Annotated in this window: 47 protein-coding genes (1 of these 47 running past the window's edge); 26 read left to right on the forward strand and 21 right to left on the reverse strand. The window is 71.5% G+C overall.

Annotated features, from left to right (window positions below):
* A partial coding sequence (locus tag BCF74_RS17315) for a hypothetical protein (protein ID WP_218279227.1) occupies positions 1-329 on the forward strand: 329 nt, incomplete at its 5' end.
* A 92-nt stretch (positions 330-421) separates the two neighbouring features.
* Here BCF74_RS17315 and BCF74_RS08015 read toward each other — a convergent pair.
* From BCF74_RS08015 to gyrB, 3 genes are all read right to left on the reverse strand, one after another.
* Entirely contained in the window at positions 422-946 is a 525-nt protein-coding gene (locus BCF74_RS08015; RefSeq protein WP_106297438.1) for a DUF3566 domain-containing protein, read from the reverse strand.
* Positions 943-3,729, reverse strand: a complete 2,787-nt coding sequence (gyrA, locus tag BCF74_RS08020) for a DNA gyrase subunit A (protein ID WP_177426643.1) — start codon at positions 3,727-3,729, stop codon at positions 943-945. Before gyrA ends, BCF74_RS08015 begins: the two co-directional genes overlap by 4 nt.
* A gap of 198 nt (positions 3,730-3,927) precedes the next feature.
* On the reverse strand, positions 3,928-6,075 hold the full coding sequence (gyrB, locus tag BCF74_RS08025) for a DNA topoisomerase (ATP-hydrolyzing) subunit B (protein ID WP_106297439.1): 2,148 nt from the start codon (positions 6,073-6,075) through the stop codon (positions 3,928-3,930).
* Between the two features lie 272 nt (positions 6,076-6,347).
* On the opposite strand from gyrB, the gene BCF74_RS08030 reads away from it, so the two are divergent.
* Entirely contained in the window at positions 6,348-7,016 is a 669-nt protein-coding gene (locus tag BCF74_RS08030) for a hypothetical protein (RefSeq protein WP_106297440.1), read from the forward strand.
* A 33-nt stretch (positions 7,017-7,049) separates the two neighbouring features.
* Here the strand turns inward: BCF74_RS08030 and BCF74_RS08035 are convergent, their stop codons facing one another.
* The 5 genes from BCF74_RS08035 to BCF74_RS08055 all read right to left on the reverse strand — a co-directional run bounded on the left by BCF74_RS08035 (position 7,050) and on the right by BCF74_RS08055 (position 12,451).
* Entirely contained in the window at positions 7,050-7,766 is a 717-nt protein-coding gene (locus BCF74_RS08035; protein ID WP_146132902.1) for a hypothetical protein, read from the reverse strand.
* Between the two features lie 41 nt (positions 7,767-7,807).
* Positions 7,808-8,290 (reverse strand): acyl-CoA thioesterase, encoded by a 483-nt coding sequence (locus tag BCF74_RS08040; protein ID WP_106297442.1) that lies wholly within the window; start codon positions 8,288-8,290, stop codon positions 7,808-7,810.
* A gap of 227 nt (positions 8,291-8,517) precedes the next feature.
* Positions 8,518-9,708, reverse strand: coding sequence for an ABC transporter ATP-binding protein (locus tag BCF74_RS08045; protein ID WP_106297443.1), 1,191 nt, complete (start codon positions 9,706-9,708; stop codon positions 8,518-8,520).
* A complete protein-coding gene (locus tag BCF74_RS08050; protein WP_146132903.1) occupies positions 9,705-11,417 on the reverse strand; it encodes an ABC transporter permease in 1,713 nt (570 codons plus the stop codon). Before BCF74_RS08050 ends, BCF74_RS08045 begins: the two co-directional genes overlap by 4 nt.
* Positions 11,414-12,451 (reverse strand): extracellular solute-binding protein, encoded by a 1,038-nt coding sequence (locus BCF74_RS08055; protein ID WP_245889268.1) that lies wholly within the window; start codon positions 12,449-12,451, stop codon positions 11,414-11,416. The genes BCF74_RS08050 and BCF74_RS08055 overlap by 4 nt, the downstream gene beginning before the upstream one ends.
* Before the next feature lie 88 nt (positions 12,452-12,539).
* Between BCF74_RS08055 and BCF74_RS08060 the strand changes: the two genes are divergently transcribed.
* On the forward strand, positions 12,540-15,353 hold the full coding sequence (locus BCF74_RS08060) for an AMP-binding protein (RefSeq protein WP_245889269.1): 2,814 nt from the start codon (positions 12,540-12,542) through the stop codon (positions 15,351-15,353).
* On the opposite strand, the gene BCF74_RS08065 is transcribed toward BCF74_RS08060, so the two are convergent.
* The 7 genes from BCF74_RS08065 to dnaA form a co-directional block, all read right to left on the reverse strand.
* Positions 15,251-16,849 carry a protealysin inhibitor emfourin gene (locus BCF74_RS08065; protein WP_106297446.1) on the reverse strand — a complete coding sequence of 533 codons (1,599 nt, stop codon included), beginning with the start codon at positions 16,847-16,849 and terminating at the stop codon, positions 15,251-15,253. The two genes, BCF74_RS08060 and BCF74_RS08065, sit on opposite strands and share 103 nt — an antisense overlap.
* A 99-nt stretch (positions 16,850-16,948) precedes the next feature.
* Positions 16,949-18,193, reverse strand: a complete 1,245-nt coding sequence (locus BCF74_RS08070) for a phosphodiester glycosidase family protein (RefSeq protein ID WP_106297447.1) — start codon at positions 18,191-18,193, stop codon at positions 16,949-16,951.
* A gap of 81 nt (positions 18,194-18,274) precedes the next feature.
* Positions 18,275-18,919, reverse strand: a complete 645-nt coding sequence (locus tag BCF74_RS08075; protein WP_106297448.1) for a DciA family protein — start codon at positions 18,917-18,919, stop codon at positions 18,275-18,277.
* Positions 18,912-20,108, reverse strand: a complete 1,197-nt coding sequence (gene recF / locus BCF74_RS08080) for a DNA replication/repair protein RecF (protein WP_106297449.1) — start codon at positions 20,106-20,108, stop codon at positions 18,912-18,914. Before recF ends, BCF74_RS08075 begins: the two co-directional genes overlap by 8 nt.
* 11 nt (positions 20,109-20,119) lie before the next feature.
* Positions 20,120-21,307, reverse strand: a complete 1,188-nt coding sequence (gene gnd, locus BCF74_RS08085) for a phosphogluconate dehydrogenase (NAD(+)-dependent, decarboxylating) (RefSeq protein WP_106297450.1) — start codon at positions 21,305-21,307, stop codon at positions 20,120-20,122.
* A gap of 145 nt (positions 21,308-21,452) precedes the next feature.
* Positions 21,453-22,586: a DNA polymerase III subunit beta gene (gene dnaN, locus BCF74_RS08090; RefSeq protein WP_106297451.1), complete on the reverse strand. Its 1,134-nt coding sequence runs from the start codon at positions 22,584-22,586 to the stop codon at positions 21,453-21,455.
* Positions 22,587-23,293: 707 nt separating this feature from the next.
* Entirely contained in the window at positions 23,294-24,886 is a 1,593-nt protein-coding gene (gene dnaA / locus BCF74_RS08095; RefSeq protein WP_106297452.1) for a chromosomal replication initiator protein DnaA, read from the reverse strand.
* Positions 24,887-25,325: 439 nt separating this feature from the next.
* Here dnaA and rpmH point away from each other — a divergent pair, with 439 nt between their 5' ends.
* The 8 genes from rpmH (at position 25,326) to BCF74_RS08135 (ending at position 31,441) form a co-directional block, all read left to right on the forward strand.
* Positions 25,326-25,463, forward strand: a complete 138-nt coding sequence (gene rpmH / locus BCF74_RS08100; RefSeq protein WP_106297453.1) for a 50S ribosomal protein L34 — start codon at positions 25,326-25,328, stop codon at positions 25,461-25,463.
* Between the two features lie 8 nt (positions 25,464-25,471).
* The gene (rnpA, locus tag BCF74_RS08105) at positions 25,472-25,837 is read left to right on the forward strand and encodes a ribonuclease P protein component (protein ID WP_106297454.1); all 366 of its coding nucleotides are present in this window, start codon (positions 25,472-25,474) and stop codon (positions 25,835-25,837) included.
* Positions 25,834-26,160 carry a membrane protein insertion efficiency factor YidD gene (yidD, locus tag BCF74_RS08110; protein ID WP_106297455.1) on the forward strand — a complete coding sequence of 109 codons (327 nt, stop codon included), beginning with the start codon at positions 25,834-25,836 and terminating at the stop codon, positions 26,158-26,160. The genes rnpA and yidD overlap by 4 nt, the downstream gene beginning before the upstream one ends.
* A gap of 70 nt (positions 26,161-26,230) precedes the next feature.
* The gene (gene yidC / locus BCF74_RS08115) at positions 26,231-27,193 is read left to right on the forward strand and encodes a membrane protein insertase YidC (RefSeq protein WP_106297456.1); all 963 of its coding nucleotides are present in this window, start codon (positions 26,231-26,233) and stop codon (positions 27,191-27,193) included.
* Between the two features lie 103 nt (positions 27,194-27,296).
* Positions 27,297-28,016 (forward strand): Jag family protein, encoded by a 720-nt coding sequence (locus BCF74_RS08120; protein ID WP_106297457.1) that lies wholly within the window; start codon positions 27,297-27,299, stop codon positions 28,014-28,016.
* A gap of 20 nt (positions 28,017-28,036) precedes the next feature.
* Positions 28,037-28,735 carry a 16S rRNA (guanine(527)-N(7))-methyltransferase RsmG gene (rsmG, locus tag BCF74_RS08125; RefSeq protein ID WP_342747559.1) on the forward strand — a complete coding sequence of 233 codons (699 nt, stop codon included), beginning with the start codon at positions 28,037-28,039 and terminating at the stop codon, positions 28,733-28,735.
* Between the two features lie 544 nt (positions 28,736-29,279).
* The gene (locus BCF74_RS08130; RefSeq protein ID WP_106297517.1) at positions 29,280-30,323 is read left to right on the forward strand and encodes a ParA family protein; all 1,044 of its coding nucleotides are present in this window, start codon (positions 29,280-29,282) and stop codon (positions 30,321-30,323) included.
* Positions 30,320-31,441 carry a ParB/RepB/Spo0J family partition protein gene (locus BCF74_RS08135; RefSeq protein WP_106297459.1) on the forward strand — a complete coding sequence of 374 codons (1,122 nt, stop codon included), beginning with the start codon at positions 30,320-30,322 and terminating at the stop codon, positions 31,439-31,441. Before BCF74_RS08130 ends, BCF74_RS08135 begins: the two co-directional genes overlap by 4 nt.
* 350 nt (positions 31,442-31,791) lie before the next feature.
* Here the strand turns inward: BCF74_RS08135 and trxA are convergent, their stop codons facing one another.
* From trxA to BCF74_RS08165, 6 genes are all read right to left on the reverse strand, one after another.
* Complete coding sequence (gene trxA / locus BCF74_RS08140) at positions 31,792-32,127, reverse strand: thioredoxin (RefSeq protein ID WP_106297460.1); 336 nt, start codon at positions 32,125-32,127, stop codon at positions 31,792-31,794.
* Between the two features lie 112 nt (positions 32,128-32,239).
* Entirely contained in the window at positions 32,240-33,238 is a 999-nt protein-coding gene (gene trxB / locus BCF74_RS08145; protein ID WP_425432811.1) for a thioredoxin-disulfide reductase, read from the reverse strand.
* A gap of 112 nt (positions 33,239-33,350) precedes the next feature.
* Positions 33,351-34,163, reverse strand: coding sequence for a hypothetical protein (locus BCF74_RS08150; RefSeq protein WP_146132904.1), 813 nt, complete (start codon positions 34,161-34,163; stop codon positions 33,351-33,353).
* A 100-nt stretch (positions 34,164-34,263) separates the two neighbouring features.
* Positions 34,264-34,851 carry an RNA polymerase sigma factor SigM gene (sigM, locus tag BCF74_RS08155; RefSeq protein WP_106297462.1) on the reverse strand — a complete coding sequence of 196 codons (588 nt, stop codon included), beginning with the start codon at positions 34,849-34,851 and terminating at the stop codon, positions 34,264-34,266.
* A gap of 29 nt (positions 34,852-34,880) precedes the next feature.
* A complete protein-coding gene (locus BCF74_RS08160) occupies positions 34,881-37,223 on the reverse strand; it encodes a protein kinase family protein (protein WP_106297463.1) in 2,343 nt (780 codons plus the stop codon).
* 64 nt (positions 37,224-37,287) lie between these two features.
* Positions 37,288-37,770 carry an NUDIX hydrolase gene (locus tag BCF74_RS08165; RefSeq protein ID WP_106297464.1) on the reverse strand — a complete coding sequence of 161 codons (483 nt, stop codon included), beginning with the start codon at positions 37,768-37,770 and terminating at the stop codon, positions 37,288-37,290.
* A 163-nt stretch (positions 37,771-37,933) separates the two neighbouring features.
* Here BCF74_RS08165 and BCF74_RS08170 point away from each other — a divergent pair, with 163 nt between their 5' ends.
* From BCF74_RS08170 to BCF74_RS08240, 15 genes are all read left to right on the forward strand, one after another.
* Positions 37,934-39,379 carry a CCA tRNA nucleotidyltransferase gene (locus tag BCF74_RS08170; protein ID WP_106297465.1) on the forward strand — a complete coding sequence of 482 codons (1,446 nt, stop codon included), beginning with the start codon at positions 37,934-37,936 and terminating at the stop codon, positions 39,377-39,379.
* A gap of 59 nt (positions 39,380-39,438) precedes the next feature.
* Positions 39,439-40,428: an ABC transporter substrate-binding protein gene (locus BCF74_RS08175; RefSeq protein WP_218279228.1), complete on the forward strand. Its 990-nt coding sequence runs from the start codon at positions 39,439-39,441 to the stop codon at positions 40,426-40,428.
* Between the two features lie 95 nt (positions 40,429-40,523).
* Entirely contained in the window at positions 40,524-41,498 is a 975-nt protein-coding gene (locus BCF74_RS08180; protein WP_106297466.1) for a FecCD family ABC transporter permease, read from the forward strand.
* Positions 41,495-42,571 (forward strand): FecCD family ABC transporter permease, encoded by a 1,077-nt coding sequence (locus tag BCF74_RS08185; RefSeq protein ID WP_245889270.1) that lies wholly within the window; start codon positions 41,495-41,497, stop codon positions 42,569-42,571. Before BCF74_RS08180 ends, BCF74_RS08185 begins: the two co-directional genes overlap by 4 nt.
* The gene (locus tag BCF74_RS08190; protein WP_106297468.1) at positions 42,568-43,389 is read left to right on the forward strand and encodes an ABC transporter ATP-binding protein; all 822 of its coding nucleotides are present in this window, start codon (positions 42,568-42,570) and stop codon (positions 43,387-43,389) included. Before BCF74_RS08185 ends, BCF74_RS08190 begins: the two co-directional genes overlap by 4 nt.
* 50 nt (positions 43,390-43,439) lie before the next feature.
* A complete protein-coding gene (locus BCF74_RS08195) occupies positions 43,440-44,069 on the forward strand; it encodes a hypothetical protein (RefSeq protein ID WP_106297469.1) in 630 nt (209 codons plus the stop codon).
* A gap of 173 nt (positions 44,070-44,242) precedes the next feature.
* Positions 44,243-44,734 carry a hypothetical protein gene (locus tag BCF74_RS08200; RefSeq protein ID WP_106297470.1) on the forward strand — a complete coding sequence of 164 codons (492 nt, stop codon included), beginning with the start codon at positions 44,243-44,245 and terminating at the stop codon, positions 44,732-44,734.
* A complete protein-coding gene (locus tag BCF74_RS08205) occupies positions 44,731-45,546 on the forward strand; it encodes a PP2C family protein-serine/threonine phosphatase (protein ID WP_106297471.1) in 816 nt (271 codons plus the stop codon). Before BCF74_RS08200 ends, BCF74_RS08205 begins: the two co-directional genes overlap by 4 nt.
* A 10-nt stretch (positions 45,547-45,556) precedes the next feature.
* Entirely contained in the window at positions 45,557-47,323 is a 1,767-nt protein-coding gene (locus tag BCF74_RS08210; protein ID WP_106297472.1) for an FHA domain-containing protein, read from the forward strand.
* Positions 47,320-48,804: a serine/threonine-protein kinase gene (locus BCF74_RS08215; RefSeq protein ID WP_106297473.1), complete on the forward strand. Its 1,485-nt coding sequence runs from the start codon at positions 47,320-47,322 to the stop codon at positions 48,802-48,804. Before BCF74_RS08210 ends, BCF74_RS08215 begins: the two co-directional genes overlap by 4 nt.
* A 75-nt stretch (positions 48,805-48,879) precedes the next feature.
* On the forward strand, positions 48,880-49,590 hold the full coding sequence (locus BCF74_RS08220; RefSeq protein ID WP_106297474.1) for an FHA domain-containing protein: 711 nt from the start codon (positions 48,880-48,882) through the stop codon (positions 49,588-49,590).
* A gap of 309 nt (positions 49,591-49,899) precedes the next feature.
* Positions 49,900-50,868 (forward strand): AAA family ATPase, encoded by a 969-nt coding sequence (locus BCF74_RS08225; protein ID WP_106297475.1) that lies wholly within the window; start codon positions 49,900-49,902, stop codon positions 50,866-50,868.
* Positions 50,869-50,878: 10 nt separating this feature from the next.
* Positions 50,879-52,639: a DUF58 domain-containing protein gene (locus BCF74_RS08230; RefSeq protein WP_106297476.1), complete on the forward strand. Its 1,761-nt coding sequence runs from the start codon at positions 50,879-50,881 to the stop codon at positions 52,637-52,639.
* Positions 52,636-55,044, forward strand: a complete 2,409-nt coding sequence (locus BCF74_RS08235) for a transglutaminase-like domain-containing protein (protein WP_106297477.1) — start codon at positions 52,636-52,638, stop codon at positions 55,042-55,044. The genes BCF74_RS08230 and BCF74_RS08235 overlap by 4 nt, the downstream gene beginning before the upstream one ends.
* Positions 55,041-57,671, forward strand: partial view of an Ig-like domain-containing protein gene (locus tag BCF74_RS08240; RefSeq protein WP_245889271.1) — the beginning only. 3,753 nt of this gene lie beyond the right edge of the window; only the first 2,631 of its 6,384 coding nucleotides appear in the window; the start codon lies at positions 55,041-55,043; its stop codon lies beyond the right edge, outside the window. Before BCF74_RS08235 ends, BCF74_RS08240 begins: the two co-directional genes overlap by 4 nt.

The following is a 57,671-nucleotide window of genomic DNA, read 5'->3' on the forward strand; positions in this document are numbered from 1 at the left end:
CCAAGACTCGCCACGGCGCCAAAGTCACCAAGACCTACGACACCGCCGCGACCCCGCTGACCCGCCTCCTACGCGACCACCCCAACCTGGTCGACCCCCACGACGAGCGCGCCCTACACGCCGCGCTGAGCACCGCCAACCCGGCCCAGCTCCGACGCGACATCGACCTCATCCAAGCCAACCTGCTCGAGCTCGCCAAACGCCGAGGCATCGTCGCGACCCGACGCAAAGCCAACGCCACCTACCTCAACAAGACCAAGGTCAAAAGCACCCGACACACGCGGGCATTCACCGATGAGTCAACGACTCACCCCTCGCGGGCATCTTGACGTGAGTCAACATGAACGGTATGCCGCCCGCTCTCGGCGAGCGGGCGGCATACGGGAGGTGCGTGGCCGGCATACCGGCGAAGCGGGTTCGGTCAGTCGTCGGTGAGGGTCAGCTGGAGGCCGCCGACGAGGCTGCTCGACACGTTGTAGAGGAACGCCGACAGGGTCGCGAGCGCCGTCATGAGGATGACGTCGATGACGCCGACGACGATCGCGAGCGAGACGACGCGACCGAAGCCGACGAAGTCCATGATGTCGAAGCTGTTCTCGCCGTCCTGGATGATCTGCCCGACGAGGCCGTTGACCTGCTCGAAGACACCCATGCCGGCGAGGATCATCCACAGCACGGCGACCATGACGACGCCGGCGATGCCGAGCGCCACGGACAGCAGGAACGACATCTTCATCGCCGACCACGGGTCGACCCGCGAGACGGTGAGCCGGACCCGACGGCCAGTGCCGCGCGGAGCAGCCGCGGCGGACCGGGGCGTCGTCGGCACCGAGTCGGCGCCGGTTGCGCCGTCGGAGGCGGACGCACGGGTCATCGAGCGGGTCGGCTCGGCGGAGCCGCTCGATGCACTGCGCATCGAGGTGCCTGCCTGGTCTGCCGTGCTCACTCGTCGCCTCCGTCACCGTCGGTGTCGTTGTTGTCAGTCGACGGTACGCCATCGGCCTGTTCCCCGGCAGACGCCGCACCGGTGGGTGCCGCACCGGCAGCCTCCTCGGCCGAGGCCTCGTCGACCGGGGCCGCGTCGCCTGCCTCCTCGACCGGGGCCTCGTCACCGGGGACCTCGTCGACCGGGGTGCCGTCCACGGGGGAGACACCCTCGGCGTCGGCCTCCGCGACCTCCTCCTCGACGACCTTCTCGGCGTTGCGGGCGACACCGACGATGGCGTCGTTGCGGCCGGGCTTGGCGAACCAGACGCCGGCCGTGTTGCGACCCGTGAGCCGGACCTCGTCGACGCGGGAGCGGACGATGTTGCCGCGCTCGAAGACGACCATGACCTCGTCGTCCTCGCTGACGGTGAGCGCGCCGACGAGGTCGCCGCCCTTCTCGGTCTGCTTGGCGACGGCGACACCGAGGATGCCGCGACCCTTGACGTTCCACTGCGACGCCTTGGACCGCTTCGCCAGGCCGGACTCGAAGACGACGAACACGTCCGGGTCCGACCCGACCTCGATGACCGACATCGACAGCAGCGAGTCGTCGCCGCGGAACTTCATGCCGGTGACACCGGACGTCGAGCGACCCATCGGCCGCAGCGTCGCGTCGTCGGCGTGGAAGCGGACCGACTGGCCCTTGCGCGAGACGAGCAGCAGGTCGTCCTCGGCGCTCGTCAGCCCGGCGCCCACGAGCTCGTCCTCGTCGCGCAGGTTGACGGCGATGAGGCCGCCGGTGCGGGGGGAGTCGTACTCGCCGAGACGGGTCTTCTTGACGAGGCCGCCCTTGGTGGCGAGCACGAGGTACGGCGACGACTCGTAGTCGCGCAGCGCGAGCACCTGGGCGATGTGCTCGTCCGGCTGGAACGCCATGATGTTCGCGACGTGCTGGCCCTTGGAGTCGCGGCCGGCGTCGGGCAGCTCGTAGGCCTTGGTGCGGTAGACCCGGCCGAGGTTGGTGAAGAACAGCAGCCAGTGGTGCGACGTCGTCGTGAAGAAGTGCGCCACGACGTCCTCGCCGCGCAGCTGGGCGCCCTTGACGCCCTTGCCGCCGCGCTTCTGCGAGCGGTAGGCGTCGACCTTGGTCCGCTTGGCGTAGCCGCCGCGCGTGATCGTGACGACGACGTCCTCCTCGGGGATGAGGTCCTCCATCGACATGTCACCGTCGAAGCCGTGGATCGTGGTGCGCCGGTCGTCGCCGTACTTCTCGACGATCGCGGCGAGCTCCTCGGACACGATGTCGCGCTGGCGGGCGGGCTTGTCGAGGATGTCCTTGTAGTCCTCGATGAGCGCCTGCAGCCGGTCGTGCTCCTCGATGATCTTTTGCCGCTCCAGGGCCGCGAGCCGGCGCAGCTGGAGGTTGAGGATCGCGCGCGCCTGGACCTCGTCGACGTCGAGGAGCTCGATGAGCCCGTCGCGCGCCTCCTCGACCGTGGGGCTGCGGCGGATGAGCGCGATGACCTCGTCGAGCATGTCGAGGGCCTTGAGGTAGCCGCGCAGGATGTGGATCTCTTCTTCGGCCTTCTTGAGCCGGTATGCCGTGCGCCGCTGGATGACGTCGATCTGGTGGTCGACCCAGTGCCGGATGAAGGCGTCGATCGGCAGCGTGCGCGGCACCCCGTCGACGAGGGCGAGCATGTTCGCGCCGAAGTTCGTCTGCAGCTGGGTGTGCTTGAAGAGGTTGTTGAGGACGACCTTCGCGACCGCGTCGCGCTTGAGCACGATGACGAGGCGCTGGCCCGTGCGCCCGGACGTCTCGTCGCGGATGTCGGCGATGCCCTGGAGGCGGCCCTCCTTGACGTGCTCGGCGATCTTCTGGGCGAGGCTGTCGGGGTTGACCTGGTAGGGCAGCTCGGAGACGACGAGGCACTGCCGGCCCTGGATCTCCTCGACCTCGACGACGGCGCGCATGATGATCGAGCCGCGGCCGGTGCGGTAGGCGTCCTCGATGCCGGAGCGGCCCATGATGAGCGCACCGGTCGGGAAGTCGGGCCCGGTGATCCGGGCCATGACGGCCTCGAGGGTCTCGTCCCGGCTGGCCTCGGGGTTGTCGAGGACCCACTGCGCGGCGTTCGCGACCTCGCCGAGGTTGTGCGGCGGGATCTGGGTGGCCATGCCGACGGCGATGCCAGCAGAGCCGTTGACGAGCAGGTTCGGGAAGCGCGCCGGGAGCACCGTCGGCTCCAGCGTCTTGCCGTCGTAGTTCGGCGCGAAGTCGACGGTCTCCTCGTCGATGTCCCGCACCATCTCCATCGACAGCGGCGCCATCCGGCACTCGGTGTACCGCGGGGCGGCGGCCGGGTCGTCGCCGGGGCTGCCGAAGTTGCCCTGCCCCTGCACGAGCGGGTAGCGCAGCGCCCAGTCCTGCACGAGCCGGACGAGGGCGTCATAGATCGCGCTGTCGCCGTGCGGGTGGTACTGGCCCATGACGTCGCCGACGACGCGGCTGCACTTGTTGAAGCCGCGGTCGGGCCGGTACCCGCCGTCGTACATCGCGTAGAGCACGCGCCGGTGCACCGGCTTGAGGCCGTCGCGCACATCCGGCAGCGCGCGCGACACGATCACCGACATCGCGTACTCGATGTAGCTCCGCTGCATCTCGGTGTTGAGGTCGATCGGCTCGATCCGGTCGCTTTCACCGGGCGACCGGTCGTGCATCACCGACCCCTGGTCACCGGTGTCCTCGGTGTCCACGTCGGTGTCCAGGTCGTTGTCCGTGCCGTCGATGTCGTCAGCCATCAGTTCCCTTGTCCTTCAGTCACATTCATGCGGCCGTATGCCGCGTCAGTAGCGTTCGTGGGTGCGCTCGCCGTCGGTGCCGCTCGTGTCCCGAACCCGTCCAATTGGTGAGTTTTTCCCGGGGCCGCTCGTGTCCCGAACCGTCCAATTGGGTGAGATCGGGACGCGAAGGTGAGCGGACGGCATACGCAACCGGCCTCAGATGTCCAGGAAGCGCACGTCGCGCGCGTTGCGCTGGATGAAGCCGCGGCGGGACTCGACGTCCTCACCCATGAGGATCGAGAAGATCTCGTCCGCGGCGGCCGCGTCATCGAGGGTGACCTGGAGCAGGATCCGGTTCTCCGGGTCCATCGTGGTCTCCCACAGCTCCTGGTAGTCCATCTCGCCGAGGCCCTTGTAGCGCTGGATGCCGTTCTCCTTGGGGAGGCGGCGACCCTTGCTCTGGCCCTCGGCGACGAGGGCGTCGCGCTCGCGGTCGGTGAACGCGAACTCGTGCGGGGCGTTGCTCCACTTGATCCGGTAGAGCGGCGGCTGCGCGAGGTAGACGTAGCCGGCCTCGATGAGCGGCTTCATGAACCGGAAGAGCAGCGTCAGCAGCAGGGTGCGGATGTGCATGCCGTCGACGTCGGCGTCGGCCATGAGCACGATCTTGTGGTAGCGGGCCTTCTCGATGTCGAAGTCCTCGCCGATGCCGGTGCCGAACGCCGAGATGAGCGCCTGGACCTCGTTGTTGGCGAGGGCCTTGTCGAGGCGGGCACGCTCGACGTTGAGGATCTTGCCGCGGATCGGGAGGATCGCCTGCGTGTAGGGGTTGCGGCCGCGCACGGCGGAGCCACCGGCGGAGTCGCCCTCGACGATGAACACCTCGGAGATCGCCGGGTCCTTGGCCTGGCAGTCGCGCAGCTTGCCGGGCAGGCCGCCGGACTCGAGGACGCGCTTGCGGGTCGCCTCCCGCGCCTTGCGGGCGGCGACGCGGGCGGTCGCGGCCTGGATGGCCTTGCGGACGATCTCCTTGCCCTCGTTCGGGTGCCGCTCGAGCCAGTCTCCGAACTCGTCGGTCATGGCGCGCTGGACGAAGCCCTTGACCTCGGAGTTGCCGAGCTTGGTCTTGGTCTGACCCTCGAACTGCGGCTCGCCGAGCTTGACGCTGATGACCGCGGTGAGGCCCTCGCGCACGTCGTCGCCGGTGAGGTTCTCGTCCTTGTCCTTGAGCTGGTTCTGCTTGCGGGCGAAGTCGTTGACGAGCTTGGTGAGGGCCGCGCGGAAGCCCTCCTCGTGGGTGCCGCCCTCGTGGGTGTTGATCGTGTTCGCGTACGTGTGCACGGACTCGCTGTAGGCACCCGTCCACTGCATCGCGAGCTCGAGGGAGAGCGAGCGCGCCTCGTCCTCGACGTCGATGCTGATGATGTCGGGGTGCACCGGCTCGGACTTCTTCGAGCCGACGAGGTGGGTCACGTAGTCGACGAGGCCGTTGTCGTAGCGGTAGGAGACGTGCCGCTGCCGGTCCTCGTTGCCCTCGACCTCGTCGCCGTCCTCGGCCGCCTCCTCCGGGCTCTGCTCGGGGACGCGCTCGTCGACGAGGTTGATCGTCAGGCCCTTGTTGAGGAAGGCCATCTGCTGGAAGCGGGCGCGGATCGTCTCGTAGTCGTAGTCGGTCGTCTCGAAGATGTCGCCGTCGGCCCAGAAGGTGATCGTCGAACCGGTCTCGTCGGTCGCCTCCTCCTTCGCGAGGGGCGCGACCCGCTCACCGTGGTCGAACTCCATCCGCCACACGTGCCCGAGCTGCTTGATCTCCGCGGTGAGACGGGTCGAGAGCGCGTTGACGACGGAGGAGCCGACGCCGTGCAGTCCACCGGACACCTTGTATCCGCCGCCGCCGAACTTGCCGCCCGCGTGCAGCTGGGTGAGGACGAGCTCGACGGTGGACATGTCGTACTGGTCGTTCATGCCCGTCGGGATGCCGCGACCGTTGTCGGTGACGCGGACGCCGCCGTCGGCGAGGAGGGTCACGTCGATCGTGTCGGCGTAGCCGGCGAGCGACTCGTCCACGGCGTTGTCGACGATCTCCCACACGAGGTGGTGCAGGCCGCGCTCACCGGTGGAGCCGATGTACATCCCGGGGCGCTTGCGGACCGCCTCGAGGCCTTCGAGCACCTGGATCGCGGACGCGTCGTATGCCGTGTCGTCGCCGACCGCGCTGCTCTTGCCGTTCGTGGCCGGCGGGGTGTCGACCCCGCTCGCCTGGTCGGCAGTCTGGTCGGCTGCCCGCTCCGCTGCCGCCGTCCCCTCGGCGGACTGGGTGGTCTGGCTGGTCTCGATGCTGTTGTCCTCGGGCGTGCTGGGCACGGTGCTCCTTCGAGTGGGTTTCGCTCATGCCGCGCGCCCGGGGCTGGTGCGGGTGACCGCTGGTGGCCCGGGGCGCGACGTTCACCCCAAAGTTTACCTGTCAGCTCCGACAAAGCTCGCCACTGGAGGCCCGTGGAGGCGGTTTTCTCGGATTCCCACGGGTGGCGACGACCCGGCATACGGTCCCCACCCCTCCAGCGCGCCCTGACGGCGTTTTCTCACGCTCGGCGATTCGGGTCCCCGAACGTGCGGCGCTGGGTACGCTCCGGTGCATGAAGCGCCGCCTGCCCGCCCTCGCCGCTCTCTGCGCGCTCACCGTCACCGGGTGCACCCAGGCCGCACCCACACGGGACGGCACGCCCGCGCCGGCGGGGTCGACCACGGGCGCGTCGACGCCCTCGGCATCTGCCTCGAGCGCCCCGTCCCTGCCGAGCGGCTACGCCTGGCACCCGGTCGAGGACGCCGGACTGCGGTTCGCCGGTCCCGCGGAGTGGGTCGCGATTGACCCCGAGGAACTGGCCGCCGCCGGGGACGACGCCATGATGAAGGATCTCGCCGACCGCATGGGTGTGAGCGTGTCGCAGTTCAGGGCGGTCATGACCAACGCTGACCTCATCCTCACGGCGCCGCCGAAGGATGGCTTCGCCGACAGCATCAATGCCATCGTCGTCCCGCTCACCGACCTCCCCACCGAAGCACAGCTCACGGCGCAGCTCGGCAGTCTCGTCGACGGTGACGTCACCTACACGGCGACCGAGACTCCGGCGGGTCGGGCCGTCATGGCGCGCTACGCCATCGCGGCGGGCAACCTGGCCGTGCAGGGCAGCTCGATCTTCGTCAAGGGTCCCGAGGGCGTTCTCAACGTCACCGTGACGACCCGCGACGCCGCCCGGACCGAGCAGGTCAGCGCGGTCGTGCTGGACTCGCTGTCCGAGACATGAGGCCCGGCCTGGCCCCTGCCCGGGCCGCCCGCGTCAGCGGCCGTGGGTGAAGAAGGTCCAGGTGCCGTCCTCGGCGATGCCGACGCGTGGGCCGGTGTAGCCGCCGTCGGTCTTCTTCATGTCGGCCGCCTGGGCGCTGGTGATGAGGCCGGCGTTCACGGCCGCGGTCCACTCGGCGTCGTTCTCCTTGAAGTCCTCGGAGAAGACGCGCGGTGCGACGCTCCCGTCGAACGTCGCCACCTGCGGCATCGTCAGGAGCGTCGCGAGCCACGTGTAGTTCTGCGTCGACGACGCGGTGAAGGTCGCCGACGCGGGGCGCTCGCCGGCGAACCCGGTCCCGTCCTTGGTCGCGATCGCGATGAGCGCCTTGCCGTTGCAGGCCTTGGCGGCGGTATGCAGCGCGCGCGCCTTCGCGGCCGCCGCGCTCGACAGGCCGGTGACGTTGACGGCACCGGCCTTGCCCGCGGGGCAGGACGCTGCCGTCCCGCTCGCCGACGGTGCCGGCGGCAGGGTGGGGGTGGCCGCGCCCGACGGCTCCGCAGTGCCCGACGGTGCTGCGGTGCCCGAGGAGGGCGGGCTCGTGGACGCCGACGGGCCGGCCGAGGTGGCGCTCGTCGTCGGGCCGGAGCCTGACGGCGCCACGGTCGGCTCGTCGTCGGAGCAGCCCGCGAGCGCGAGCGCAGCGAGCAGCACTGGAGCGGCCGCACGAGCGGCGCGGCGAGCGGGCTGGGAGGTGCCGCGGGGCGTCATACCGATCACCGTAACGGAAGTGACTGGTGTGACTGGGGAGGTCAGGGCTGGGCGGAGAGGGAGCGTTCGCAGACCGCGCGGACGTCGTCGGGGATCGGGACGGTGTGCCGCCCGGCGCGGTCGATGTAGACCTGCGCCCACAGCCCGTGCGCGGCGATGTCGTCGCTGCCGTCGGCGAAGAGGCCGAACGCGAAGGTGACGCTCTTGGTGCCGATGCGTTCGACACGCACGCCGACGTCGATGGGGTGCGGGTAGGCGAGCTCGGAGTAGAACCGGCACGACGACTCCGCGACGACACCGAGGGTCGGGGTGCTCGTCTCGTCGATGCCGGTCTCGCGGATGAGCCAGGCGTTGAGGACCGAGTCGAAGAGCTCGTAGTAGACGGCGTTGTTGAGGTGGCCGTACATGTCGTTGTCGGCCCACCGCGTGCTCACCCGCTGGACCTCGGGGAAGTCCTCGCGCCGCAGCGTCCTCGGGTCGCGGGTGGTGCCGGTCGAGGTTGGGTGTGCGGCAGGTGAGCTCATGCGCACAACGCTAGCGGCCGGCATACCCGGCGGACTGGCCGACCGCGGCCGCACGGCCAGTCCGGGCATGTGGTCCCGCAGTGCTCTGATCTTGCGTCGTCCTTTGGGCCAGGGTGGTCCAAAGGACGACGCAAGATCAGAGTGTCAGCGTCGAGAGGATCCCAAGGTCGGCGTGGGACGTGTGGGGCGCCCAGACCGAGCGCGCTGGATTCGCGCCGGACCCGCAGTCAGTCGGGGGTCGGCAGGGTGTGGTCGCCGACGAGGAGGCTCGGGACGAGGCCCGGCTGGATCGACGCGACGACCTCGGTCCCGACGGGATAGCGGACCGAGTGCGGCTGCCACGAGCGGACCGTGCGCCCGGACGGCAGCCGGACCGTGTGCAGGACGAACGCGCCGTGGTACTCGACCCGCTCGACGACCGCCCGCGCACGCGCGACCCCGTCGCCTCCGTCCGCGGGCAGCGTCAGCGTCAGCGCCACCTCGTGCGGCCGCACCACCACCTCGGCCTCGCGTGCGTCGACGTCGGTGCGCACCATGACTCGGCCGAGCTCGCTCATCAGCCCGTGCTCGTCGGCCACCACCGGCAGGAAGTCCGCGTCCCCCATGAAGGACGCGACGAACCGACTCACCGGCCGCTCGAACACCTCCGCCGGGGTGCCCAGCTGCTCCACGACACCGGCGCGCATGACTCCGATCCGGTCGCCGACGGTGAGTGCCTCGGTCTGGTCGTGCGTCACGAGGATCGCCGTCGTGCCCGTGGCACGCAGGGCGTCGACCGTGTCGGTCCGGACCCGGGCGCGCAGCGACTCGTCGAGCGAGGAGAACGGCTCGTCGAGCAGCACGACCTCCGGACGCGGCGCGAGCGAACGGGCGAGCGCGATGCGCTGCTGCTCACCACCGGAGAGCTCGTGCGGGTAACGATCAACCGTGTGCGGCAGGTGGACGAGCTCGAGCACCTTCCGCACACGGGCGTCCTGCTCCGCGCGCGCCACTCCCGCGAGCCCGAACCGGATGTTGTCGCCCACGGTGAGGTGCGGGAACAGCGCGTGCTCCTGGAAGACGAGCCCGACGCGCCGCTTCTCGGGCGGCACCCACGCACCCCGCCCCGCGACCGTCGCGTCACCGACGCGCACCTCGCCGGCGTCCGGACGTTCCAGCCCGGCGACGAGTCGCAGCAGCGTCGACTTGCCGCAGCCGGACGGCCCGATGAGCGCGACGATCTCGCCCGCTTCGACGGCGAGGTCCAGCTCGCACACGGCCGGGGTGTCACCGTAGGACTTCGAGACGGTGCGCAGCGCGAGCGCCGGATCCCGTTGTGCCCCAGTGTCATTCGTTTCGTATGCCGTCCGCGCACCCACGTGGGTCTCGCGCGCGTCGTCCGGGGTTGCGTCCCGTCCCACCGTGGCCTCGCTCGTCATGACAGCTCCTGACGGTGCGGCTCGGCGAGACGGACCTGCCGCACGAGGAAGTACACCGGGACGATCGCGAGCGCGACGATGAGCAGGGCGGGCAGGGCGGCCTGCTCCCAGAAGTTCTCGTTGGCCAGCTCGTAGACCGACACCGACAGCGTGGTGAAGCCGAACGGTCGCAGGAGCAGCACGAGGGGCAACTCCTTCACGGCGTCGACGGCGACGAGGACGAGCGCGACCGCGATGCCCGAGCGTGACAGCGGCAGGTGCACCCGGCGCAGCACCCGCCATGGCGAGGACCCGAGCGAGAAGGCCGAGTTCGTCACCGACGGCGAGATCGTCGCGAAGCTCGCGTCGACCGCCTGGTACGCCGGCGCGAGGAAGCGCACGACGTAGCTCGCAAGGATACCGAGGACCGACCCGGTGACGACGAGCCCGGTCCCACCCGCCACGCCGAGTGCCTCGAGCCAGCCGTCGAGGGCCGCGAACGCGACGAGGACGCCGATCCCGATGACGGCGCCCGGGACGGCATACCCGAAGGTTGTGAGCTGAGCGGCCGCACGCGCGAGCCGGCCTCCGGTGACGCGTACCCCGTGCGTCACGACGAGCGCCAGCCCGACACACGCGAGCGCGGCAAGCGCGGCCATCACCCCGCTGTTGGCGAGGTTCATCGCGAACCGGCCCGTCGAGAGCGACGACGAGTCCGCCGCCGTCGCGGTCACGGCCCACCACACGAGCCGCGCGACCGGCAGGACGAAGGCAAGCAACAGCACCGACCACGCCGCCGCGGCCGCCCACCAGCGCGCCGCCCCGGTGAGCACCGTGGGAGCGGCGGGTGGACGATGACCGCCGCGGGCGTCATACCGCGCACCACCGCGCAGGATCCGCTCACCGGTGAGCACGAGCACCGCGAAGGCGAGGACGAGGACGGACAGCTGAGCCGCCGACGCGAAGTCGAACGAGCCCTTCCACGTGAGGTAGACGCCGACCGAGACGGTGCGGACGGTGAAGTACTGGACCGTGGCGAAGTCGGTGAGCGTCTCCATCATGACGACGGCGAGGCCACCGGCGATCGCGGGGCGGGCCAGCGGCAGTAGCACCTGCCGGAAGGCGCGCCACGGCGACGCGCCGAGCATGCGCGCGGCGTCCCACGTGACCTGCCCCTGACCGCGAAAAGCCGCTCGGGACAACAGGTAGACGTAGGGATAGAGCGTCAGCGACAGCACGACCGGCGCTCCGAGCGGGCCGGACAGCCACTCGACGAACCCCGACGTCCCGACCGTCGCCCGCGCCGCCCGCGCCGGACCACCGGCCGGCCCGAACGTCGACAGGACGAGGAAACCCAGCACGTAGGCCGGCATCGCGAGGGGCAGCACGAGCAGCCAGGAGAGCCAGCGACGGCCCGGGAAGTCGTAGGCCGTGACGAGCCAGGCGAGCCCGACACCGAGGACAGTCGTGCCGAGGGCGACGGCGGCGAGGAGCGCGACCGTCGTGACGACCATCTCGCCGAGACCGCGGGGCCAGGCGCTGTCACCGACGGACGCGAGCGCCTCGACGAGGACGGCGACGACGGGGATGCAGACGATCGCGGCGATGAGGACGACGAGGGCGGACCACGCGGGGCGTCCCGTCCCGGTCAGGCGGACGCGGCGCGCCCGGGCGAGGCGTCCGTCGGCTGCGCGACACGCGCCGCGCGCCTCGGTCGCCGGGACGGTCACTTGTAGCCGGCCTCGGCGAGAAGCTCGACGGCCTCGGCGTTCTGCGACCCGTAGGCCTCGGCGGAGAGCGGCATCCGCTTGAACTCGCCGAACTTCGCGATCATCGGCTCGGGCTTCACGTCGGGGTTGACGGGGTACTCGTGGTTGCCGTCGACGAACGCGCTCTGCCCCTTCGTCGCGAGCCACTCGATGAGCTGCTGCGCCTGGGCGGCGTTGTCGGAGGTCTTGACGACGCCCGCGCCGGAGATGTTGACGTGCGTGCCGGCGCCCTGCTGGCTCGCCCAGTAGAGCTTCACCTTGAGGTTGGGGTTCTTCTTGAGCTCGCGGGCGACGTAGTAGTGGTTCGTGATGCCGACGTCGCAGGTGCCGGCGTCGATGGCCTTGATGAGCTCGACGTCGTTGGACTTGATCTGGACCCCGTTGGCGACCCAGCCCTTGACGATCTCGAGGGTCTTCTCGCGGCCCTCGAGCCCGATGAGGCTGGCGACGAGGCTCTGCGTGTACGCCGACGTGGCGTCGCGCATGCAGAGGCGACCCTTCCACTTCGGGTCGGCGAGGCCGGCATACGTGTCCTTGGGGTCGAAGTCCGCGGGCTTGACCTTGTCGGGGTTGTACGTCGTCGTGCGGGCCCGCATCGCGAGGCCGAACCAGCGGTTCTCGCTGTCGCGCAGGTCGGCGGGGACGGCCTTGTCGAGGGCGGGGGACTGGAGCGGCTTGAGGACGTCCTGCTGCGCGGCGTTCCACAGGTTGCCCGCGTCGACGGTCATGAAGACGTCGGCCTCACCGTCGGCGCCCTCGGCCTTGATGCGCTGGAGCAGCTCGGCGTCGTTGCCGCTGATGAACTCGATGGAGATGCCGGTCTCGTCCTGGAAGTCCTTGAACGCACCCTCGAGCGCATAGTGCCGCGCCGAGTAGATCTGCAGGTCGGCGTTGCTGCCGCCGATGCCGAGCACGCCGCACCCGGCGAGGGGAGCGGTGACGGCGAGGGCGGCGACGCCGGCGAGCGCGGCGCGGGTGGGACGGCGAGAGGGCACGAAGGACTCCTGGGCTGACACGGAGGGTGACGGTGCATTGTGTCGCAGGTTAGGCAAGCCTGTCCAAACCCCCCTATCATGCGGGGTTGTGACGACCGTGGCCGGCGCCCGTGACCGCGTCGCCCTCGTCGGGCGGCTGCGGTCGTTCGGTGACGCCGTGGCGCTCACCTGGGTCGGTGGTTCCGGTGGTCTCGAGACGTTGACGTATGCCGGCCTCGCGGCGCGCGTGGACGCGCGTCGACGCGCGCTTGGGGAGACCCCGCGGCTCGTCGCCATTGAGATGTCGAACGACGTCGAGACCGTGGTGACGCTGCTCGCCTGCCTCGCCGGCGGGCACCCGGCGCTGTGTGCGTCCCCGGGAGGTCCCGGACCCGCTGCGCCGCAGGAGCCGTCGTGGTGGGAGGCGTGGGACCCGGACGTCGTGGCCCGCGGTGACGCGCTGGTCTCGCGGCGGGCCGGGACGGCGCACGACCTGCACCCCGACCTCGCGCTGCTGCTCTCGACCTCGGGCAGCACCGGCTCGCCCAAGCTCGTCCGGCTCTCGGCCGCGAACGTCGACTGCAACGCGGCCCAGATCGTCGACGCGCTCGCGATCACGGGCGACGACGTCGCGGCGACGACGCTGCCGCTGCAGTACTGCTACGGGCTGTCGGTCCTGCTGAGCCACCTGTCGGTGGGGGCGTCGGTGCTGCTCACCGACCTGTCCGTCGTGGACGAGTGCTTCTGGTCGGCCTTCGTCGCGGCGGGCGGGACGACCTTGGCCGGGGTGCCCTACACCTTCGACCTCCTCGACGCCGCCGGGTTCGCGTCGCGGGAGCTGCCGCGGCTGCGCTCGGTCACCCAGGCCGGCGGACGGCTCGCGCCAGACGCCGTGCGCCGCTGGGCCCGCCTCGGCGAGGAGCGGGGCTTCGACTTCACGGTGATGTACGGCCAGACCGAGGCGACCGCCCGGATGGCGACGCTCCCGGCGCGGCTGGCGTCGGAGAACCCGACGTCGATCGGGGTCGCGGTGCGGGGCGGGCACTTCGCCCTGGCACCCGTGGAGGACGACATGGCCGCTGACTCCGTGTCCCCAACCGTCCACTTGGGTGAGCTCGGGACGGGTGGGGTTGGTGAGCTCACCTACGAGGGCGGCAACGTCATGATGGGCTACGCCCTCGAGCCGGCCGACCTGGCACGCGGCGCCGAGGTGACCACGCTGCATACCGGCGACCTCGCCCGCTTCACCGCCGACGGGCTCGTCGAGATCGTCGGACGGCTCGGACGCTTCGCCAAGGTCGTCGGGCTGCGGCTCGACCTCGACCGGATCGAACGCGATCTGGGCGACCTTCCGGGGCTGGACCACACGGCATACGTCATGGACGGCGGCGACCGCCTGCTCGTCACGGTCGTCGACGCGACGGATTCCGTTGTCGCGCAGGTGCGTTCGTTCGTCAGTGACCGGTATGCCGTCCCGCGCGCCGCCGTCGTCGTCGCACCCGTCGCAGCAGCCGACGTCCCCCGGACCGCGTCCGGCAAGGTGGACAGACCAAGCCTCACCGAGCGACTTATTGCGCTTTCCGGCACCACGGAGCGACTTATTGCGCTTTCCGGCCGCACTGCGGACGAGTCACCGATGTCGGAACGGGCCGGAAAGCGCAATAAGTCGGACCAGAACGGGACCGGCGTGAATCTCGCCGAGGGGATCCGTGGGATCTATGCGGACGTGCTCGACCGGCCGGACGCGTCGGTCGACGACAGCTTCGTGACGTTGCGCGGTGACTCGCTCTCGTACGTCGAGGCGTCGGTCCGCCTCGAAGGGCTCCTCGGAACGCTCCCGCCGTCGTGGCACGTCCGCCCGATTCGGGAGCTCGCCGAGCTCGCCGCACCGACCGCCCACGACGATGCACCGGACCGGGCGCCGAACCGCTTGTCGTGGCTGCGGCTGCGCTCGCTCGAGACCTCTCTCGTCCTGCGGGCACTCGCCATCGTCGCGATCGTGCTCACCCACGCGGAGGTCATCGAGGTCCGCGGTGGCGCGCACGTCCTGCTCGCGGTCGCCGGGTTCGCGTTCGCGCGGTTCCAGCTGTCGGGGGAGAGCCGGGCCGGTCGGGTCGCGCACGTCCTGGAGTCGTTGACCCGGATCGCGCTGCCCGCGATGGTGTGGGTCGCGGTGCTCGTGCTCATCGACGAGCGCTACTCGTGGTGGAACGCTGCCCTGCTCACGTCGGTGGCCGGGGACGACGTCAACGCGCAGTGGCGGTACTGGTTCGTCGAGGCGGTCGTCCAGATCCTCGCGCTGCTCGCGGTGCTGCTCGTGATCCCGTGGGTGGACCGGCTCGAGCGGGCCCGTCCGTTCGCGGTGCCGCTGGCCCTCGCGGTCGCGGGGCTGGTCTTCCGGTTCGGGCTCGTCCCGGTCGGGACGCACCACGTCAACGGCCGGGCCGCGATGGTGCTGTGGCTCTTCGCCCTCGGCTGGGCGATGGCCCGGGCCTCGGCGACGTGGCAGCGCTGGCTGCTCACGGCATACGTCCTCGCCGTGGTTCCGGGGTTCTTCGGTGGCGACATGGAGCGGGAGTGGACGATCGTCGCGGGGTTGCTCGTGCTCACGTGGGTGCGGGCGGTCAGGGTGCCGGCGTTCGTCGTGCCGCTGCTCGTGCCGCTCGCGTCGGCGTCGCTGTTCATCTACCTCGTGCAGTGGGAGGTCATGGGGCGCGTGGGGTACTCGCTGCTCGGGGCGTGCGTCGCCGTGCTCACCGGATGGATCGCGTGGCGGGGTGCGTCACCCATCGTCGAGCCGGTGGCCCGCTGGGTCGGGGCTCAGAGCTCGAGGGTCCTGTCGAAGAGCTCTCGCACGGGCCGCGGCAGCGCCGGCTCGGGGATGGTGACGTCGAGCGGCGGCTCCTCGCAGCTCACGCCGTAGCGGAACGCGTCGGGGACCATCCGCTCCTGCGCCAGCCGCCTGAGGGTGGGGCTGCTGAGCAGCGTGCGCCACTCGTCGGCGTCACCCCGGGGGAGCTCGGCCAGGTCGACGGTGCGCTCGCGAACCATGCCCGCGACGCCGCCGGTGCGCCGGACGCTCACCTGCTGCGGCGCGCCCTCGCTCGGAGTGGTGTCGGGGTCCGAGTCGGGTGCCGGCTCCGGCCGGGGCCCAGGGGTGGGGCTCGGTGCGGGTGTCGGGCTGGGTGACGGCGTGGGGCTGGGCGAGGGCTCTGGGGTCGGGGTGGGCTGTGGCGTCTCGCCGCCCGGTCCGCCGGTGTCGCCGCCATCCGTCCCCGCGCCGTCCGTGACGCCCACGGCGCGCCACGCGTCACGCACGGCAGCCACCTCGGGTGAGTCCGCGCCATACAGGCTCTCCGCCGCGGTCTCGGTGAGGGCAGCGAAGGTGGGGAAGTCGCAGTCGGCCTTGATGTCGCCGGTGATGGCGCCGTACCAGATCGCGCCGGGCCGCTCCCACGCGTTGCCGCCGAGGGTCGTCGCGACGAGGTGGAACGCCTTGTTCGGGATGCCGGAGTTGATGTGCACGCCGCCGTTGTCGTCGTCGGTGACGACGTAGCCGTCCATGTGCCCGGCCTGCGGGTCCTTGCCGAGGCGCGGGTCGTCGTAGGCGGTGCCCGGCTCCTTCATCGAGCGCAGGCCGACGCCCTGGACGCCGGGGGCGAGCAGTTCGGCGCCGATGATCCAGTCGGACTGCTCGGCGCTCTGGCCGAGGGTGCGCTGCTTGACGAGGATGCCGAAGACGTCCGAGACGTGCTCGTTGAGGGCTCCGGACTGGTCCTGGTAGTTCAGGCCGGAGGTGTATTGCGTGACGCCGTGCGCGAGCTCGTGCCCGATGACGTCGAGGCTGCGGGTGAACCCGAGGAGAATCTCGCCGTCGCCGTCGCCGAAGACCATCTGGGTGCCGTCCCAGAAGGCGTTGTCGTAGTTCGTGCCGTAGTGGACGGTGGCGATGAGGCCGAGCCCGCGGTCGTCGAGGGAGTTGCGCCCGTATGCCGCGTTCCACAGTTCCCAGGTCGCGCCGAGCCCGTCGTAGGCCTCGTTGACCGCGGTGTCGTCGGTGGGCGGGTCGCCCTCCTTGCGGACCTGGGTGCCGGGGAGGTCGGTCGTGTTCTTGGCGTCGTGGATGAGCCGGTTCGGCGCCTCCTCGGTGGCGCGAGCCTCGCTGCGGCTGACGCTCGGGCTGGGGCTGGCGGTGGGGCTGGTCGTCGGGTCCGGCTGGAGCGAGCGCTGGCGGGCCATCCGCTCGTAGCGGAGCTTGTCGAGGCGCAGCGTCTCGCGGGCGCGTTCCTCGAGGTGCGGCTGGCCGGAGGTGGCGAGTGCCTCGAGGACGTAGGGCGGGACGATCGAGCAGCACACCGGGCTCGGCGCGGGCTCGTGCTTGGCGGGCGTCGAGGTCAGGGGCTGGTCGGTGCTGCTCATGCGTCCATCCTCACCCTCGGCACCGACACCCGCACCCCGAGGGACGGCCGGTCCGGTTCAGACCGGTCGGGCTGGGCCCGTGAGGGCGCACTGCCGTCGTCAGCGCCCGGGAACCCAGACGAGCGCGTCCCCGACCGGACGCTGCACGTTCCCGCTGCCGCTCGGGGTGTTCACCGGACCCGCTGCAGTGGCCATCGTGGTCGAGCCACCTCCGTCGAGGTTGACGGCGTCCACGAGTCCCAGGGATCGGGCGACCGCGGCGGTTTCCGCGATGGTGGTGCCGACACTGCTCGTCATGCGACCGTCGATCGTCGCCAGGACGATGGTGCCCTCCGCGGTGCGACCCATGAGCGTGCGCGGGTTGCGGCCGAAGAAGCTGCCCGTCCCGACGGGAGCAACGACTCGGCCGTCCTCCGTCAGTCGGTACCGCCCATTGACGCCATACGTCTTCGGGGTGAGGGGAAGCCGGTTGCCCACGGCGTCCTCGACCGACTGGCGCAGGGTCAAGCACGTCGTGGGACCGGCCACGGCCTGCAGCGCCGTGACCTCCGGACCCGTGGCCTGCACCGCCGACTGTCCCGCGGACAGGGCGGTTCCCCGCGTCGTCCAACTCGTGCGGACGACGCATCCGCGACGGTCCAGCACGACCTCGGCACCCGGACCGGATGGAGTGCGGGCACCGAACTCCGGGGTGATCCAGTCCGTCTCCCCGGTCGCGCCCGGCGGGTGGTTGACGGCGTTGATGGTGACCGTGGCTCCAGTGCGCCTGTCGACCGCCGAGCCGGACCACTGCACCTTCCCGAACACCATCCGGCCGCTCTGACCGTCGAAGACGACATCCTCCTCCGCCGGGTCCGTGGTCGGTTCGGACAGCAGCGTGCCCTCGAAGACCCCGAGCCCCACCGGGTCCCCGGGGTACTGCGCACTCGCCGTGAAGGTGAAGAACGAGGCATTGGTGCCGATGAGGCCGCCAGTGAACCCCACGAGGTCCGACACGCTCTCGGTGCGGGCCAGGTCGGGACCGTAGGTCGCGACGAGTCGACCGCGCGCTGCCGCAGGCTCGATCGTCAGGGTGTTGACCACCCACGGGCCCTCGTCGGTGGTGGCGATGTCCTCGGGTGCCGCGGGGGTCGCACCGCGCACGATTCGGGTGAGCGTCACTCCACGGGCGAGCGTCGTGCTGGTCCGGGTCTCCGGCAGCGTCGCCACGCCGAGCGGCAGGGCGTCGGTCGCGGCCGAGCCGGGACTGGAGGCGGTCGGGGTCGCGGCGGGGGCAGGGGCCGCAGCGATGGACAGAGCGAGTCCCGCGGGAACGGCCGCGCAGAGGAGGCGTCTCAGGATCATGGGTCCGACGGTCTCCCACGGTCGCCGGCGGTGGGCGAGCGCGAGGTGAACGGTCGGCGAACCTCTGCGCGCCCCGCGCGCTCAGCCGTAGGTGTCCCGCGGTCCACGGCCGTCCTGGACCCGCCGTCCGCCGCGGGACCACGACGGCGCGCTCGGCCCGACGACCCGGATCGCGCTCACCGTCCCCTCACCGACCTCACGGGCCAGCGCACCCATGAGCGTGTTCGACATGAGCCGCAGGTTCGTCGCCCAGGCCGTCGAGTCGGCGCGCACGGTGAGCACCGTGTCGACGAACTCCACCGGCCGGCAGTGCTGCGCGACCTCCGGACCGACGATCGACTCCCACCGGCCGATCACCGAGCCGACGGCGACGTCGACCTTCCACCCGCGCTCGGAGACGAACGCGTCGAGCTCGTCCCCGAGCAGCTGCGGGTCCCGGCCACCCCGCCGGGACTCACCCCCACCCCCGGTGACGTCCCGGAACCGGCGCTTCGGCTTCACCCCCGGGCGCAGCCCCTTGGCCCGGGCCGCCGCTCGCGCCCGGGCCAGCGCGTCCGCGGGAGCCGACTCGAGGTCCTCGAGCGCCGCGTCATTCGCGGCCCTCTCGTCGACAGCCGCCGCGTCCCCGACCGTTTCACGTGAAACCTCACCACCGTCGCCGGATCCGCCCGATCCACGTCGTCGCGAATCCCCTTCTCCCACAACGGAATTCACGTCGTCACTCACGCGCGGTCACCTCACCCAGCGACACGGCATACGTCCGGCCGCGCAGCGCCTCGGGAACGTCCGCCTCGACCGCGGCGGTGATGAGCACCTGCTCACAGTCGGCGACCATCGCCGCGAGGCGCTCGCGCCGGCCCGAGTCGAGCTCGGCGAAGACGTCGTCGAGGATGAGGATCGGGTCGTCACCGAGGTCGTGGCGGAGCAGCTGGTATGCCGCGAGCCGCAGTCCCAGCGCGAAGCTCCAGGACTCGCCGTGGCTGGCATATCCCTTCGCCGGCAGCTCCCCGAGGGAGAGCACGACGTCGTCGCGGTGCGGTCCGACGAGGTTGACCCCGCGCTCGATCTCCTGGTCGCGGACCTCGGCGTAGGACTCGACGAGCTCGTCGTGGATCTCGGCGATCTCCGGCACCTCCCCGGCGGCGATCCGCGAGGCGATCGGCTCCCGCAGCGAGGAACGGTAGGAGACCCGGGCGTCGGACTGCCCTGCGCTCACCTCGTCGTAGGCCTTGCCGAGCAACGGTCCGAGGTCGCGCAGCAACCGCAGCCGGGCATAGATGAGCGGCACCGCGACGGCGGAGAGTTGGGCGTTCCACACGTCGAGGGTGTGTAGGGCGCTCTCGCGCGCCTCGTCGGCGTCGACCCCCTCGACGGGACGCCGCCGCTTGCCCCGGCCGCGCAGCACCGGCGCCGCGGACTTCAGCAGGGCGCCGCGCTGCTTGAGGATCTTGTCGTGGTCGGCCCGCACCGCGGCCCACTTGGGCTGGCGCAGCACGAGCAGGTCGTCGAGGAAGCGTCGCCGCTCCGACGGGTCACCCTTGACGAGCGCCAGGTCCTCCGGCGCGAAGAGGACGGTCCGGACCTGGCCGAGCACGTCCCGGGTGCGCGTCAGCGGCGACTTGCCCAGGCGTGCCCGGTTGGCCCGGCCCGGCGTGATCTCGAGCTCGACGAGCGTCTCCCGCCCGTCGCGCACGACCGCGCCACGGATCACCGCCTGCTGTGCCCCGAAACGGACGAGCGGTGCGTCCGCCGACACCCGGTGCGAGGACAGGGTCGCGAGGTAGCCGATCGCCTCGACGAGGTTGGTCTTGCCCTGCCCGTTGAGCCCGACGAAGGTCGTGATGCCGGGCTCGAGGGCGACCTCGGCGCTGGGGTAGCTGCGGAAGTCGCCGACGGAGAGGTGCCGGACGTACACCGTGGGGGTGCTCAGGCCTTCTTCGCAGCGGCCTTGCGCGTCGTGGCCTTCTTCGCGGCCGCCTTGCGCGTCGACGCCGAACCCGCGGCCCGGCCACCCGTCGAGCGCGCCCGGGTCGAGCCGGTGCCCGACGTCGGACCAGCCGCAGAACCCGTCGATCCCGAACCCGACGACGGACCAGCCGCCGCGGCCTTGCGACCCACGGCCGCAGCCTTCTTCGCGCTCTTGACCGGCTTCTCCTTGCGGGCGGCCTTGCGCTTCGAGGCCTCCGGGGTCTTGACGCCCTTCGTCGCCTCGGCGCGCAGCTGGTCACCCTCGGCGATCGTCATGACCTGGTGTCCACCGAACTGGCCACGCAGTGCCGCGACGGCCTGCATCGTCGGCGAGGACTCCTGGCGCGAGGCGAACCGCGCGAACAGCGACGCCGAGATGACCGGCATCGGCACGGCGAGGTTGATCGCCTCCTCGACGGTCCAGCGGCCCTCGCCGGAGTCGGCCGTGTAGTCCGAGACGTCCTCGAGCGTGGGGTTCTCCTCGAGCGCCTTGACCATGAGGTCGAGCAGCCAGGACCGCACGACGGTGCCGCGGCTCCACGCCTTGAACGAGCCGGGCACGTCCTTGACGATGTCCTTCTTCTCGAGCAGCTCGTAGCCCTCGGCGTACGCGGCCATGAGGCCGTACTCGATCCCGTTGTGGACCATCTTCACGTAGTGGCCCGCACCGGTGTCGCCGGCGTGGACGAAGCCCTCGTCGCGCGGACCCTCCGGCCGCAGTGCGTCGAAGATCGGCATCGCCTTGGCGACGTTGGCCTTCGTGCCGCCGACCATGAGGCCGTAGCCGTTCTCGAGGCCCCAGATGCCGCCGGAGACACCGCAGTCGAGGTAGCCGATGCCCTTGGCCTTGAGCAGCTTCTCGTTCTCGAGGTCGTCGGTGAACTTGCTGTTCCCGCCGTCGATGACGAGGTCGCCCTTGTCGAGCAGCTCGGAGAGCTTCTTGATCGTCTCGCGGGTCGGGTCACCGTGCGGGACCATGACCCACACGACGCGCGGCGCGTCGAGCGCCTTGACGAGTGCGGGCAGCGACTTCACGTCGGAGACGGCGGGGTTGCGGTCGTAGCCCACGACCTCGTGGCCCGCGCGGCGGATGCGCTCGCGCATGTTGCCGCCCATCTTGCCCAGGCCGATGAGTCCCAGCTGCATTGCTACCCCTTCACGTTGGTGCGAAAAGCGTTGTGGTGAGTGAATTTTCGTGTCCACGGTGCGTGGTCGCCGCGGTGCGTCGTCCTCGTATGCCGGCCGCGCGGCATACGTGCGACCGCGAGACCACCGCCCACGCTACGCCGCCTCAGGACGCGAAACGCACCGGCATGATGACGTAGCGGTAGCTCGTGTCCGCCTCGCCGTCGGCCTCGGCCTGTCCGGAGAGCACGGCGGGCCGCGACGGCTGCGTGAACGAGAGCCGGCTGAAGTCGGTGCCGACGGCGCCGAGGCCGTCGAGGAGGAAGCCGGGGTTGAAGGCGACCTCGATGTCCGGGCCGGTGAGCGTCGCCTCGACGGCCTCGCTCGCCTGGGCGTCCTCACCGGTGCCGGCCTCGATGGCGACCTGGCCCTCGGTGAACCGCAGCCGCACCGGGGTGTTGCGCTCGGCGACGAGGGCGACACGCTTGACGGCCTCGACGAGCTCGGCCGTGCTGACGACGGCCTCGGTGTCCGAGGAGGTCGGGAAGATCGAGCTCACCTTGGGGTACTCGCCGTCGAGGAGCCGCGTCGTCGTGCGCCGCGAGCCGGCCTCGAAGCCGACGAGCCCGTCACCGCCGGCCGCGTCGCCGAGGGCGACCTCGATCGAGCCCGAGGCGCCCAGCGAACGCGCCGTGTCGGTGAGCGTGCGCGCCGGGACGAGGACGACGTGGCTCGCGGAGCTGTCGCTCGGGTTCCACGTGAGCTCGCGCATGGCGAGGCGGTAGCGGTCGGTCGCGAGGAGGGTCATCGTGTCGCCCTCGATCTCGACCCGCACGCCGGTGAGAATCGGCAAGGTGTCGCCGCGGTCGGCTGCGACCGACACCTGGCTCACCGCCTGGGTGAAGAGCTGGCCGTCGATCGAGCCGCTCGCCTCGGGCGAGGTCGGCAGCGTCGGGTAGTCCTCGGACGGCATCTGCAGCAGCGAGAACCGGCTCGAGCCGCAGGTGACCTGGACCTTGGAGCCCGAGGCCTCGACGTCGACCGGCTTGTTCGGCAGGTTGCGCGAGATGTCCGCGAGCAGGCGTCCTAGCACGAGCACGGTGCCGGCCTCGCTGACCTCGGCGGGCACGGTGAGTCGCGCGGAGACCTCGTAGTCGAACGCCGAGAGCGTCACGGTCCCCTCGTCGCTGGCCTCGATGAGGATGCCGGCGAGGACGGGCACGGGCGGACGCGCGGGCAGCCCACGGGCCACCCAGGTGACCGCCTCGGCCAGGACCTCACGCTCGACGCGGAACTTCACGGCATACCTCACTGTTTTCTGGGCGTACTTGGGGAGGCGAGCCCTCGGCTCGCACACGACGCAGCCCGCTCAGCGACGTGCCGTGCAGCACGGCGCAGGCGGGACCACAGACCCTAGTACACGAGCGTGACACTCGGCACCCGCACGGAGCGCTCGGTCTGGGGCTGTGCGGGTCGGGTCGGGTCGTTCCACAGGCAGGTCATCGGGGCAGGACATCAGGTTGAGGGATCTCATCAGAGTTGTCGGAGGTGTGGATCCTGTGGACAACGGTCTCTTCGCGCAGGTCAGGGTGGGTTTCAGGGTCGTGGACGACGCGTGGACCGGGTGTGGACGCGTCGTGGCTGGCTGTTGAGGGTTCGTATGCCGTCCCGTGGCGTCCACGAACCTGTCACCCGCCGTCCACGTCCGTCCTGTGGTTGTCCACAGTTGTCCACAGCTTCTGGGGACAAACCGGGGAATCTCGGCGTCCCCAACCCGTCCCCACACCGTCCACAGACCTGTCCACACCCGGTTTCCCACATGGTTGTCCACAGGGCGTGGATGAGGGTTCGTGCGGCAGGGCCCACGTGTCGTGCGGGGACTGCGCAGGTGACGAAACGATGACGGCGGACCCACAGCTGTGGACAACCGTGTGGACGAGTGGCGTTCCGGGCGCGATGGCGGGTGCGTCAGGGTGGCGCGGCAGGGTGAAGCGTCAGCGTGGCGCGTCAGCGGGACTGTTGCTTGATCCGGTTCGTCAGCTCGGTGACCTGGTTGTAGATCGCCCGGCGCTCGGCCATGAGCTGGCGGATCTTCTTGTCGGCGTGCATGACCGTGGTGTGGTCGCGGCCGCCGAACTGCTGGCCGATCTTGGGCAGGGACAGGTCGGTGAGCTCGCGGCAGAGGTACATCGCGATCTGCCGGGCCGTGACGAGCACGCGCGAGCGGGACTGGCCCTGCAGGTCCTCGAGGGTGAGGCCGAAGTAGGCCGCCGTCTGCGCCATGATCGTCGCCGGCGTGATCTGGCTCGCCGAGTCGTGCGGGATGAGGTCCTTGAGGACGATCTCCGCGAGCGAGATGTCGACCGGCTGCCGGTTGAGGTTGGCGAAGGCCGTGACGCGGATGAGCGCGCCCTCGAGCTCGCGGATGTTCGTCGTGATCCGTGACGCGATGAACTCGAGCACGTCGTCGGGGACCGAGAGCTTCTCCTGGGCGGCCTTCTTGCGCAGGATCGCGATGCGGGTCTCGAGGTCGGGCGGCTGCACGTCGGTCATGAGCCCCCACTCGAACCGGCTGCGCATCCGCTCCTCGAAGCCGCTGAGCAGCTTGGGCGGGAGGTCGCTTGTGATGACGACCTGCTTGTTCGCGTTGTGGAGGGTGTTGAACGTGTGGAAGAACTCCTCCTGGGTCTGCACCTTGCCCTGGAGGAACTGGATGTCGTCGATGAGCAGCACGTCGACGTCGCGGTAGCGGCGCTGGAAGTTCGCGGCCTTGTCGTCGCGGATGCTGTTGATGAAGTCGTTGGTGAACTCCTCGGAGTTCACGTAGCGCACCTTCACGTGCGGGAAGAGGTTGCGCGCGTAGTGGCCGATGGCGTGCAGCAGGTGGGTTTTGCCCAGCCCGGACTCGCCGTAGATGAACAGGGGGTTGTACGCCTTGGCCGGCGTCTCCGCGACGGCGAGGGCCGCCGCGTTGGCGAACCGGTTGCTCGCGCCGATGACGAAGGTGTCGAAGGTGTACTTCGGGTTGAGCCGGGTGAGCTCGACCTGCTCCGGGACGGTCGCGCCGGGGCGGGGTCGCAGTGCGCCGGGTGCCGGGGTCGCGGTCGTCGCAGGCGGGGCTCCGGCGCCGGCGGTCCCCGCGTGGTCGGGGCGGGAGCCGTCCTGCTCGATGTCCACGTCGTCGTCGACGAGCGCGATGCCGTCGAGCTCGGCGCGTCGCTTGGCCCGGCGACCGTCGGCGTCGGTAGCCGGGGCGTCGGACCCCGAGGCAGGGCCCCCCTGGGTGGGGCCTGCCGTGCTCGCCTCCGGTGTGGCGGCGGGCTCCGGGTCATTCGCCTCGGGAGCCGGCGCGTCGGCGAGGGACTGGTCGACGGTGACGGCGAGCCGGACGTCGTGGCCGAGCTGGCTGCTCAGCGTCTCGGTGACCCGCTCCCGCAGCCGGGTCTCGACGATGTCCTTGGTGAAGTCGTTGGGGACGGCGATGAGTGCGGTGTCGTCGAGCAGTCCCACGAGCCGGGCGAGCGAGAGAAAGGCCCGCTGTTGCACGGGGATCCCGTCGTTGTCGAGGGCATCGAGGGTCGTGCGCCAGATCTGGTCCATCCCCACGTCCGGCACCGGACCACCCGTTCCTTCCCTGCTCCGCTCGCGTCATGCCCTGTGTCCACAGGGTTGTCCACAGTCTGTGGGTATGCCGCGAGACGCTAACAACCCGGTGCCGGGGCGGCAACTCCGGAGCCGTGGTTGTGCGGGGACCCCGCGAGAGTTCTTGTGCCGGACCCGGCGTGTCGTGCCGTGGTCCGGACGTCGTGAGGTGAGAGCATAGGCGGTTCGGCGTCTGCCGTGGGCGCTTCCGTGCGAGTTTGACCACGATGACGGCTCTCCCGTACCGTTGACAGGCCTGTTGCGGCGGCCGGTGACGCATGTCCTGCGCACCCTGAGCCCGCACGGCCACGAGCCAGCACCACCAGTACCAACCCGAAGCCAGACCCTCCCGGCCGACCGTCGTGGGGGATCGCCGCCCCTCGAGAAGAGATCGACCGTGAGCAAGCGTACGTTCCAGCCCAACAACCGTCGCCGGGCCAAGACCCACGGCTTCCGCCTGCGCATGCGCACCCGCGCGGGCCGCGCCATCCTCTCCGCCCGCCGCCGCAAGGGCCGCTCCGAGCTCTCCGCCTGAGGCTGACGGTGCTGCCGGCGCGGCACCGACTGCGTGAGCGGTCGGACTTCGCGTCGGCGATCCGGGCCCCCGGTGCGACGCGAGCCGGATCGAGGATCCTCGTGGTGCACGCCAACGTGACCGACTCTCGTGCGGGACTCCCGCCGCGGGTCGGTTTCGTCGTGTCCAGGGCCGTGGGCAACGCCGTCGTCCGCAACCGGACCAAGCGCCGACTGCGCGCGGTCTTCGCAGGCGAGCTGGCCGGCATACCGGATGGCGTCGACGTCGTCGTCCGAGCGCAACCGGCCGCTGCGACGGCCACCTTCGCGGAACTCTCCGAAGCGCTGAAACTGTTGCTGCACAAGGCAATTCGTCGTCTCGAGGCGTCCGTATGACGCTCGGTCAGGTCGCGGCACAGCCTCTCGTCTGGGTCGTGCGCGCCTACCAGCTGCTCATCTCGCCGATGACCCCGGCGACGTGCCGCTACTTCCCGTCCTGCTCCGCGTATGCCGTGACGGCTTTGCGTCGGCACGGCCTGTTCCGGGGAACCTGGCTCACGCTCCGGCGGTTGGGCAGGTGTCACCCGTGGACAGCCGGCGGCGTCGACCACGTGCCGCCGCTTCCGGGACATCCCGACGACGGTGAGCTCATCGCACGTCACATCCCGCCGACGCCGAGCGAGCCGGCCTCGCAGCAGTCGACGAGTGCACAGACTTGACCACTGACCCGTCTGCCAGCAGCGGACGGGCCAACCCCGGCGGTGACGCCGACCCGACACGAAGGACAGCATGGGCGACTTCTTCAACAGCGTGCTCCGACCGATCGAGCTTCTCGTCGCGTGGATCATGTATGGCTTCCACGAGGTCTTCACGACGCTCGGCCTCGACCCGGCCTCCGGTCTGGCGTGGGGCCTGTCGATCATCGGCCTCGTCATCGTCATGCGGGCCGCAATGATCCCGCTGTTCGTCAAGCAGATCAACGCCTCGCGCAAGATGCAGCTCATCCAGCCCGAGTTGCAGAAGATCCAGAAGAAGTACAAGGGCAAGACCGACCCTGAGTCCCGCCAGGCGATGACCCAGGAGACGATGGCGCTCTACAAGAAGGAGGGCACCAACCCGTTCTCCTCGTGTCTGCCCATCCTCGTGCAGTCGCCGTTCTTCTTCGGTCTCTTCCGCGTGCTCAACGGACTCGACGAGATCGGTGCGGGGAAGCAGGAGGCCATCGGCCCGATCACCCGCGAGGTCGCGGGTCAGGCCGAGCAGGCCACGATCTTCGGTGCCCAGCTGTCCGACACCTTCCTCGGGGCGAACAACCCGGCGACCTACATCGTCACGGTCGTCCTCATCATCCTCATGTCGCTGACGACGTTCCTGACGCAACGTCAGCTCATGACGAAGAACATGCCGGCGTCCGCGCTGGACAACCCGTTCGCGAAGCAGCAGAAGCTGATCATGTACGTCATGCCGATCGTCTTCGCGGTCTCTGGCATCAACTTCCCGATCGGTGTCCTCCTCTACTGGTTCACGACGAACGTGTGGTCGATGGTCCAGCAGTTCTACGTCATCCGGAACCGTCCCGCCCCCGGCTCGGCCGCGGAGAAGGCGTACCACGAGCGGCTCGCCAGGCGCGGCAAGCCGATCCCCGGTGAGGCCGAGCGCAAGGCGGCCGAGGCGAAGGCGGCCGAGGAGGCCGCGGCCGGGCAGGGCCAGCGCGTCCAGCCCAAGGGCAAGAAGCGCGCCAAGAAGAAGTGACCACCACGCCGTGTCACGGTCCGGCCGGAATGATGCCCTGACCTGCGACGATACGGCTCAGCACGGGTCGGCGCGACGCCGGCCACCACGAGAGGAACCACCCATGACCGAGACGAGTGACGTCACCGAACAGAGCGCAGCGGAGGCCTCGTCGAACGCTGTTGTCGACGAGACCGTCGAGAACGACGCAACCCGCGAGACCGCCGCCCCTGAGGGCGTGACCGGCGTGCCCGCACGCGACCAGGCCCCCGCCGAGACGGACGCCAGCGACACGGACACCGAGACCACGGACACCGACGACACCGCGGGCGAGGCTGCTCCGGCCGCACGACGGGAGCGCGCCGAGCGCGCCGAGCCGGCCGACCTCGAGAAGGAGGGTGAGGTCGCGGCCGACTTCCTCGAGACACTCCTCGACATCTGCGACCTCGACGGTGACATCGACGTCGACATCGACGGTGACCGTGCCGCGGTCGCTGTGGTCGACTCCGAGGAGGGCCGCGTTCCGCGCCGCCTCGTCGGAGACAACGGCAAGGTGCTCGACGCGCTCCAGGAGCTGACCCGCCTCGCGGTGCAGTCCGCCACCGGTCAGCGCAGCCGGCTCATGCTCGACGTCGCGGGTCACCGCGCCGGTCGCCGCGCTGAGCTCGTCGAGATCGCAAAGTCCGCCATCGCGTCGGTCAAGGACTCCGGTGAGCGCGCCGAGCTCGAGCCCATGACGGCCTTCGAGCGCAAGGTCGTCCACGACGAGGTCCTCGCCGCTGGGCTCGTCTCCGAGTCCGAGGGCGCTGAACCGCGACGCTTCGTCGTCGTCCTGCCCGCGTGAGCGATGTTTCACGTGAAACGGTGACGCCCGACCAGGGCGTCACCGAGCCGCCAGCCGCACCACTGCCCCCCGAGGGCGGGGGTGCGGCTGCGGTCTTTGGCGACCGTATGCCGTCCGCTCACCGTTTCGTCGAGATCCTCGCCGACACGGGTGTGAGCCACGGTCTCATCGGCCCCCGGGAGGTTCCGCGCCTGTGGGAGCGCCACGTCCTCAACTGCGCTGTCATCGAAGACGGCTTCCCGGAGGGCGCCCGCGTCATCGATGTTGGCTCGGGTGCCGGTCTGCCGGGCGTGGCCCTCGCGATCGCCCGCCCGGACCTCGAGCTGCACCTCGTCGAGCCCATGCTCCGCCGCACCGACTGGCTCACCGCGACCGTCAGCGACCTCGGGCTCGACAATGTCACCGTCCACCGGGGTCGTGCCGAGGAGTTCGCCGGCACGCTCTCCGCACCGTGGGTGACCGCTCGAGCCGTCGCCCGCACCGCCAAGCTCGCCCGCTGGTGCGTCCCCCTCCTCACCGACGGCGGCACCCTCGTCGCGATGAAGGGCCGGTCCGCCCAGGAGGAGCTCGACGCCGACCGCCGCGACCTCACCAAGCTCGGCCTCGTGAACGCCACCCTCACCCCACACGGCACCGACGTCCTCGACGAGCCCACGATGACCCTCGATCTCACCTTCCGCAGGAAGCGCACCCCAGCCAAGCCCCGCCGCCAACGCTGACTGGCTCCCGAACCGAACAACCGGTGCGCAAGGTGAGGGACCAACGGGGAGTGACCAAGCGCGAACAGTTCTCGCGGCTCTGAGCCGAGAATCACGGAAGCCGCGCGTCTGCAGGGAGCGACGGTGAGGGTGCGGGGCGCTGGCTGGGTCTGGCGGGAAGCGCGGAGTGCGGTCTACGCGCGCAGCGCGGATGGATAGCGCCGCGCACCCTCACCAGAGCGACCCTCACCCAAGCAAGCGTTTCACGTGAAACATCGAGGCGAGGTTTGGCGTGTTGCCCATGAGTCAGGTTGGATGGGGTGTCCTGATCGTTGATCGTGAGGTGGGCTCCAGAATGGCTGTTGAGACCGAGCGTCGGGTCGTACCCGGGATCGGGTTTCCGGCCCTTCCCGGCTCACCGACTTCACCGCTGGGCTGGCCCGGTGAGGACGGCGTTGTACGTGGCGCCGTTTCACGTGAAACGTCGCCCGATCCAGCTCACGCTGCCGTCGCTGACGGGACAGTGCGCGGCACCACTGTCGGTGCCATCAGCGAGACTGCGAGCGTGAGCGACGAAGGAACTGAGACGGCGGATGTTTCACGTGAAACGGACCCTCCCGCCGCGGCGGGCGATGACGCCGTCGCGGAGTCAGACAAGGCTGCCGACGCCCTCGCGAACGTGACCGTGCGTGACGACGCGGTGCCCGAGACCGACGAGGACACTCCGCTCGCCCGTGCCGTGGCCGAGGATGCTCGCAAGCGCGAGGCCCTCGTCGGACGCGAGCTGCCGCGCCCCGCCGAGACGCGCATTCTCACCGTCGCGAACCAGAAGGGCGGTGTCGGCAAGACCACCACCGCCGTCAACATCGCTGCAGCGCTGGCTCAGGGCGGCGCCACCGTGCTCGTCATCGACCTCGACCCCCAGGGGAACGCGAGTACCGCACTCGGGATCGAGCACCACTCCGAGGTGCCGAGCATCTACGACGTGCTCGTCGACGGTGACCCGCTGAGCACGGTTGTCCAGCCGTGCCCGGACATCGAGGGTCTCTTTTGTGCGCCGGCCACGATCGACCTCGCCGGCGCGGAGATCGAGCTCGTGTCGCTCGTGGCACGAGAGACTCGGCTCAAGAAGGCGATCACGGCCTACACCCAAGAGCTCGCCGAGCAGGGATCGACGCTCGACTACGTGTTCATCGACTGCCCGCCGAGCCTGGGGCTGCTGACGGTGAACGCGTTCGTTGCGGCGGGCGAGGTCTTCATCCCGATCCAGTGCGAGTACTACGCGCTGGAGGGGCTGTCGCAGCTGCTTCGCAACATCGAGCTCATCCGGGACCACCTCAACCCCGCACTGCACGTGTCGACGATCCTGCTCACCATGTATGACGGCCGCACGCGCCTGTCTGCCCAGGTCGCCGACGAGGTGCGCAGCCACTTCGCGGAGCAGACCCTCAAGGCCACCGTGCCCCGGTCGGTGCGCATCTCCGAGGCACCGAGCCACGGCCAGACCGTCATGACCTACGACCCCAACAGCAGCGGCGCCCTCTCCTACCTCGAGGCCGCCTCCGAGATGGCGGCGCTCGGCGCCGAGAAGAGCGAGGACCGTTCATGAGCGACAAGCGACGCGCCCTGGGCCGTGGTCTCGGAGCCCTCATTCCGCCGGGCAGCGGCAGCACCGCGACCCGCCCGACCGACGTGTTCTTCAAGGAGCAGCATCCCGCGAGCGACACCGACGAGTCGCCCGCCGAGAGCGAGTCCGTCCCAGCCGCCGAGCCCTCCACCGGGTCTGTGTCTGCGCCCGGTGAGGACGCATCGTCGCAGGTCAGCGCAACAAACGCTCCCTCCGACGGCGCCACCGACGCCGCCGTGACGAGTGCCGCCCAGAACGACGGGGACGAGCTCGTGCCGGTGCCGGGCGCTCGCTTCGCCGACGTCCCGCTCGACGCGATCCGGCCCAACCCGCGACAGCCGCGGACGGTCTTCGACGAGGACGAGCTGGCCGAGCTCGTGCACAGTGTCCGCGAGGTCGGCGTGATGCAGCCGATCGTCGTCCGGCCCGTCCCCGCAGACGCCACCGACGTGCCCGAGGGCGTCGAGTTCGAGCTCATCATGGGTGAGCGTCGCTGGCGCGCCAGCCGTGAGGCCGGCAAGGAGTCGATCCCGGCGATCGTCAAGGACACCGAGGACGACGACCTCCTGCGGGACGCGCTCCTCGAGAACCTGCACCGCAGCCAGCTCAACGCCCTCGAGGAGGCGGCGGCCTACCAGCAGCTGCTCGACGACTTCGGCTGCACCCAGGACGAGCTCGCCACGCGCATCGGCCGCTCCCGCCCGCAGATCAGCAACACGCTGCGCCTGCTCAAGCTGCCGCCGCTCGTCGCCCGCCGGGTCGCCGCCGGCGTCCTCTCCGCCGGTCACGCTCGTGCCCTTCTCGGCCTCCCCGACGGCGCCGCCATGGAGCGTCTCGCCCAGCGCATCGTCGCCGAGGGCCTCTCCGTCCGCTCCGTCGAGGAGATCGTCACCCTCGGCGGCGACGACCCCAAGCCGTCCACCCGCCGTCCCCGCGCCGGCGGCCGACACCCCCAGCTCGACGACCTCGCCGCCGGTCTCTCCGACCGTCTCGAAACCCGCGTCGGCATCACCCTGGGCAAGAACCGCGGCAAGGTCACGATTGACTTCGCCTCCGTCGAGGACCTCAACCGCATCCTCGACGCCATGAACCTCCGCTAAGGCCCGGACGACGAGCCGCACCACGAACCCGCAAGACACCAGGGTTCCGCGGGCGACCCGGCCGTGAACCACACGGTGGGCGACGGCGGCCACAGAGCCAGCGCCGCAGTGAGGTGCGCCGCGCGACGCTGGCTGGGTCTGGCGGGAGACGCGAGTGCGTTCTACGCGCGAGCGGCGGATGGATAGCGTCGCGCGGCCTACCTCACGGAGGTGTGACGCCATCCCACCTCGCGGAGGCGCGCTGGAAACGAAGCCGAGACAACGAAAACTCTTGCGAGACAACGCAGTTCGCGCACACGACGAAGCCCCGGCCAAGTGACCGGGGCTTCGTTGATGCGCGAGGAGTCGCGTCAGTTGATGAAGGGCTCGAGCTCGCGGAGCAGCTTCGGCTTCGGCATGGCACCGACGATCGTCTTGACGATCTCGCCGTCCTTGTAGACGTGCATCGTCGGGATGGAGGTGATGCCGAGGCGACCGGTCACCTGGGGGTTCTCGTCGGTGTTGAGCTTGACGACATCGAGCTTGTCGGAGTGGTCGCGGGCGATCTCCTCGAGCACGGGCGCGATGGCCTTGCACGGGCCGCACCACGGAGCCCAGAAGTCGACGAGGGTGACCTTGCCGTTCTTGAGGACGTCGGCCTCGAAGGACGCGTCGTCGGTCGTGCGGGTTGCGGTGTCGGTAGCCATGGTGGGTCCTTTCGGCGGGGGGCTGCTCCGGGGTCGAGGCAGTCAGTCTGGTGGTCGGGTCGGACAGTCGGGTCGGACAGGGTCGTGAAGCCGGCGGTCGGTGACCGGCGGATCAGGGTGCGATGAGCGCGGCGTCCGGGGCCGGCATACCGGCCTGCTCGTGCGCGGCGAGGAAGCGCTCGGCGTCGAGCGCCGCGGCGCAACCGGAACCGGCGGCGGTGATGGCCTGCCGGTACGTGTGGTCGACGAGGTCGCCGCAGGCGAAGACGCCGGGGATGTTCGTCAGCGTCGAGCGGCCCTGGACGAGGACGTAGCCCTCCGGGTCGAGGTCGACGACACCCCGGACGAGCTCGTTGCGCGGGTCGTGGCCGATGGCGATGAACAGACCGGACACAGGCAGGTCCGACTCGGCGCCGGTCACGGTGTCACGCAGCGTCACCGAGGTGAGCTTGTCGCCGCCGTGGATGCCGACGACCTCGCTGTTCCACGCGAACCGGATCTTGTCGTTGGTGAGGGCACGCTCGGCCATGATCTTGCTCGCGCGCAGCTCGTCGCGACGGTGGATGATCGTCACCGAGCGGGCGAACTTCGTGAGGAAGGTGGCCTCCTCGACGGCGGAGTCGCCGCCGCCGACGACGGCGATGTCCTGGTCACGGAAGAAGAACCCGTCGCACGTCGCACACCAGGAGACCCCGTGGCCGGAGAGGCGCTTCTCGTCAGGGAGCCCGAGCTCGCGGTAGGCCGAGCCCATGGCGAGGATGACCGAGCGGGCGCGCCACGTGCGGCCCTCGCCGTCGACGACGCTCTTGATCTCGCCGTCGAGGGAGACCGACGTGACGTCGTCAGTGATCAGCTCGGCGCCGAACCGCTCGGCCTGGGCGCGCATCTGCTCCATGAGGTCGGGCCCCATGATCCCGTCCTTGAAGCCCGGGAAGTTCTCGACCTCGGTGGTGTTCATGAGGGCTCCGCCGGCGGTGACGGCCCCCTCGAAGACGACCGGGCGAAGGTTCGCTCGGGCGGCATACACGGCCGCGGTGTACCCGGCCGGGCCGGAACCGATGATGATGACGTCACGCACTTCTTGCGTGTCTGTCGCGGAGCTCACGAACACCGTCCCTAGTGGCTGTCATGGCGGACCACCGCAACATACGGTGGTCCGTGGGGGTCTTGGCTACAACCGATCCTAGGCGGTCGGTGTTCCCGGAGCGCGGCGTGACCCGCGGTCAGGGCAGCGCGATCGGTCCGGCGAGCAACGCCGGGTCGCCGGTCGTGCAGCGGCGTTCCACGGCGTATGCCGTCCGCGCGCCTCCCGCGGTCACGACGAGGACCGCGGCGGGGGCTCCGTCGACGTTCCCGAGGTCGACCTGTGCGCCGGTCGCGGCGGGCAGGCCGAGCGCCTCGAGGCAGGAGCGCACGCCGATCTCGGTGCCGATGGGGCCGATGGCCGGGGACTCGGCGGCGAGTGGACGGGTCGGCGACGCGGACTCGTCACCCGGGTCGGGGACCTGGGTGGCCAGTCGGGCCGAGTCGTAGTCCCGCCCGGACATGCGCACGACGACCGGCCCCTCGTCAGGGGCGGAACCCATGGCAGGAGCACCGTCCTGCTCCTCGAAGGACTTCGCGCTCTCCCGCGACATCGTGCCGGTGCTCGACTCGGCGCTGTCGGCACCGGAGGACGCGGCATCGAGGGACGGGCCGCCGCCGACGAGCCCGAGCGGACCGGCGAGCAGGACTCCACCGAGCACGAGGGCCACCGCCGCGACGGCCGCGACGGGCGCGAACCGTGCCCACCCGGAGCGAGGCGTCCCGGACGCGCCGGACCCGGCCTGCGCACTGCCTTCGGAACCCCACTCCTCGGGGGCGGGCAGGTCGGCGAGGCGCGACTGGATCCGAGCCACGAGGTCGTCCGGCATGGGCCCGGGGTCGGGCAGCGAGCGCAGCAGCTCGCGCATGCCCGTGGGGTCTCGTTCCTCAGGGCCGGGACCGCCGGGCCGGGGACCGATGGGGCCACCGGGGTCGGACGTCGGACCGGTCATGAGCGCTCACCTCCCTCGAGGGCGTGTCGTGGTGCGGGTCCGGGCACGGTCAGCCGCGCCGGGACCGGGGGATGGACACGGGGGTACATGGAGTACGACGTCACGAGAGCCCTTCCGGTTCCCGCGCCGGTCCGGTCCGACCCGGACTGCCCTCACCCAGCAGCTCGGCGAGCGCCGACCGGCCCCGGGCGCACCGCGACTTCACCGTGCCCTCCGCGACCTCGAGGACAGCCGCGGCCTCACTCACCGGCATACCGTGCATGTCGACGAGGACGAGCGCGAGGCGCTGGTGCTCGGGCAGGCGAGCCAGGGCGGCCCACACGTCCAGCGCCGTCTCGGCAGCGTCGTGCCGGTCCAGCGGGTCGACGACGTCGATGTCGGCCGCATCCCCGGCCCGCCGCAGCACGTCGCGCTCGCGGCGCATCCGGTCGAGGCAGGCGTTGACGACGATGCGGTGCAGCCACGTCGAGACCGCCGCGTCCCCGCGGTAGGACCCGGCCCGCCGGAACGCGTTGACGAACCCGTCCTGCACGGCGTCCGCGGCGAGCTCGCGGTCACCGCAGGTCCGCATCGCCACCGCCCACAGCCGGTCCCGGTGGCGCCGGAACAGCTCACCGAAGGCGTCCCGGTCCCCGGCCACGTGGCGCGACACGAGGGCGCGGTCGTCCACGCCCTCGTCGTCGCTCATCTCAGCTCACGTCTCGCGGTCCGGGCACGTCAGTTCGTGACCTCGACCTCGCCGAGGATGGCGCGGTAGCGACCGGTGTCGTCACGGGTGAGGTTGGTGAACCAGACGATGACGTACTGGCCCTGCACGCCGTCCTTCACCGGGAAGGCGACCTCGCCGTCCGCGTCGTTGCGCTCGCCGATCTTCGTGGCGCCGTCGAGGGAGCGCTCGCTGCCGATGTAGACCGCGACGTCGGCGCGGTTGCCGAGGGTGAGCGTGACGTTGCGGGCGACGACGTTGGGGCCGAGGTCGACGACCACGCCGACGCCGTCCTTGAGGCCGCCGAGCTTGGCCGAGTTGTAGCCCTCGGACTGCCACGTCGTCGAGGGGTCACCGTCGAAGACGCGGGGCGCGCGGGTGCCGTTCTCGCGCCCGTCGCCCTGCGGGTCGAACGCGTCCGCCCCGAGGATCTGCAGCGGCTGGCCCGTCGTCGGCGACGGCGAGGCGGACGCCCCCGCCCCCGAGCCGCTGGCCGACGGTGTCGGGGAGACACTGCGCCCGGGAACACCGCCGAAGTCGAGGTCGGTGTTGGACCCGATGCGGGAGACCCCGAAGGCACCGATGATGAGGGCGAGCACGAGGAACGCCCCGACGATCGCGAGCGCCGTGCGGGACTCGTCCTTGGTCAGTGGCTCCGACGGCACGAGGGGGGCAGGTGCCTCGAGGAGCGCCTCGGTCCCCGTGCCGGGCCGGACCTGCTCGCCCTCCTGGGTGAGGCCGGGGGCGTTGGGTGCGGTGATGCGCTCGTGGAAGCCGCGTCGCTCGGCCGCCCGTTCTGCGGCGCGCTCGCTCACCTGGCGGCTCACCGAGCCGACCCGGGAGCCGAACCGGCTCACCGCACCGGCGACCGCCGAGCCCGCGCCGGCCATGGCTGCGCTCGCAGCGGATGCCGCTGCTGCGGCGCTCGCGGCCGCGGAGGGGCCGGAGCGCTCGCCGGTGCCGGCGTCACCGTCCGTCGTGGTCTCGTCGGTGTCGTCGTCCGTATGCCGTCCCGCGCGGGCGGTGCCCGTCTCACCGTCGCCGTCCGGCGAGGGGTGCGACGCCGTGTCCCGGACCACCGGCAGGACGGCGGTGCCGCTGTCGCCGGCAGAGTCCGACGGCTCCGACGGCTCGGACGGGTCCGTGGTCCTGGAGGTGCCCGCGGTGCCCGCGCCACCCGCGCCACCCGCAGCGCTCGTGGCCCGTGCGGCACCAGCGGTGTCGCGGCGCAGCGGGATGGCCTCGGTCACCGCGACGTCGGACGCGGGTTCGGCGGTGCCGATCTCGTCACGTGGCGTCGTGTCGACCTCGGCCTCGGTCTGGGCGTTCGTCGTGGACCCGGCGGCGGTCGACGGCGCGTCGCCGGTCGGTCGGCGCAGCACGCGCGTGGGCGACTCGTCGGCCTCCCAGTCGGGGTCGTCGACCGACACGTCGTCATCGTCGCGCGCCGGGGTAGTGAGCGCCGGGGTGCTGAGCGCGGCCGGGGTGATCTTCGAGGGGACGGGCTCGGTCGACGCACTCAACGCGGCGGGGATGCGCGGGTCGGTGTCGTCGCTGACGCCGAGACCGGTGCCGGCGATCGTCGAGCGGCCGGCCACCTGGCGCGACGGCCACGGCGCGATCTGGCGGGCGAAGTCACCCGGCGAGGTCGGACCCTGGTCGTCACCGAGAGTGAGCCGACACAGCGCGTCGAGGTCACGCGGCACGCCGGCCGCGATCTCGGACGGTGCGGGCACACCACCGAGGATGCGCGGCGCCGCCCCGAGCGAGGTCTCCCCGGCGCCCGGCCACAGACCGGTCAGGCCGGCATACGTCAAGGAGACGACGCCGATGGCGTCGCGCCGCGACGCCTCCTCGGACTCGAGGTCGTCGACCTCGGCGAGCGCCGCCGCGGTCGCCACCCCACGGAGACGGACGTCACCGTCGATGGTGCGGAACACGTCCTCGGGGCGCAGGTCGAGGTGGTGCAGGCCCCGCTGGCGGGCGGCCTCGAGACCGGTCGCGACCTCGCCGACGATGCGGCGGACCTCGTCCGCGGGCAGTCCACCGTCGTGCACGAGCTGGGCGAGCGAGCGACTCTGGCTGGTGTCGGCCTCGACGACGAAGGCGACGCCGCGCTCGCGGCCGACGTCGAGCACCCGCTGCAACGTCGCCGTGTCGAGCCCTGCGGCGCGACGAGCGGAGTCGAGGACGGCGCTCGTGCGCGGGTCACTCTCGGGCAGGCAGAGGATGACGACGGGGCGACCGAGGGTCGTGTCGTCGGCGGTCCACCGCTCGAAGCCACGCCGCTTCTCGATCCTGCGTGAGGTGGTGTACCGCCCGTCGAGGGTGGTTCCGGGTCCGACGCCCTCCAACAGGTGCCCCTTCCGCTGAGATGGTGGCGCCCATCCTAGGTCGGTTGAGGCCGCACACGCCGGGTCAGTCCCCGGCGAGCCGCTGCCAGGCCAGGCGGGCGATGCGCCGCTCGTTGGGGAAGGTCAGGTGGCGGTGGGCGTCGCGCAGCGGGAGCCACGCGACGTCGATGGCCTCCTGGTCGGGGTCGTTCTCGATGGTGAGGTCGCCACCGACGGCCTCGAGGAGGTAGTGGTGCACGTACTTGTGGATGCGCCGGTCGCCCACGGCGAACCAGTAGTCGATGGTGCCGAGCTCGATGAGCACGCGCCCTTCGATACCGGTCTCCTCGGCGACCTCGCGCGCTGCGGTCTGCGGCAGGGTCTCGGCGCCCTCGATGTGCCCCTTGGGCAGGCACCACTCGACCCGACCGGCGCGGTTGCGGCGGGCGATGACCGCGATCCGGGCCTGCCCGTCGTGGACGTCGACGACGATGCCGCCGGCGGAACGCTCCTCGACCGCGGGGAGCCGCCGGGGGACCCGGGGCGGCTCTGCTGCGGCGTGACTCACCCTGTCACTGTAACCACGAGGGGTGCGACGGCGTCTGCGCCGACGGCGCGCTCCCGCGCTCGTGGCGACGGCGCTCGCGCGCGGGTTCGCAACGCGTCGGTCCCGGTGGTGCCGCGCCCTATCCTTGGTGCCCGTGCCTGACCCCTCGCCCTCCGACGCCCTCATGGAGCAGGCCGTCGCGCGGCTCGCCCCCGTCCTTCCCGTCCTGACCGACCTCGGCCGCCGGTTCGAGGCGGCGGGACACGAGCTCGCCCTCGTCGGCGGACCGGTGCGTGACCTCTTCCTCGACCGGACCCCGAGCGACCTCGACTTCACCACGAGCGCCTCCCCGGACGAGACCGAGGCGATCCTCGCGGAGTGGGGCACGGCGACGTGGGACATGGGTCGCGACTTCGGCACCATAGGCGCCCGCCGCCGCGTCGACGGCGAGGAGACGATCGTCGAGATCACGACCTATCGCGCCGACGCCTACGACGGCGTGACCCGCAAGCCCGTCGTCGCCTTCGGCGACTCGCTCGAGGACGACCTCGTCCGCCGTGACTTCACCGTCAACGCGATGGCGCTGCGGCTCCCGACGCTGGAGTTCGTCGACCCGTATGCCGGCCTGCGCGACCTCGCGGAGGGCGTCCTGCGGACGCCGTCCCCGCCGGAGGTGAGCTTCGGCGACGACCCACTGCGGATGATGCGGGCGGTCCGGTTCGTCGCCCAGCTCGGGCTCGCGCCCGCGCCCGAGGTCCTTGCGGCGATGTCGGACATGGCGGCCTCGATCGAGATCGTCTCCGCCGAACGGGTGCGCGACGAGCTCGTCAAGCTCCTCCTCGCACCCCGGCCCCGCGCGGGACTGGAGCTGCTCACCGAAAGCGGGCTCGCGGCATACGTCATCCCCGAGCTGCCAGCCCTCCAGCTCGAGATCGACGAGCACCACCGGCACAAGGATGTCTACCGGCACTCGCTCACCGTGCTCGACCAGGCCATCGCCCTCGAGGGTCCGGCGGACGGACCGGAGGAGTCGGTGCCCGGCCCGGACCTCGTGCTGCGCCTCGCGGCCCTGCTGCACGACATCGGCAAGCCGGCGACGCGACGCTTCGAGCCCGGGGGCGGGGTGAGCTTCCACCACCACGAGGTCGTGGGCGCGAAGCTCACCGCGAAGCGGCTCAAGGCGCTGCGGTTCGACAAGGACACCGTCAAGGCGGTGTCGCGGCTCGTCGAGCTGCACCTGCGCTTCCACGGCTACGGCGACGGGGCGTGGACCGACTCGGCGGTGCGGCGCTACGTCACCGACGCGGGGCCGCTGCTGCAGCGCCTGCACCGGCTCACCCGCTCGGACTCGACGACCCGCAACGTCCGCAAGGCGCAGCGCCTCTCCCGCAGCTACGACGAGCTCGAGGCCCGCATCGACCGGCTCCTCGAGCAGGAGGAGCTGGGCAAGGTGCGTCCCGAGCTCGACGGCAACGAGATCGCGCAGGTGCTCGGGATCGCGCCGGGGCCGGTGCTGGGCCGGGCCTACAAGCACCTCCTGGCCGTGCGGCTGGACGAGGGCCCGATCGGCAAGGATGCGGCCACGGAGCGGCTGCTCGCATGGTGGGCAGAGCAGCCGGAGAGTGGTTGACCCGACGTAGTGTCAACCCCCGGTGAGGGGCCTACTTGGGTTAGGTTAGCCTAACCTTCGTGATTATCTCCCTCCTCTCCCGCTCCCGATCCACCTCTCGACCTGCCCTCACGGCGGCCGCCGCCGCGGCCGCGGTCGTCGCCCTCGCCGGCTGTGGCAGCCCGGAACAGCAGGCGTCCGCCGCAGCGCCCCAGTCCGGCGAGAGCCGCACCGTCACGACGATGCTCGGCGAGGTGACCGTCCCGGCGACGATCGACAAGGTCGTCGTGCTCGAGGGCCGGCGTGACCTCGACATCGCCCTGTCCCTGGGCCTCCCCGTCACCGGGGTGGCGGCCATGCAGCCCGGCGAGATGGACCTGCCGGCGCCGATCCCGGCGAAGCTCACGGCTGGGGCCAAGGAGCTCTTCCTGCGCGGCCAGGTCAACCTCGAGGCGATCGCCGCCGCCGCGCCCGACGTCATCATCAGCCGGTTCTCCGACGTCGAGCCGATCCGCGCCGAGCTCTCCGCCATCGCGCCCGTCCTCGTCGTGGGTGACCAGGACACGTCGACCTGGCAGGACGACCTGCGCCTCGTCGCGAAGGCGACCGGTCGGGAGGACCGCGCGACCGAGCTCATCACGGCATACGACAACCGCGTGGCCGGCCTCAAGAAGACCTACGCCGACGTCCTGAAGGACAACACCTTCGCTCCGATGAACTACGACCTGGAGAGCGACTCCACCGACACCCGCGCCAAGCGGCTCCTGTCCACCGTCATGACCGACGTCGGAATGAAGCCGTCGGCCGCCTGGACCTCCTCGCTCGACGGCACGAAGGCCGAGTACGGACCGGAGCAGCTCAAGGTCGGCTACGGCGACGCCGACGGCATCGTCGCCATCGTGAGCGAGCCGAAGGCGTGGGCGCAGGTGCAGGCCAAGCCGCTCTTCAAGCAGCTCCCCGCCGTCGCGCAGGGCCACGTGGTCCGCTCGGACCGGCGCACGCACGAGGGCGCGGCGCTCACCGCCGACGCCGCGCTCGACGTGGTCGAGCAGCTGCTCAAGACCTTCTGAGCCTCGTGACGACCTCGACGTTGACGCGGGCAGGGACAGCGGCGGCGACACCGGTGTCGACGCCTGCGTCGGTCCGGTGGAAACCGTTGGTGCTCATGGCGATCGGGGCCTGTGTCCTGTCCGTCGTCCTGAGCCTGTTCGTAGGTGGTCTGGGCCTCGACCCGGCAACCGTCTGGGAGGCGCTGCGCGGATCGGCCGGTGCCGAGGCCGAGGCGGTCGTGCTCGGCCAGCGCGTGCCGCGCACCGTCCTCGGGGTGCTGGGCGGCGCGGCGCTCGCGACCGCCGGGGCCGTGATCCAGGGGCACACCCGCAACCCGCTCGCCGACCCGGGGCTGCTCGGCGTGACGGCTGGCGCGAGCCTCGCCGTCGTCCTCGCCGTGTCCGTGTTCGGGCTCGCCACTCCCGGCGGCTACCTCTGGTTCGCCTTCGGTGGCGCGGCGCTGGGATCGGTCCTCGTGACCGCCCTCGGCCTCGTCACCGGGCGCCGGCGCGACGGCTCACCGGCGGCTCTCGTGCTGGCGGGGGCGGGCATCTCGGCGCTGCTCAGCACGATCACCGGGGTCGTGCTCCTGCTCGACGTCACGACGCTCGACGTCTTCCGGTTCTGGACCGTCGGGTCCCTCACCGGGGGACGCGGGACCGAGGTGATCCTCCCCGTCACGCCGCTGCTGCTCGCCGGCCTGGTGCTCGCCGTGGCCCACGCGCCGACGCTCAACACCCTCTCGCTCGGCGACGACGTCGCCCGCTCCCTCGGCAGCGGCCTGGTGTCGGCGCGGCTCGTCGGCCTCACCGCGGTGACGCTGCTCGTCGGGTCGGCGACGGCGCTCGTCGGGTCGCTGGGCTTCATCGGCCTCATCGCACCGCACGTCGTCCGGCGCTTCAGCGGTCCGGACCACCGGGTCCTGCTCCCGGTGTGCGCCTTCGCCGGCGGCAGCCTCGTCGTCCTCGCCGACGTCGTGGGCCGCATGGTCGTCCGGCCGGCGGAGCTGCCCGTCGGGATCGTCCTCGCCGTCGTCGGCGGACCGATCTTCCTCCTCGTCGTCGTGCGGCTGCTGCGGGGTGCGCGATGAGCGTCCTCCCTGCCCGTATGCCGCGTGGCCGCCGATCGGGCGCCCGGGTGCCGGTGCGCGTGGGCCCGGTGTCCGCGCGCGTCTCGCTCCGCACCGTTCTCGTCTCGGCCCTCGCGGTGGTGACGACCGGCGTCGTCGTGGTCCTCGCCCTGACCGCCGGGGACTACCCGCTCAGTCCCGGCCAGGTCGTCGCGGTACTGCTCGGAGGTGGGGACGCGGGGGCGCGTCTCGTCGTCATCGACCTCCGGCTCGCCCGGGTCGTGCTCGGTCTGCTCGCCGGGGCGATGCTCGGGGTGGCCGGGGCCATCGTCCAGACGACGACCCGCAACGGGCTCGCCAGCCCGGACCTGCTCGGCGTCACGGCCGGTGCCGGTGCCGGTGCCGTGGCCATGCTCGTGCTCACCGGCCCGGGCACCGTCCTCGCGACGCCCGTCGCAGCGCTGCTCGGTGGGCTCGCGGCCGCGGCGCTCGTGGCCTTGTTGTTGAGGTATGCCGGCAGCACCGGCCTGCAGGTGCTCCTCGTCGGCGTGGGCGTGTCGGCGTTCTTCGGAGGGCTGACCAGCTGGCTGCTGCTCGTCGCGAGCATCGACGACCTGGCCCGGGCCAACGTCTGGCTCACCGGGTCGCTGGGTGAGCGCGGCGCCGCCGAGGCGACAGTCCTCGCCGTGACCCTCGCGGTGACGGCCGTCGTCCTCGTGCCGCTGGCCGCCCGGCTGCCCGCGCTCGAGCTCGGTCGTGACGTGGCCGCCGCCCTGGGTCATCGACCGGCGCGAGCCGAGGCCGGGCTGCTCCTGTGTGCCGTGGCGCTGACGTCGGCGACCGTGGCGATGGTCGGCCCCATCGGGTTCGTCGCGCTCGTCGCCCCCCACCTGGCGCGGATGGCCAGCGGAGCGCCTCGCGCGTCACTGGTCGTCTCGGGCCTCGTCGGTGCCGCCGTCGTCACGGCCAGCGACCTCGTGGCCCGGGTCGCCTTCGCCCCCCTGCTCCTGCCGACCGGGGCCGTGACGGCCGCGGTCGGCGCTCCGTTCCTCATCTGGCTGCTCGTCCTCGGGCGGAAGGGATTCACCTCATGACCGCCTTCCACATCGACTCCCTGACCGTGCGGTTCGGGGAGCGCGCCGCACTCGACGACGTCACGCTCACGCTGCCGCGGCACACGGTGACCGCGATCGTCGGCCCGAACGGCTGCGGCAAGTCGACGCTCCTGCGCAGCCTCGCCCGACTCCTCCGCCCGACGCAGGGGCGCGTGCTCCTCGGCGACGAGGACGTCTCGGGGATCGACCGGCGCGACTTCGCGCGCCGGGTGGCGCTGCTGCCGCAAGGACCCCAGGCGCCGGACAACCTCAGCGTCATCGACCTCGTGGCCCGTGGACGCGACCCCTACCGCCGGTGGTTCGACCAGTGGTCGCGGCCGGACGAGGACATCGTCACCGACGCCCTGCGCCGCACCGGGCTGGAGGACGTGGCCGACCGCCCCCTCGAGACGCTGTCCGGCGGGCAGCGGCAACGGGCGTGGGTCGCGCTCGCGCTGGCGCAACGCACCGACATCCTGCTGCTGGACGAGCCGACGACCTACCTCGACCTCGCGCACCAGCTCGACGTCCTCGACACGGTGACCGAGCTGCACCGTCGCGACGGCGTGACGGTGGTGATGGTGCTGCACGACCTGAGCCTTGCCGCGCGGTATGCGGACCACGTCGTCGCGATGCGGTCGGGCGGAGTGGTCGAGGCCGGTCCGGTCGCCGAGGTGATCACCCCGGCGATGCTGCGCGCCGTCTTCGACGTCGAAGCCCAGATCGTGCCCGACCCGGACACCGGCCGGCCGCTCATCGTGCCCCGGGGCGGTGCCCACACCTGGCGTACCGTCACTCAGCCGGTCCCAGTCGGCTGACTCGTGGAAGGGTGTCGAAGGTGTCCCGCACCCGATCCCGACCGGTCCTGATGGCTGAGCGCGGTTCGATGAGGATCGGGGTACTGGTCGGCGGGATCGTCGCTTTCGTCGGGCTGGTGGGGATCGCCGTCATCCTCGGGGTGTTCCTCACGGCAGCGCGCAAGGACAGCGCACCAGCGCTCGCGGTGACCGCGGCATACACGGTCAGCCCCGTCGCGGACGGGACCGAGGTGAGCGTTGTCGTGGAGGCCGTCGAGGGGTTGTTGCCCGAGGAGCTCGAGGTGGCGCCCACCGAGGTCGATCCCCGGTTCCTCAACGAGAGCAACCCGGAGCAGGAGCCGCGCCAGCTCAGCTCACCGGCGCGTCGCACGGACGTCAGGGTGACGCGGCTCTCCGACAGGTCGGCGACGGTCATATACACGCTGACGCCACGCCCGGACGGTCGCCGCACGGTGGTGCTGGGCACCCCGTTCACAGGCACTCGGAGCGAGTTGGTCACGGCGTCCGTCACGGGCGAGGTGATCTCCTGCCTCGTCCCAGTCCGCCGCCAGACGAATGGAAGCGATGTCTGGGCGGCCACGTGCCCCAGCGACGGACCGACGTACAGCTCGGCACCCGACCAGGAGGAGTACATCGCGCTCGCGGCATGGGTGCGCTTGGTCCTCGCAGCCCCGGCGTGACCGAGACCTGGTCGCGGGGTGGAAGCACCCATGTGCCGCGGCGAAGGGTCTCGTGATGGCAGCGATGGGGAGTTCTCCCCATCGCGGCGGCCGGAGGGGCGCGGCTAGGCTGATTCGGATCATGCACGGCGTCGTCGTCGGCGCGTCCCTCGACCCCTTCGGAGGTGGCCCGAATGCCCACGGTGGGCCATCCCAGCGCGCTCAGTCCGCAGCTGCCGCGGATCGAGGTCTCGCTCCCGGACGGATGGGGCGCCGAGCCCGGGGGCGATGCCCTCCTGCGGGCCACCCGCGACACGGGAGGCGCGCAGGCGCCGGTGCTCACGGCATACGTGCACACGTCGCGCGACGAGACCAGTGACCGACTCGTCGACGACCTCGCGAACGCCGCGCACACCCATCCCGACGGCGAGGTCGACCCGACGTTCGAGGTCGAGATCGAGGACCGCACCTGGACCGGGCTCAACGTGTCGTGGGTCGAGGACGGGGACACCGTCTATCTCGTCCACCTCGTCACCGCGCTGCCCGCGGGCGAGGTGACCCAGCACGTGCGGCTCACCGGCCGTGTCGGGGGACCGGACTCCGAGGCGGACTACGACGAGGTGCAGGGCATCCTCGAGACCGTGCGCGTCACGCCGTCCGACGGCGCGAGCGGGACGGCCTCGTGAGCGGGCACTACGCCTCGCTCACCGGCGCAGGGGTGCGCGTCCGCTCCGGCTCGGCGACGCACGTCGGCCGCGTGCGCGACCACAACGAGGACAGCCTCATCGACGAGGGGTTCGTCTGGGCCGTCGCCGACGGGATGGGCGGTCACGCCGCTGGCGAGGTCGCGAGCGGCATCGCGGTGCAGTGCCTCGGTGAGCTCAACACCCGCACCCGCGTGCGGTCCGAGGACGTCGTCGCCCTCATCCGCCGGATGAACACCGCGATCCTGCGCTCCGCGGCCGAGCACCCCGAGCAGACCGGCATGGGCACGACCCTCGCCGGGCTCACCGTCGTCGACGCCGGCGGCGCCGACCACTGGATCGTCTTCAACGTCGGTGACTCGCGCGTCTACCGCTTCCTCGGCAACCGGATGAGCCTCGTCACCCAGGACCACTCCGAGGTCCGCGAGATGGTCGACGCCGGCCTCATCACCGCCGAGGAGGCCCAGCGCCACCCGCTGCGCAACATCATCACCCGATCGCTCGGCACCGACCCGGGCCCGAACGCCGACGTCTGGGTGTTCCCGCCGCACCCCGGGGAGCGGTTCGTCCTGTGCAGCGACGGCCTGTCCAACGAGCTCGACGACCGCACGATCATGGTCGCCCTCCAGAAGTACGACGACCCGCAGACCGCCGCGGACGAGCTGTGCCGGGCGGCGGTCGAGGCGGGCGGACGTGACAACATCAGCGTGGTTGTCGTCGCCTTCGACTCCGACGAGGATGAGGACGACGAAGACGCCGACACGGCCCCGCGCCACACCCTGTTGCCGACCTGAGGACCGAACCGTGAGCAGCACCGAGGTCACGACCCAGCCCGCGAGGGGCTGGGTCTCGCTCTCCGCCGGGGACCGGCACCTTCTCGTGCGCGGCCCCGAGGACCTGGCCGGCGAGCTCGAGACCGCGCTCGCGGACGGCGTCCCGGCGGTGCTCGCCGTGCTCACGCGGGACGGGCTCGGGTCGCTGCCCGAGTTCGCGGTCGTCGACGCATCGGGGGAGCAGGTGCGCGTCGTCGTCGCCGGGTCCGCCGTCGTGCGCGCCGACGGCGCCGAGGTGTCCGCCGACGGCCGTATGCCGTGGCGCGACATCGATGTCGACGCCGCCTCCGTGGAGCTGACCTCGGGTGCGAAGGGCGGCTGGCGCCGCCCGTCGCGGCTCGCTCGGGGTGCCGCTGCCGCCGGTGCTGGGGCTGGCGCTGCCGGTGCCGCCGGTATTGCTGCGGCCGATAGCGGCGTCGATGACGGCGTCCGGCTCGCCAGGACACCGGTGGAGCCGGACCCGCAGCCTGAACCGGACCCGCAGCCGGAGCCGGAGTCCGTGGCCGAATGGCCTCCCTCGGACGAGGAGGACATGGCCCACGCGGACGTGGCCGACGAGGTCCAGCCCGAGCCCGAGCGGGATGTCCACGACCCTGAGCCGCAGCCGGAGGTCCGCGAGCGCGAGCCCGAGCCGCAGCCCGAACCTGAGCCGGAGGCGCGAGAGCCCGAGACGGTCACGGAGGCGCCGGCCGACCGCGCGCCCGAGGCCGAGCGCGACGCCGCCCCGGCCGACCAGCGCGCGGCCGACGACGCCGCGCAGCAGCCGCCGCAGGCCCCGCCGGTGCCGCCGGCCGACCTGACGCTCCCGCCGTCGGAGGAGTACGCCGGCGCCGCTCCCGCGGAGCGCGTCGCCCCCGAACCGGCCCCGAAGCCGGAGAAGAAGACGCTCATCGACAGCGTGCCCTGGCGCACCCTGCCGGAAGACGGCGCCGGACCCGACGAGTCCGACCGGGCACCCGAGCCCGAGCGCGAGGCCGCGCCGGCCGCTGCCCCGGCCGTCCCGCCACCGCCGCCGCCCCCGGGAGGCGCGCCCGCGGCATACGAGGACGAACCGGCGCAGCCGGACCCCGAACCGGCTCCCGACCCCCGCGACGGCCCCACCGGGCCGGACAACTGGGGCATGACCGGGCCGTCGCCGATGGGCGAGCCGGACGCGCCCGCGCCCAGCCCGGTCGACACGACCTCGCCGCCGCAACCGCCACCGATGCCGCCGGCGGACGTGACGATGGACCGTGGCTCGATGGGCCTGCCCGCGAACGACGGGCCGCCGGACAGCCCGATCGTCCTCGCCGTCATCTGCCCGGCCGGGCACCACTCGTCCCCGCACGCGAGCGTGTGCCGCGTGTGTGGCCGCGACATCCCGACCCAGCAGCCGTTCCAGACGCCGCGCCCCCAGCTCGGCGTCCTCCGAGTCTCGACGGGCGGGCTCGTGCCCCTCGACCGCGGCATCCTGCTCGGCCGCTCCCCGAAGGTGAACTCCGACCTGCCGCCGAGCAGCCGGCCCCACCTCGTGCGTCTCGCCTCGGCCGAGAACGACATCTCCCGCAACCACGCCGAGGTCATCCTCGAGGGCTGGCACGTGCTCGTGCGCGACCTCGGCTCGACGAACGGGACGACGGTCACCCTCCCCGGTCAGGAGCCGGTCCGGCTGCGCCCGACCGAGGACTTCGGCATCGAGCCCGGCGCGGTCCTCACCCTCGCCGACGAGGTGTCGCTCACCTACGAGGTGGCCGAGTGAGCCGGAGCGCTCCCGGTCCGGCACCGGAGATCCCCGGGCTCGTCTACCGACAGCCGCTCGGTTCCGGTGGGTATGCCGACGTCTTCCTCTACGAGCAGCAGTCGCCGCGGATGCCGGTGGCGGTCAAGGTGCTCAAGCGTGAGGGCCTGACACCGGCGATCCGCAGGCAGTTCGTCGAGGAGGCCAACACCATGGCCCAGCTCGCGGACCACCCCTACATCGTGCAGGTCTTCCGCAGCGAGCAGCTGCCCGACGGCGGCGCCTACCTCGTCATGAAGTACTACCCGCCGCCCAACCTCGCCACCCGGGCGAAGCGGGACCGGCTCGGCGTCGAGGAGGTGCTGCGCACCGGCATCCAGCTCGCGAGCGCCGTCGAGACCGCGCACCGGGCGGGCATCATCCACCGCGACATCAAGCCGGCGAACGTCCTCGTCAGCCAGTACGGCGCACCCGGTCTCACCGACTTCGGCATCGCCGGCCGCGGCACCAGCCAGGACGAGCACGACGAGGACGTCGGCGTCTCGGTGCCGTGGTCCCCGCCGGAGGTGCTCTACGGACAGAGCAACGGCGACGCCCGCAGTGACGTCTACTCCCTCGCCGCGACCCTGTGGCACCTGCTCGTCGGGCGCTCGCCGTTCGAGCAGCCGGGAGGCGACAACTCGGCATACGCGCTCATGCCCCGGATCCGCGCGACGCCGGTGCCGCACACCGGCCGCGCCGACGTCCCGCTCAGCCTCGAGCGGCTCCTCGGCCACGCGATGTCGAAGAAGCCCGACGCCCGTCCGCAGACCGCGCTCGAGTTCGCGCGCGGACTCCAGGCGATCGAGCAGGAGCAGCGGTTCGCGCGCACGCCGATCGTCGTCCTCGACGAGTCCGGGCACACGACGGTCGCCGACACCCCGGCGCCGTCGCCGGAGCAGGAGGACCCCGACCGCACGAGCGTGCGGGCGCCCGCAGTCGCGTCGGCGCAGACGCACCTGCCGAACCGGGCGAGCGCGCCGGCCAGCGAGGCTCCCGCCGACGACGGGCCGCAGCCGACGACCATCAGCGGCGGCGCGCTGCTCGGGGCCATCGGCGTCCTCGTGCTCGCCCTCGTCGGGGCTCTCGTCTGGGCGATCGGTTTCCGCGGCGACGACGCCCCGACCGAGGCGTCGACCAACGCCCCCAGCGCCAGTGTCACGCCCGGCGGTGGCGGCGGTCCGGTCGTCGACATCCCCGAGCAGCCGCTCATCGACGGTCGGCCGGTCGCGGGCGGGGTCGCGTTCACCTGGCAGTACGCCGGCGTGCGCAAGGGCGACTTCTACCGAATGCGCATCGCCGCGAGCGAGGCCGCCGTGGCAGAGGCCGAGGTCACGACGGTGCGCGAGATGCCCCACCAGGTCAGTGCCAAGCCCGGGCAGACGGTGTGCGCGCAGGTGGCCGTGGCGCGCGCTGCGGGCTCGACCTCGGCATACTCTGCGATCAAGTGCGTGACGGGGTAGCCCGCCGCACACGGACACAGCCCGTCCAGGAACACAGCCGCAGTGACAGTGACGCAGTGAGGGGAGCATGACGCGATGGCCGTGACGGTGGAGTTCTGCGGTGAGGAGTTCCGCGCGCCCGAGGACGCGCCGCTGACGATCGGCCGGGTCGCCGACGTCGAGATCGACGACAACCCGTACCTGCACCGGGTCTTCCTCCAGGTCGTCCACGAGCACGGGCTGTGGTGGCTCGCCAACGTCGGCTCGACGCTCACCGCGACGGTCGCCGACCGCAAGGGCCTCTTCCAGGCGTGGCTCTCGCCGGGCGCGCGGATCCCGCTCGCGCTCGAGTCCTTCACCGTGTGGTTCACCGCCGGCCCGACGACCTACGACTTCGACATCACCGTCGACGACGCGAGCTTCACCTCCGTCGAGACCGACAAGGAGCTCGAGCCCGAGGACTCGCCCGGCGAGACGACGGTGGGCCGGGTGTCGATGACGCCGGACCAGAAGCTGCTCGTCGTCGCTCTCTGCGAGAGCTTCCTGCGGACCTCGTATGCCGGCCAGGGCCAGATCCCGTCGTCGGCCCAGGCGGCCGGTCGCCTCGGGTGGACGACGACGAAGTTCAACCGCAAGCTCGACAACGTCTGCCAGAAGCTCGCCGACGCCGGCATCCGCGGGCTGCACGGCGGACCGGGCAAGCTCGCGAGCAACCGCAAGTCGCGGCTCGTCGAGCACGCCCTGTCGACGCGGATGGTCACCGAGGCCGACCTCGCCCTCCTCGACGGGCTCGGCGACGACCACTGACCCGCACGACGCGTGGGGCGGTCGCGTGGGGCGCCCGACGCGTGAGGCGGGCACGCGTGGCGCGCGGCCGGCATACGGTGACCGGCACAGCGGCATACGGTGACTGGCCCATCCGGGTCGTGGGCGCTGGCTATCGCGGAATGCCGGCAAGCGGGTAGCATGCGGCGCGGCACGGCTGCGCTTTCCTGTCCATGGCTCGAACGGGCGTTGTGCCACAGCAGTACCCACGGGGGGTGACTGGGCTCGGGGGCCGTGCAGGGTCTTCCGCGTCGGGTTCACCCCGCCCAGCGACGAGAGGACCCCGACCCCATGACGGTCACCCCTGACCAGGCTGCGTGGTTCACCAAGACCTTCGAGGCCATGGTGAGCAACGTCGACAAGGCCGTGCTCGGCAAGGAGCACGTCATCCGCCTGGCCCTCACGTGCATGCTCTCCGAGGGGCACCTGCTCCTCGAGGACTTCCCGGGCACGGGCAAGACCCAGCTCGCGCGAGCACTGTCGAGCACGGTGCAGGGGACCAACAGCCGGATCCAGTTCACGCCCGACCTGCTGCCGTCCGACGTCACCGGCGTGACGATCTACGACCCGAACACGAAGAAGTTCGAGTTCCACCAGGGTCCGATCTTCGCGACGATCGTCCTCGCCGACGAGATCAACCGCGCCTCGCCCAAGACGCAGTCCGCGCTCCTCGAGGTCATGGAGGAGGCCCGCGTCACCGTCGACGGTGTCCGGCACGAGGTCGGCGAGCCGTTCATGGTCATCGCGACGCAGAACCCCATCGAGCAGGCCGGCACCTACCGGCTGCCCGAGGCCCAGCTCGACCGCTTCCTCATGAAGACGACGCTCGGCTACCCCGACCATGACGCGACCGTCCGGGTCCTGCGCGACGCCAAGACCCGGGACCGCACCAAGGCGCTCGAGCCGGTCGTCACCTCGCAGGTCGTCCTCGACATGGCCGAACTCGCCGACGAGGTGCATGTCGACGACGCGATCCTCGACTACGTCTCGCGCATCGCCGAGGAGTCGCGCCGGCACGTCAGCGTCCGCCTCGGTTTGTCGGTGCGTGGCTGCCTGGCGTTCATCCGCTGCGCGAAGACGTGGGCCATCGGCCAGGGCCGCACCCACGTCATCCCCGACGACATCAAGCTGCTCGCCCAGCCGGTGCTCAACCACCGCCTGCTCGTCACGGCCGAGGCCCAGTTCGCCGGCATCACCGTCGACCAGGTCATCACCCAGATCCTCGGCGAGGTCGCCCCGCCGACCGAGCGCGTCGCCTGAGCACCTGACGATGTCCGAGCCGGTGGAGCCCGACGAGGGCGCGACGACGTCACGCTCGCAGCTGCGACGCGGCGGCGGGCGGCGCGCTTCGGCGACCCCTCCGGCAACGCCTCCGGCGACCCCTCCGCCTACGCCGGCAACGCCTCCGGCAACGCCGAGCTCCGCGCCACCCCGCACTCAGCACCCCGCCCAAGTCCCCGTCGCGCCCGACGAGGACGAGGCGACCGTCTCCCGGTCCTCGCTCAAGGTCCGGCCGGCGCAGGACCAACCCCAGCGCCGCCGGGCGGACAGCTCGTCGACGGCATCGGGCGGGTCGCGCTGGCGCAGCCTGCTCGGCCTGCGCCAGCCGGAGCAGGACACCCAGGAGGTGCGCCGCGCCGGCGGGCAGGGCATCGGGTCCGCCGGAACGAGCGGACCGGACGGGACGAGCGGGCCGGGCGGCACGCGCGGACAGAGCGGACGCTCGACGCGTCGCCGCCCCGAGCTGCCGACCATCACGCTGCCGCGGGTGCAGATCCCGTCGGCCATCACCGACACCGGCGCGCGCATCCTCGACCTCACCGGCGAGCGCATCAAGCCGCTGGCCGAGCGTTCCGAGCCGGTGTGGCGACCCGTGCTGCGGGTTCTCGGCTGGGTCTCGCCGCTCGGGTGGACCGTCTTCGTCCTCGGGCTCGTCGCGTGGTTCCTCGCCGCTCGGTACGAATGGACCGAGCTGGCCATGGTCGCGGTCGCGTGCCTCGTGCTGTTCCTCGCCTGCGTCGCGCTCGCGATCGGGCACGCCAAGGTCGAGATCCGCACCGAGGTCGACCCGACGCGCGTCACCGTCGGCGACACCGCCACCGGTCGCATCGAGGTCCGCAACCTCTCCGGGCGCGGCATGCTGCCGCTCCTCGTCGAGCTGCCCGTCGGGCGGTCCGCCGCCCGGTTCACGCTGCCCTCGCTCGGGTCGGGCAAGTCGCACGAGGAGCTCTTCGTCGTCCCGACCGAGCGTCGTGGCGTCATCCAGGTGGGGCCGGCGACGACCGTCCACGGCGACCCGCTCGGCCTCGTCCGCCGCACCATGGAGTGGACCGAGCAGACCGAGCTCTTCGTCCACCCCGAGACGACGTCGCTCGAGCCCCTCGGCGCCGGTCTGCTGCGCGACCTCGAGGGTGAGGTCACGCCCGACCTCTCGATGTCCGACCTCGCCTTCCACGCGCTGCGCGAGTACCAGCCGGGCGACGACCGGCGCTACATCCACTGGCGCTCCAGCGCCAAGCACGGCCGGCTCCTCGTCCGGCAGTTCCTCGACACCCGCCGCTCCCACCTCGCGGTCGTCGTCGACACCTCGCCCGAGGTCTACACCGGCGAAGATGCGGCGGTCGAGCTCGCGATCTCGTGCGCGGCGTCGCTCGCGGTCCGGTCCATCATGGACGAGCAGGACACGACGGTCGTCGTCGGCTCCGAGCAGATCTCGCGGCAGACCGCGCCACTCACCCTCGACACGTTCTCGCGGACCGAGGTCCAGCCCGTCGACGTGTTCGCGGCAACCGGTGACGCAGCGGCCCTGGCCCCCGACGCGAGCATCGCCGTGCTCGTCACCGGCCCGCACCGCCCGTTCATCCAGGTCCAGCGCGCCCTCGGCCAGTTCGAGGTCGAGGTCATCAAGGTCGCCCTCGTCGTCGACCCCGACGCGCAGGTGGGGGTCCGTCGCGGCGCCGGCCTGACCATCCTCACGGTGCGCGAGCTCGCCGACCTGCGCCGTGTCCTCTTCGCCGGAGCCCTCGTATGAGCGAAGCCACCCAGAGCCGTCGCGAGCTGCGCGAGGAGCAGCAGGCCTCGCGGAGCCTGTCGATGCCGTCGTTCGGTATGCCGTCCCGTGACGCCCTCGTCGACCTCGCCTTCGCGCTCGTCCTCGTGGGGATCGCGCTCGTGGGCTTCCGCACCGGCTTCATCGGCTGGGAGTGGGTGCTCGCAGCCGGTGCCGGGGTCGTGCTCGGCACCCTCGTCGCCCACGTCGCCGTCGCCCGATCGTGGCCGCTCGTCCTCACCGCACTCGTCCTCGTCGCCGTGCACTTCCTCCTCGGTGGGCCGTTCGCCGTCCGCGGGGACCTCATCGGCGGCGTCGTCCCGAGCCTGCAGACGCTGCGCGACCTCGCGACGGCTCCGGTCACGGGGTGGAAGGAGTGGCTCACCCTCCTGCCGCCGGTCGATGCCCGCGGTCCACTCGTGGCCCTGCCGTGGGTCACGGGACTGGTCGGCTCGGCGCTGACCTACGGCGTGGCCCGGCGGTTCCGCAGCGTCAGTGCCGCGGCGATCGCCCCGGTGGTCCTGCTCGCCGGCAGCATCGCCCTCGGCACCCAGCAGCCGGCGGCCAAGCTCGTCCAGGGTGTCGTCTTCGCGCTCGTCCTCATCCTGTGGCTCGTGGCCCGCTCGGCTCGCACGCGCGCTGCGCTCCAGAACGGCGCCGGCCGGCAGGCCCGCACCGTCACCGGGGTCGCGCTCCTCGCCGTCGCCGCGGTGGCCGGAACCTTCCTCGGACCGTTCCTGCCGGGGACCGACGAGGGGGCTGCGCGGGCGGTCGTCCGCAGCGAGCTCACGCCGCCCTACGACGTCGCCCAGTTCACCAGCCCGTTGTCGGGGTTCCGGGAGTACACCGAGCCGAACGCCGCCGAGCTCTACGACAAGGAGATCCTCTCGGTCTCCGGCCTGCCCGACGGCACTCCCGTGCGGTTCGCGACCCTCGACAGCTACGACGGCCTCGTCTGGGGTGCCGCCGACCGGGCCATGGACGGCACGCCGTTCCAGCAGGTCGGGTCGCGCATCGCGCCGCGTGCCACGGGTGAGAGCGCGACCGTGACCGTGACCGTTCCGGAGGGCGGCTACGACGGGGTGTGGCTCCCGCTCGCCGGGTCGACGACCGGTATCAGCTTCACCGGCGCACGCAGTGACGACCTCGCCGACGCGTTGTGGCTCAACACCGCGACCGAGACCGCCGCGGTCCCGGCGTCGATCGGCCCGGGTGACAGCTACACCTTCGACACCGTGCTCACGGGGGAGTACTCGACGAAGCTCCCCGCCGAGCTCGACGTCGCGAGCGGCGGCCAGATCTCGCAGGACACGAGCTTCCTCGACAGCAAGCTCGACGCCTGGACCGGTCAGGAGAGCGGCGCCTGGCAGAAGCTCGTCGCCGTCGCGAAGACCATGAGCTCCGAGGGTGCCTACACCGACGGTGGGACGGCGAACTCCTACGAGAAGGTCTACCTGCCCGGTCACAGCCTCGGCCGACTCAGCCGCTTCGTCGGCTCGACCCAGCTCGCGGGCAACGACGAGCAGTACGCCGCGACCCTCGCCCTCGTCGGCAACCGCCTCGGCATCCCGAGCCGGGTCGTCATGGGCGCCATCCCCGAGGCCGGCGGCGTCGTCAAGGGCAAGGACGTGCACGCCTGGGTCGAGGTGCAGCAGGACAACGGCACGTGGCACGCCCTGCTGCCGTCGACGTTCCTGCCCGACCGCAACAAGAAGCCCAACGAGCAGCAGCTCAAGTCGGAGGAGCAGAAGGTCGGCGCCCAGGTGCCGCCGCCCGCCGGTGTCAACCCGCCGTCGGTGCTCCAAGGTCCCGACCAGGCCCAGAACGCCACGGACATCAAGAAGAAGAAGCGCAACCCGCTCGACATCGGTGCCTGGCCGCTCTGGCTCAAGATCCTCGTCCTCGGCATCCTCCTGCCGATCCTGCTCGCCGTCGGGATCTGGGCGCTCATCCGCTGGCTCAAGGCGCGTCGTCGCCGCAAGCACGCGACGACCGGTCCGACGCCGGCGCGCGCGGCGTGGGTGTGGCGCGACCTCGTGAGCGACGCCCGTAGCCTCGGTGTCGCCGTCCCGCGGGGCGCGACCCGGCTCGAGCAGGCCGCGGCCTTCCCCGAGGGGGTCACGGCCGCCCCCATCGCGGCAGGCGCGAACGCCGCCGTCTTCGGCCCGGGTGACCCGGAGCCCGAGGTCGCGGTGGGTCTGCTCGAGGAGGCCGACGGGGTTCGCCGCGAGCTGCGCGGTCACACCTCCCGCTGGCGCCGCCTGCGCTCCGACCTCAGCCTGCGCCCGTTCTTCGAACGCGACCCGCGGACGCGGACGGCGGCTCGCCGCCTCCCGTCGCTGCCCGCGCTGCGCCGGACCAAGGCCACGGGCGGTGCCTCCGCGTGAGACTTCCGGGGGGACGTGGCGCCGCCGGTAGCGGCGGGAGTCGGCGCACCCGCGCCGACCGGCGCCGGGGCCGCATCGCGTCGGCGACCGTCGTCGCCGTCGCGGCGGCGTCGTTGGTGTATGCCGCGGTGTCGTCGCAGGGTGCGACGGTTCACGAGGCCGATGTCGGGGATGGTGGGGTGTGGATCACCTCGGATGTGCAGGCGAAGTTCGGTCGGCTGAACAAGGCCGTGTCTCAGCTGGACGCGGGTGTGGCCGCGGATGTGGCTCCGGGGTCGGGGATCGACGTGCTGCAGGATGGCAGTGCGGTGGTGGCGTGGTCGAAGGCGACGGCTCAGCTGCAGCCGATCGATGTGCGGACGGCGCAGCTGCGTGAGGAGACGGCGACGGCGCCGGCGGTGCCGGAGCGGGCTCCTGGTCGGGTGGTGCCGACGTTCGTGGGTCTGCGGGGTGGCACGTTGGCGGCGGTGGACCCGAAGTCGGGCAAGGTGTGGGCGCAGCGGGTCGACACTCGCAAGGGCATCGACTCGTTGTCCGGGCTCGGTACGGGGGCCAAGCCGCTTGCGACGGTGGGTGCGGATGCGGTTCTCGCGGTCGGTGAGGACGGAGCCGTTCACGTCGCCTCGGGCGCGAAGGGCACGGTCACGACGATTCGTCCCGTGGGGGAGAAGTTCGCCAAGCCGATCACGGTGGACAGTGGTGCCAAGGGCACGCTCCTGCAGGTCACAGCCGTCGGCGGGGACTGGGTGGTCTACAACCCCGAGCGCGACACCGTGCACAGCGCAGGCAACACCGACGGTGCCGCCGCGGGTTTCGCGGCGACCGAGGGTGAGCGTGCGTATGCCGTCCTGCAGGCTCCCGGACCGGCATCCGGTTCCGTGGCGGTCGCCGGAGGCAACGGTCTCCGGATGGTGCCCCTGGAAGGCGGAGTCGGCCAGGGCGGGATCGAGATCTCCGAACGTGTGGGTCGCAGCGGCGGCGTCCCGCTGCCGGCGAGGCCGGTGGTGCTCCGGGGTTGTGTGCACGGTGCATGGTCCGAGCCGGGCAAGGTGTTCTACGGCGCCAACTGTGGACGCCAGCAGCCGGTGCCGACGGGCACGATCGAGAACGTCAGCGAGACCCCGCTGCGCGATGGTGTGGCCTTCCGCGTGAACCGTGGCGTGATCGTGCTCAACGACCTCGACAACGGCAGTGCGTGGGACCTGCTGCAGGACAAGCAGAAGATCGACAACTGGGATGCGCTCATCCCGCCGCCGCAGCGCGACGACGACAACAAGAAGAAGGACAAGAACCTCGTCGACGACGCGGTCCAGCAGCAGCCGCCGGAGGCCAAGCCCGACGACCTGCGGGTCCGCGCCGGACGCACGAGCAAGCTGCATGTCCTCGACAACGACACCGACGCGGCCGGCTCCGTCCTCGCCATCGACCCGGCCGACGTGAGCGCCCCGTCGAACCCCGATGTGCGCGTCTCCGTTGCGGCCGACGGCCAGAGTGTGGATGTCAACGTGCCTGCCGGCACCACGGCGCCCTTCCAGTTCACCTACCGCGTCGGCAACGGCACGGTGAAGTCCAAGACCCGCGCCACCGTCAAGGTGAGCATCGTCGACGACGCCACCAACAACGCCCCGTTCCTCCGGCCCGGACAGGCCAAGCTCGCGAAGACGGCATACCCGGTCCTCGCGGGCAAGCGCATCTCGGTGCCGGTCGCGGCGGACTGGCGTGACCCGGAGTCCGACCCGGTCATCGCGACGGTCGACGGTGAGGGCCTCAGCATCGATGGACAGGGACGCCTGTCGTACCTGGCTCCGCCGGAGCCCGGCAAGGGTGCGGTCGAGTACGTCGCCGACGACGGTCGCGGCGGGCGCACCAAGGGTTCGGTGCCCGTCGAGGTCATCGCGTTGACCGAGACGCGCCCGCGTCCGCCGGTCACCCAGCCGGACGTCATCCGTGGCGTCGTCGGCAAGCCGCTGCAGATCGAGCCGCTCGGCAACGACATCGCCGGCGCCGACCCGAGCGACCCCTCGGCTGAGATGCGTCTCGCCGGTGACGTACGCGCGACCGGCTCCCTCACGACCGACACCAACCTCGACACCGGCGTGGTCACCGTGACGCCGTCTGCGCCCGGGTCCTTCGAGCTGTCGTATGCCGCGCAGGTCGGCGGTGGCGTCGCGCCGGGTCGGATCCGGGTCGACGTCATCGAGGCGGCCGACCCGGAGGCGCTACCCGTCGCGGTGGGCGACACCGCGACGCTGCGGGACCAGTCGCCGACCCTCGTCGACGTGCTGGCCAACGACTACAGCCCGCGGGCGGACGTCCTCGTCACCCAGGCTGCCGGTGGCGCGACCAGTGAGGACTCGTGGCTCCAGGCGTCGATCTACCAGGGCAGGTGGGTGCGGCTGGTGGCGCTCGAACCCGCGGGGTCGGCGGCCAACGGCACGAGGTCGGGCACGATCCGCTACACCGTCTCGGACGGGTCGAAGTCGGCCACGGGTCAGGTGACCGTGACCCAGAAGCCGACGCAGGAGCAGAACCCTGTCGTCGAGGACGACTCCGCCGTGGTGCGCGAGGGCGACACCGTCGCGGTGCCCGTGCTCGACAACGACACCATGGCCGACGGCATACCGCTC

It is taken from the genome of Knoellia remsis, assembly GCF_003002895.1.
In the GTDB taxonomy this organism is placed as follows: Bacteria; Actinomycetota; Actinomycetes; order Actinomycetales; family Dermatophilaceae; genus Knoellia; species Knoellia remsis.

Coding starts and splice junctions, on each gene's coding strand:
- BCF74_RS08200 (WP_106297470.1), top strand. CDS start 44,243: ATGCCCACGGTGGGCCATCCCAGCGCGCTCAGTCCGCAGCTGCCGCGG.
- BCF74_RS08185 (WP_245889270.1), top strand. CDS start 41,495: ATGAGCGTCCTCCCTGCCCGTATGCCGCGTGGCCGCCGATCGGGCGCC.
- BCF74_RS08235 (WP_106297477.1), top strand. CDS start 52,636: ATGAGCGAAGCCACCCAGAGCCGTCGCGAGCTGCGCGAGGAGCAGCAG.
- BCF74_RS08035 (WP_146132902.1), bottom strand. CDS start 7,766: ATGACGCCCCGCGGCACCTCCCAGCCCGCTCGCCGCGCCGCTCGTGCG.
- gyrA (WP_177426643.1), bottom strand. CDS start 3,729: ATGGCTGACGACATCGACGGCACGGACAACGACCTGGACACCGACGTG.
- BCF74_RS08195 (WP_106297469.1), top strand. CDS start 43,440: ATGGCTGAGCGCGGTTCGATGAGGATCGGGGTACTGGTCGGCGGGATC.
- BCF74_RS08190 (WP_106297468.1), top strand. CDS start 42,568: ATGACCGCCTTCCACATCGACTCCCTGACCGTGCGGTTCGGGGAGCGC.
- BCF74_RS08120 (WP_106297457.1), top strand. CDS start 27,297: ATGACCGAGACGAGTGACGTCACCGAACAGAGCGCAGCGGAGGCCTCG.
- BCF74_RS08030 (WP_106297440.1), top strand. CDS start 6,348: ATGAAGCGCCGCCTGCCCGCCCTCGCCGCTCTCTGCGCGCTCACCGTC.
- BCF74_RS08135 (WP_106297459.1), top strand. CDS start 30,320: ATGAGCGACAAGCGACGCGCCCTGGGCCGTGGTCTCGGAGCCCTCATT.
- BCF74_RS08070 (WP_106297447.1), bottom strand. CDS start 18,193: ATGATCCTGAGACGCCTCCTCTGCGCGGCCGTTCCCGCGGGACTCGCT.
- BCF74_RS08170 (WP_106297465.1), top strand. CDS start 37,934: ATGGAGCAGGCCGTCGCGCGGCTCGCCCCCGTCCTTCCCGTCCTGACC.
- BCF74_RS08065 (WP_106297446.1), bottom strand. CDS start 16,849: ATGAGCAGCACCGACCAGCCCCTGACCTCGACGCCCGCCAAGCACGAG.
- BCF74_RS08230 (WP_106297476.1), top strand. CDS start 50,879: ATGTCCGAGCCGGTGGAGCCCGACGAGGGCGCGACGACGTCACGCTCG.
- yidC (WP_106297456.1), top strand. CDS start 26,231: ATGGGCGACTTCTTCAACAGCGTGCTCCGACCGATCGAGCTTCTCGTC.
- BCF74_RS08225 (WP_106297475.1), top strand. CDS start 49,900: ATGACGGTCACCCCTGACCAGGCTGCGTGGTTCACCAAGACCTTCGAG.
- dnaA (WP_106297452.1), bottom strand. CDS start 24,886: ATGGACCAGATCTGGCGCACGACCCTCGATGCCCTCGACAACGACGGG.
- BCF74_RS08045 (WP_106297443.1), bottom strand. CDS start 9,708: ATGACGAGCGAGGCCACGGTGGGACGGGACGCAACCCCGGACGACGCG.
- BCF74_RS08180 (WP_106297466.1), top strand. CDS start 40,524: ATGGCGATCGGGGCCTGTGTCCTGTCCGTCGTCCTGAGCCTGTTCGTA.
- BCF74_RS08150 (WP_146132904.1), bottom strand. CDS start 34,163: ATGACCGGTCCGACGTCCGACCCCGGTGGCCCCATCGGTCCCCGGCCC.
- BCF74_RS08040 (WP_106297442.1), bottom strand. CDS start 8,290: ATGAGCTCACCTGCCGCACACCCAACCTCGACCGGCACCACCCGCGAC.
- sigM (WP_106297462.1), bottom strand. CDS start 34,851: ATGAGCGACGACGAGGGCGTGGACGACCGCGCCCTCGTGTCGCGCCAC.
- BCF74_RS08220 (WP_106297474.1), top strand. CDS start 48,880: ATGGCCGTGACGGTGGAGTTCTGCGGTGAGGAGTTCCGCGCGCCCGAG.
- gnd (WP_106297450.1), bottom strand. CDS start 21,307: ATGCAGCTGGGACTCATCGGCCTGGGCAAGATGGGCGGCAACATGCGC.
- trxA (WP_106297460.1), bottom strand. CDS start 32,127: ATGGCTACCGACACCGCAACCCGCACGACCGACGACGCGTCCTTCGAG.
- yidD (WP_106297455.1), top strand. CDS start 25,834: ATGACGCTCGGTCAGGTCGCGGCACAGCCTCTCGTCTGGGTCGTGCGC.